Genomic DNA, 55,543 nt, shown 5'->3' with positions numbered 1-55,543 from the left:
TGGCGGAAAGCCGGGAGAAGGCCCAAAGGCTTATCCAATCCGGCCAGGTCAAGGTAGCCGGGCAGGTGGTGACCAAGCCCGCCCACAGGGTGCCGGAAGGAGCCCAGGTGGAGGTCCTCTCCCCGGAACGGTACGTGAGCCGGGGGGCCTACAAGCTCCTGGGTGCCCTCGAGGCCTTCTCCCTAGAGGTGAAGGGCAAGGTGGCCGCGGACATCGGGGCCAGCACCGGCGGGTTCACCCAGGTGCTCCTGGAAAGGGGTGCCAGGCGGGTCTATGCGGTGGACGTGGGCAGGGATCAGCTCCACCCCCGCCTAAGGGAGGATTCCCGGGTGGTGAGCCTCGAGGAGCAGGACGCCAGGAGCCTCCTTCTTCCCGAGCCCGTGGACCTGGTGGTGATGGACGTGTCCTTCATCTCCTCCACCCTGCTTCTTTCCAAGGTAAAGGAGCTCCTTAGGCCGGGAGGTGAGGCCCTCATCCTGGTGAAGCCCCAGTTTGAGCTGGGCCCCGGGGTGCACAAGGGAGTGGTGCGGGACGAGGCCCTGCGGCAAAAGGCCCTGGCCCGGGTGCGGGAGAAGGCCCGGGAGCTGGGCTTTCAGGTGCTGGGGGAAAGGGAAAGCCCCTTGCCGGGGAAGGAGGGAAACCGGGAGTTCTGGCTCTGGCTTAAGGTCCCTTAAGCCATTCCTCCGCGATCTGCACAGCGTTTAAGGCGGCTCCCTTTAAGAGCTGGTCCCCCACCACGAAAAAGTCAAGGCCGTTGTCAAAGGCCAGGCTCTGACGGATCCTCCCCACCTCCACATTCCACTTGCCGCTGGCCGTGAGGGGCATGGGGTAGCGCTTGGCCTGGGGCTCGTCCACCACCTCCACCCCGGGGGCCTGGGCCAGCACCTCCCGGGCCGCCTCCGGGGAGACGGGCCTTTCAAACTCCACGCTCACCGCCTCAGCATGGGCCCTCAAGGTGGGCACCCGGACCGCGGTAGCGCTGATGCGGATGGAGCTATCCCCGAAAATCTTGTGGGTCTCCCACACCACCTTCATCTCCTCGCGGGTGTAGCCGTTTTCCTGGAAGGCATCTATGTGGGGGATGACGTTGAAGGGTAGGGGGTGGGCGAAGACCTCGGCCACGGGGGTTTCCCCATGCAGCTGGCGGTGAGTTTCCCTGAGGAGTTCCTCCATCCCCTTGGCCCCGGCCCCGCTGGCCGCCTGGTAAGTGGCCACGATGACCCGCTTCGCCCGAAAGGCCCGGTGCAGGGGCCAAAGGGCCATGGCCAGGATGGCCGTGGTGCAGTTGGGGTTGGCGATGATGCCCTGGTGCTGGAAGATTCGCTCCCGGTTCACCTCCGGCACCACCAGGGGCACATGGGGCTCGTAGCGCCAGGCGCTGGAGTTGTCGATCACCAGGGCTCCCCCTTGGGCCCAAACGGGGGCCAGGGCCTTGGAAAGGGACCCTCCGGCGCTGGCCAGCACCAGGTCCACGGGCAGAGGCCCCTCGGGAAGGGGCTCCACCGGAATGGCTTCCCCCCTGAAGGCCATGGTCTTGCCCGCAGAGCGGGGGGAAGCGTATAGCCTAAGTTCACTCAAGGGAAAGTTTCTGGCCTCGAGGACCTTCAGCATCTCCTGCCCCACGGCCCCCGTGGCCCCTACCACGGCTACCCTCACCTTCTCTCCTCCTTGCTGGCTACCCAGAAGCCCACCATGCTCTCGCCTCCCAGACCTTCTTCACCCAAAGGGCTACCCCAGCACCTTGGCCCGCAGAAGGGCTGGACCCCGCAGGGGAAGGACCTCGTCCTCCTTTAGATCCAGCAAAGCCAAGGTGTTTCCCTCATGGTCCACAAACTCGACCATGTAGCCACCCTTGGGATAGACCAGGACCACCGTACCCACATCCCCCGCCTCGAGGCCCACTTCCCTGTGGTCGCGCTTAAGAACCACCAGATCGTGCTCGCGGATCATTTCTCCCTCCACGGGTAGGCGGTCACCAAGCGAAAGGTATCCTCTCCCTCCCCACGATACCAAACGCTTTGCAGGAGAACCGGACCCGTGGGGCAGACCAAAGGGCCCCTTAGGATCAAGACCTCCCCATCCCCGTATAGCCCCGGGCGCCTTTGGACTTCCTGAGCCGCCTGGGTATGCGCCAAAAGCGCGGCCTCCAGCACCTCCGGTGCATCCACGGGAAAACCCCTGGACAGAAAAAACCGCGCCTTGCTCCCCCCTTCCGGATGCCTAGGGTTAAGCAGGTACTCCGTCAGCTTGGACCGGGGCACGAGAAAACCCATTCCTGCCGGTGCCCTCCCCTACCACCTGAGCTTCTCCCGCAAAAACCCCTCCAGCTCGTCCACGTGAAGTCGGATCTGCTCCATGGTGTCCCGGTCCCGCACGGTGACCGTGTCCTTGAGCCGGGTGGTCCCATCCTTGCTCTGCCCGATGGTGTCGTAGTCCACGGTGATGGCGAAGGGGGTGCCCACCTCGTCGTGGCGGCGGTAGGCTTTGCCGATGTTGCCGGTGTCCTCGTAGAGGATCCGGCCCAACCCCAGGGCCTGGAGCCGGGCCTTCAAGCGCTTGGCGTACTCGGTGATCTCCGGGCGGTTCTTGACCAGGGGGATGACCGCCACCTTGATGGGGGCGAGCTGGGGCTTAAGCTTTAGGACGATGCGTTCCTCCCCATTCGGGAGCTCCTCCCGGGTGAAGGCCTCCGACAGGAGGGCCAAGACCCCCCGGTCCACCCCGGCCGAGGGCTCGATCACGTAGGGGACAAACCACTTGCCGGTATCGGGATCGCGGTAAGCCAGGCGGGCGGTGGAGTGCTCGTTTTTAAGCACCCGGGCGGTGATGCCAAGCTCCTCCTGGTCCTTGGTGTGGCTTCCCAGGTCAAAGTCCGTGCGGTTGGCGATCCCCTCCAGCTCCTCGAGGCCATGGGGAAAGCGGTAGAGGATGTCCACCGTGGCCTTGGCGTAGTGGGCCAGCTCCTCGGGGGGCTGCTCGTAGGGGACCAGGTTATCTCGGCTTAGCCCCATTTCCTGCCACCACCGAAGCCTCTCCTCCACCCAGTAACGGTGCCAGTACTCGTCCTCCCCCGGGCGGACGAAGTACTCGATCTCCATCTGCTCGAACTCCCGCACCCGGAAGATGAAGTTCCTGGGGGTGATCTCGTTGCGGAAGGCCTTGCCGATCTGGGCGATGCCGAAGGGAAGCTTCCGGCTCGTGCTGTCCAGGACGTTCTTGAAGTTGACGAAGATGCCCTGGGCGGTCTCCGGGCGCAAGTAGGCCAGGGAAGCCTCGTCCTCCACCGGGCCCACGTAGGTCTTGAACATCATGTTGAAGTAACGGGGTGGGGTCCAGTCCCCGGGCTCAGCGGTGGCGGGATCCAGCACCCCGGCTGCGGTCATGGCCCCCCCAGCCCTTTCCGGGGCCTGCATCATGGCCTGGACCAGGGCATGAAGATTGCCCTCCTCCACCTCCATGGCCCGGTAGAGCCTCCCCAGCACCTCTTCCGGCTGCTCCTTGAGGAGGTGATCCAGGCGGTAGCGCTTCTTGGTGATGCGGTTATCCACCATGGGATCGGCAAAGGTGGCCTCGTGGCCGGAATAGTACAGGACCAAGCGGTGGGTGAGGACGCTGGCATCCAACCCCTCCATGTCGTCCCGCTCGTAGACGTTCCTTCGCCACCAGGCCTGCTTCAGGTTGTTCTTGAGCTCCACCCCCAAAGGACCGTAGTCGTAGGTCCCCTGGAGGCCCCCGTAGATCTCGGAGCCCTGAAAGATAAACCCCCTGCGTTTGCAAAGCGCCACCAGTTCGTCAAGGCTGCTCGCCGGCATCGTCCCTCCCGAAAGGGGGCTTGGCCCCCGGTTAGAGGGCATCTTACCGGATGCCGGGCCCTTTTTGCTCCTAGAAGCCCCGGCCAAGAGCCTTCCCCAAGGCCAAGGTAATCCCAGGCGCAAACCCCCGCCGCGGCCTCCTTTAGGCTAGAATGTGGGAAGAGGGGAGCATGAACAGGTACGACGATCGCGCCAGGCTGGTTTTCCACTACGCAAGGGAGGAGGGGAGCCGCTTAGGCCACTCCATGATCGGCCCAGAGCACCTCCTCCTGGGCCTGATGCGCGAGGGGGGTACAGCGGCCCGCATCCTCCAGGAGTACGGGGCAAGCCTCGAGGCCATGCGCCGCATGGTGGAGGAGCTGGTGGGCCGCGGCGAGGGGAGCCGCACCGGAGAACCCCCTGCCATTACGCCCAGGGCCAGGCGGGTCATGGAGCTGGCCAGCGCCGAGGCCCGCAACATGGGGGCCCCGGTGATCGGCACCGAGCACATCCTCCTGGGCATCATCCGAGAGGGTGACGGGATCGCCTACCGCATCCTCTCCCACTTCGCCAAGGATGTGGACGCCATTCGCTGGCGTATCCTCTCCATGGCCGAGGGCCGGGAACGGGAAAAGCCGGTGAACACGCCCTTCCTGGATGAGTATGGCCGCGACCTCACCAAGGAAGCCCGGGAGGGCAAGCTGGACCCCGTGATCGGCCGGCAGGAGGAGATCAACCGGGTGATCCAGATCCTGGCCCGGCGCACCAAAAACAACCCCGTCCTCATCGGGGACCCCGGGGTGGGCAAGACCGCCATCGTGGAGGGCCTGGCCCAGGCCATCGTGGAGGGCCGGGTGCCCCCCATCCTCAAGGGTGCCCGGGTGGTGGCCCTGGACCTGGCGGGGGTGGTGGCGGGCACCAAGTACCGGGGGGAGTTTGAGGAACGCCTCCGCCAGATCATCGAGGAGCTAAAAAATGCCAAGGTCATCGCCTTCATCGATGAGCTCCACACCCTGATCGGGGCCGGGGGGGCTGAGGGTACCCTGGACGCCGCCAACATCCTGAAGCCCGCCCTGGCCCGGGGGGAGATCCAGGTGATCGGGGCCACCACCACCGGGGAGTACCACCGCTACATCGAGAAGGACGCGGCCCTGGAGCGGCGCTTCCAGCCGGTGATCGTCCTGGAGCCCTCCCCGGACGAAACCCTGGAGATCTTGAAGGGCCTCCGTCCCCGCTACGAGGCCCACCACGGGGTCATCATCCCCGACGAGATCCTGGAGCTTGCGGTCAAGATCGGGATCCGTTCCCTTCCCGGGCGCAACTTCCCCGACAAGGCCATCGACCTCATCGACGAGGCGGCGAGCCGGGTTCGCCTGAACGCCTCCCTGGGCCTGCCCGTGGCCGAGGAGGAGGACGGGACCCCCGTGGTGACCCGGGAGGACATCGAGGCAGTGGTGGACTCCTGGGGTGGGATCTACGTGGACGACAAGGACGACGAGAAGCTCATGCGCCTCGAGGACGAGCTTAGAAAGCGGGTGGTGGGCCAGGAGGAGGCCATCCGCGCCCTGGCCAGCGCCCTTAGGCGGGCCCGGGTGGGTCTGGGAGGCCGGACCCGGGTGGCGGCCAGCTTCCTCTTCGTGGGCCAAAGCGGGGTGGGCAAGACCCAGCTGGCCAAGGCCCTGGCCGAGGTGCTCTTCGGCTCCGAGCGGGCCCTCATCCGCTTTGACATGTCCGAGTTCCAGGAGCCCCACTCCGTTTCCAAGCTGATCGGGGCCCCTCCGGGCTACGTGGGCTACGAGCAGGGGGGCCGGCTCACGGAGGCGGTGCGCCGCCAGCCCTTCAGCGTGGTGCTTCTGGACGAGATCGAGAAGGCCCACCCCGACGTGTACAACACCTTCCTGCAGGTGCTGGACGAGGGCCGCCTCACGGACGGCATGGGGCGGACCGTGGACTTCCGCCGGGTCATCCTCATCATGACCTCCAACACCGGCTACAACGTGGGCCCGGCCATCGGCTTCACCAGTAAGGAAGTGGACACGGAATCCCCCCTCAAGTCCCTCTTTACCCCCGAGTTCCTGGACCGGCTGGACGAGGTGATCCGCTTCCGCCCCCTCACCGAGGAGGAGCTGGTGCAGGTGGCCCGGATGATGCTGGACGACATCCAGAAGGAGCTGCAATCCCGGGACATCACCGTGCGCTTTGCCCCCGAGGTGGCCCGGTTCGTGGTGGAGCAGGCCCCCAAGACGGGGAGCGCCCGGGCCATCCGGAGCATCATCCGGGAACGCATCGAAGATCCCCTCTCCCTGGCCCTCCTCAAAAAGCCCACCGGCCACCTCTACGTGAACGTGGAGGATGGGCACCTGGCCTTCCACGAGGTGGAGGGCGAGGAGCTTTTGGTCTAGATGTTGCCAGGAATCCCAAGGCCACTCCTCCTCCCGAGGGGGCCGCTTTTTCTTGGGCCCCTCGAGGCCTGAACCCATGGCCAAGACCTCCTACACCTGCGTGGAATGCGGTTACCGCACCCCCAAGCCCCTGGGGCGGTGCCCGGCCTGCGGTGCCTGGGAGAGCTTCCAGGAGGTAGCCCCCTCCCCCGCCCGTGCCCCATCCCGCCAAGCCCACCTGGAAGCCCCCTCACCGATTCCCCTTTCCCAGGTGAACGAGGCCGAGGAGAAGCGCTTCTCCTCGGGTCTTTCCGAGGTGGACCGGGTCTTGGGCGGAGGGTTCGTGCCGGGGGAGGTGGTCCTCCTGGGGGGAGAACCCGGGGTGGGCAAGAGTACCCTTCTTCTGGAGCTGGCCAAGCACCTCACCAAGAAGGTCTACTACCTGGCCGGAGAGGAATCCCCGGCCCAGATCAAGCTGAGGGCGAAGAGGCTTGGGGTAAGGGAGCTCCTTCTCCTAAAGGAAACCCGCCTGGAACCCCTTCTTTCCCTCCTGGAGCGGGACCCCCCTGAGGTGCTTTTCGTGGATTCCATACAGACGATTGAGGCGGGGGGAAGCCCAGGTAGCCTGGTGGCGGTGCGGGAGGCCACCCACGCCTTCGTGCGCCTGGCCAAGGAGGAGGGCATCACCACCCTTTTGGTGGGCCACGTGACCAAGGAAGGGGTGGTGGCCGGGCCCAAGAGCATAGAGCATGCGGTGGACGCCACCCTCTACCTGGAAAGCGCCGGGGTCTACGGGGTCTTGCGAAGCGCCAAGAACCGCTTCGGCCCCGTGGGGGAACTCGGGGTCTTCCGCATGGAGGAGGGCCTGGTGGAGGTGCAGAATCCCTCGGAGGCCTTCCTTCTGGAAAGGCCCCTCGGGGTTCCAGGAAGCGCCATCGCCCTGGCCCTGGCGGGGGAAAGAGCCTTGGCCCTCGAGGTCCAGGCCCTGGCCGCCAAAACCCCCTTCCCCGCCCCCAGGCGGGTGGTCCAGGGCCTGGATGCCAGGCGAGTGGACATGGTCCTGGCGGTCCTGGAAAGGCGGCTTGGCCTTCCCTTAGGGAACCTGGACATCTACGTGAACCTGGCAGGAGGGCTTAAGGTGCAGGACCCGGGCCTGGATCTGGCGGTGGCCTTGGCGGTGTATTCTGCGGTGGTGGGCAAGGCCCTGCCCCCGGACCTGGCAGTGGTGGGGGAGGTGGGGCTTCTAGGCGAGGTGAGGAGCGTCATGGGATTGGAAAGGCGGCTTAGGGAAGGGGAGCGGGCGGGGTTTTCCCGCTTTGTGCATCCGGGGAACACCCGCTCCTTGGGGAAAGCGGTGGAGCAGTACCTGGGATGAGCCCTCGCCTCCTTTTCTATCTACTTTTCGCCTTCCTGGGCTACCAGCTGGCGGCGGCCCTGGAGGGCCTGGGCCTCCTTCCCCACTCGGCCGGCCTACTTTCCCTCAACCGCCTCTATCTGACCCTGGCGGGCCTGCTGACCGGGGTTCTCCTAGCCCCAAGGCTCGAAAGCCTCTGGGAAAGACGGCTTGGGCACCTCAGGGAGCTTCCCCCGGAAGTGCCGGTGGCCCTGACCCTGGGAGCCACCCTGGGGCTTCTTTTTACCGTGCTCCTCACCAGCCTCCTTTCCCAGATCCCCGGGTTTTCCCCTTACCATAGCCTCCTTCTGGCCCTGTTCCTGGTGGGGCTTTTCAGCTACCTGGCCCTGGGGTACAAGGACTACCTGCGCCTTCCCCAAAAACCCTCCCGCCCCATCGGGGGCAAGGTGTTGGACACCAGCGTCCTGGTGGACGGGCGCGTGGCCGAGGTGGCGGCCACGGGCTTCTTAGAAGGTCCCCTTTTTGTGCCCCACTTCGTGTTAAAAGAACTCCAGCACTTCGCCGATAGCCCCGATCCCCTCAGGCGGGCCAAGGGGAGGCGGGGGCTGGAAACCCTGGATAGGCTTAAGGAGGTAGCCCGCCTCGAGGTGCTGGAGGACATCCCCAAGGGGGAGAGCGTGGACGAGAAGCTCCTCTTCCTGGCCCGGGACCTAAAAGCCGCCCTGGTAACCAACGATCTGGCCCTTTTGCAAATGGCCAGGATCTACGGGGTAAAGGCCCTTTCCGTCCAGGCCCTGGCCCAGGCCCTCCGGCCCCAGCTCAAGGTGGGGGACACCCTGAAGCTTCTCATCCTCAAGGAAGGCAAGGAGCCCCACCAGGGGGTGGGCTACCTGGAGGATGGCTCCATGGTGGTGGTGGATGGGGGGATCCGCTACCGGGGCCAGGAGGTGGAGGTGGTCATCACCCAGGCCATCCAGACCCAGGTGGGCCGTCTCTTCTTCGCCCAGCCTGCCGCCGAAGCGCAAAGCTAATGGCCGAAAGCCCGGTAGCTTATAATGCCTAACGGCCTTGGCCGGCCAAGGAGGTGGAAAGCTTGAACCTGCACGAGTATCAAGCCAAGGAGATCCTGGCCCGTTATGGGGTACCGGTGCCGCCCGGCAAGGTGGCCTACACCCCCGACGAGGCCAAAAGGATCGCGGAGGAGCTGGGCAAGCGGGTGGTGATCAAGGCCCAGGTGCACGTGGGCGGGAGAGGTAAGGCCGGGGGCGTGAAGCTGGCGGACACCCCCCAGGAAGCCTACGAGAAGGCCCAGGCCATCCTGGGGATGAACATCAAGGGCCTCACGGTGAAGAAGGTCCTGGTGGCCGAGGCGGTGGACATCGCCAAGGAGTACTACGCCGGCCTCATCCTGGACCGCGCCCAAAAACGGGTGGTCCTCATGCTCTCCAAGGAAGGGGGGGTGGACATCGAGGAGGTGGCGGCGGAGCGCCCCGAGGCCATCCACAAGTTCTGGATCGACCCCCACAAGGGCTTCCGGGCTTTTGAGGCCCGGGAGATGGTGAAACAAGCGGGCCTCGAGGGCAACCTCAACAAGCTGGCCCAGGTGCTGGTGGCCCTCTACCAGGCCTACGAGGGCGTGGATGCCTCCATCGCCGAGATCAACCCCCTGGTGGTCACCACCGACGGCCAGATCGTGGCCGCCGACGCCAAGATCGTCCTGGACGATAACGCCCTCTTCCGGCACCCCGAGCTGATGGAGCTGAGGGAGATCGAGGCCGAGCATCCCCTGGAGGTGGAGGCCAGCAACTACGGCTTCGCCTACGTGAAGCTTCAGGGGAACATCGGCATCATCGGCAACGGGGCCGGCCTGGTCATGTACACCCTGGACCTGGTGAACCGGGTGGGCGGCAGACCCGCCAACTTCCTGGACATCGGGGGTGGGGCCAAGGCGGAGGTGGTCTATAACGCCCTCAAGGTGGTCCTTAAGGACCCCGACGTAAAGGGGGTGTTCATCAACATCTTCGGCGGCATCACCCGGGCGGACGAGGTGGCCAAGGGGGTGATCCGGGCCCTGGAGGAGGGGCTTCTCACCAAGCCCGTGGTCATGCGGGTGGCGGGAACCGCCGAGGAAGAGGCCAAAAGGCTCCTGGAGGGCAGGCCCATCTACATGTACCCCACGTCCATCGAGGCGGCCAAGGCCATCGTGGCCATGGTGGGAGGTGCGGCGTGATCCTGATCAACCGTGAAACCCGCGTCCTGGTCCAGGGCATCACCGGCCGGGAGGGGCAGTTCCACACCCGGCAGATGCTGGAATACGGCACCAAGGTGGTGGCCGGCGTGACCCCGGGCAAAGGGGGCAGCGAGGTCCTGGGTCTTCCCGTGTACGACACGGTAAAGGAAGCCGTAGCCCACCACGCTATCGACGCCTCCATCATCTTCGTGCCAGCGCCTGCCGCAGCGGATGCGGCCCTCGAGGCGGCCCACGCCGGCATCCCCCTCATCGTCCTCATCACCGAGGGCATCCCCACCCTGGACATGGTGAAGGCGGTGGAGGAGATCAAGGCCCTGGGAAGCCGCCTCATCGGGGGCAACTGCCCGGGCATCATCAGCGCCGAGGAGAGCAAGATCGGCATCATGCCCGGCCACGTGTTCAAGCGGGGGAAGGTGGGGCTCATAAGCCGCTCCGGCACCCTCACCTACGAGGCCGCCGCCGCCCTTTCCCAGGCGGGCCTGGGCACCACCACCACGGTGGGCATTGGAGGCGACCCGGTGATCGGCACCACCTTTAAGGACCTCCTCCCCCTCTTCAACCAGGACCCCGAGACCGAGGCCGTGGTCCTCATCGGGGAGATCGGAGGATCCGACGAGGAGGAGGCCGCAGCCTGGATCAAGGAGAACATGAAAAAGCCCGTGGTGGGCTTCATCGGTGGCCGTAGCGCCCCCAAGGGCAAGCGCATGGGCCACGCCGGAGCCATCATCATGGGGAACGTGGGCACCCCGGAGTCCAAGCTGAAGGCCTTCGCCGAGGCAGGTATCCCCGTGGCCGACACCATCGACGAGATCGTGGAGCTGGTGAAAAAGGCCTTGGGCTAAAAGCCCTTAAGCCTCCCACCCTGGCTCGGCCAGGGTGGGGTGTTTTCACACCCTGCCCGTGGCCTCGGCCATCCAGCGAAGCCGTTCCCCGTGCTCGGGCAGGAGCTGGCCGGGCCTAAGCCGCCAAGCCCAGTTGCCCGAGGGGCGCCCGGGGTAGTTCATCCGGGCCTCGCTTCCCAACGCCAACACATCCTGCACGGGATAGACGGCCAGCTTGGCCACCGACTTCATCCCCAGGTGCATGAGGGCCCAGGGGATCTCCTCTTCCCCGTGGAACCCAATCCCCCACTCCGCCAGGTAGCGCCCAAGGAAAGCCCGCTCGTGGGGGGTAGCGGTGCGGTACCAGCCCAGGGTGGTGTCGTTGTCGTGGGTGCCGGTGTAGACCACCACCCGGCCGTGGGAGGGGTAGTTGTGGGGCAGGAAGGGGTTTTCCATCCCCCCGTCAAAGGCGAACTGCAGGACCTTCATCCCCGGAAGGCCAAACCGGTCCCTCAGGGCCTCCACCTCGGGGGTGATCACCCCCAGGTCCTCCGCCAGGATGGGCACCCGGCCAAAGGTTTCCTGAATCTTCCGAAAGAGCTTCTCCCCCGGGGCCTTCACCCAGCGTCCCTCCACCGCCGTGGGGCAGGAGGCAGGGATCTCCCAGTAGGCTTCAAAGCCCCGGAAGTGGTCGATGCGCACCAGGTGGAAAAGCTCCAAGGCCTTCCTTAAGCGATCAATCCAGAAAGAGAACCCCTCCCTTTCCAGCACCTCCCACCGGTACAGGGGATTCCCCCAGCGCTGGCCCGTTTCCGAAAAGTAATCCGGCGGCACCCCCGCCACCACCGTGGGCCTTCCCTCCTCATCCAGGTGGAACCACTCGGGGTGGGCCCAGACCTCCGCGGAGTCCTCGGCCACGAAGATGGGCATATCGCCGATCAAGGAGAGGCCCAAGGCCTCCGCCTCCTCCCTCAGGGCCTGCCACTGCCGGAAGAAAAACCACTGGGTCCAGGCGTGGAAGGCCACCTCCTGGGAGAGGGCCAAAGACGCTTCCCTTAAAGCCCTTTCCTCCCTCAGGCGTAGGGGCAGGGGCCAGCGGTTCCAGGGAAGGCCTCCGTGGTGGGCCTTCAAGGCCATGAAGAGGGCGTAGTCATCCAACCAGCTCCTTTCCCGGTCCCAAAAGGCCTGGAAGGCCTCCTTTTCCTCCCGGCCAGCCCGCTCCTGGAAACCCCGGAAGGCTTCCCTAAGCGCCGGCCACTTCCAGGCGTAGAGCCAGCCGTAATCCACCCGGCCCTCGGGAAAACCGGGGTCCTCCAGGCGGAGGTACCCCGCCTCCGCCAAAGGGCGGAGGTCGATGAGGTAGGGGTTCCCGGCAAAGGCGCTGAAGGACTGGTAGGGGGAGTCGCCGTATCCTGTGGGCCCTAAGGGCAAAACCTGCCAGTAGCGGGCCCCAGACTCCCCCAGGAATCGGAGGAAGGCAAAAGCCTCCTCCCCAAGAACGCCAATCCCATAGGGTCCGGGAAGGCTGGTGGGGTGGAGAAGCAGGCCGTAGGCGCGCGGAAGCTCCATGGACCCAGTTTACCCCAGGTTTGGAAACCCTTCCAGAGGCTGACAGAGCCTAAGCGGTTTGGGTCCACCAGGGAATCGGGCAAGCCAAAGCCTAGCCCACCTTGTTCCCCTTCTCGTCGTAGGTGTAAAACCCTCGGCCCGTCTTGCGGCCCAGAAGCCCCGCCTGCACCATGCGGCGGAGAAGGGGGGAAGGCCGGTACTTGTCGTCGCCAAAGCCCCGGTGCAGCACCTCCATGATGGCCAAGCAGGTGTCCAGGCCGATAAGGTCAGCCAGCTCCAAGGGACCCATAGGGTGGTTCATTCCCAGGCGCATGACCCCGTCGATGGCCTCCTTGGTGGCCACCCCTTCCCTCAGGGCCTCGATGGCCTCGTTGATCATGGGCATGAGGAGGCGGTTGGAGACGAAGCCGGGGTAGTCCTGCACCTCGAGGGGGGTCTTCCCCATCCGCCTCGCCACCTCCACCACCACATCCCGGGTTTCCTCGGAGGTAAGCTCCCCCCGGATCACCTCCACCAGCTGCATGAGGGGCACGGGGTTAAAGAAGTGCATGCCGATGAAGCGCTCCGGCCTACCCGAGTAGCGGGCCAAGGCGGTGATGGGAATGGAAGAGGTGTTGCTGGCGAGAATCGCCTCGGGCTTCACCAGGCTTCCCAGGCGCTCAAAGAGGCGGCGTTTTTCCCCCTCGTCCTCCACGATGGCCTCCACGATCAGGTCCGCCTCCGCCAGGTCCCCCAGGACCACGGTGGTGCGGATCCGCCCTAAGGTGGCCTCGAGGTCCTGCGGGGCAATCCGCCCCTTCTCCACGAACCTGCCTAGGGAACGCTGGATGGCCTTCAGGCCCCTTTCCAGGAAGCTTTCGGCCACGTCCACCAGCACCACCTCAAAACCCGCCTGGGCCGCCACCTGGGCAATCCCGCTTCCCATCTGCCCTGCGCCCACCACGCCGATTTTCCTTACCTCCATAACGGCACCTCGGGGGCTATTTTACGCCCTTAAGGTTCACCAAAACGACGCCCGCCAGGGCCAGGGTCCCGCCCACCAGGGATAAGGGGGAAGGCACCTCGCCCAGCCAAAGGTAGGCGACGAGGATGGCCAGGACTGGGGAAAGGTACAAAAAGCTGGACAAACGGGAGGCCGGGGTGCGGGAAAGGGCATAGGTCCAGGTGAGGTAGGCCAAGGCGCCAGGGAAAATCCCCAAATAGAGGGTGCTGAGAAGGGCCGGGCGAGGCGCGGCGAGAAGGGCCTCCCCCAGGCCGGGAAAGAAGACGAAAAGGGGCAGCGTACCTAACACCATGGTGTAGACCGTCATCTCCCGGCTACCGTAACGGGCAAAAAAGGGCTTCTGCCAGACGAAGTACAAGGAGGTGGAAAGGGCGGAAAGCAGGATCAAAAAAGCCCCCGGGCTCAAAGACACCCCACCCCCCTCCCCAAAGGCGATGAACAAGGAACCCATGAAGGCCAGGGCAAATCCCAGAAGCCCCATGGGCTTAAGCCGCTCCCCCAGGAGGAAATAGGAGAGAAGTGCGGTAAACACCGGCCCAGTGGCGATGAGGAGGCTAGCCGCCCCAGCGCTCACCGTTAGCTCCCCGTAAACCAAGGCGGTGTGGTACACGGTGATGCCCAAAAACCCCAGGAGGAAAAGCCGGGGAAGGTCCTCCCTCCTGGGTCGACGGAGGCCCTGAAAACGGGCATAGAGGAGGAGAAGGGCGCTGGCCACCAAAAAGCGCAGGAGAACCAGGTGGCCTGGACTCAGGCCCTCTAACCCCGCGCGGATGCCCGCAAAGGCGCTGGCCCAGAAGAGGATGGTGAGGAAGGCGGCCGCCAGGGCCTTAGGTTCCATAAGGACCCACCAAATAGTAGAGGCCCTGGTGCAAAAAACCCCTCTCCAAAAGGGCGTTCACCTCCTTAGCCCCCACCTGGCTCACCCGCTCCTTGACCGCGGAAAGGGAAAGGTAGCGCCCCGTGTAAAGGTATTCCATCCCCAGGTGGAAAAGCCTCCCCATGGGGGTTTCCCCCGCAAACACCAAGGCCGTGGCCAGGGGCGTCTTGGCCCTCTCCACCTCCTCCTCCCGCACGCCCTCGCGGGCGATCCGGCCAAGCTCCTCTTGAAGGACGGCCAGCACCGCCTCCTTGTTCGTCGGGTCCGCCTGCACGTAAGCGTGGAAGAAGCCTGCCCGGTCCGCCTCCTCGTGGCCAAAGGAAGCCGCTTCGGCGAGGCCCGTATCCACCAGGGCGAAGTGGAGCCGCCCCGAGCCCTCCTCTCCCAGAAGATGGGCCAGCACCTGGGCGGCAAAGCGTTCCTCCTCCTGGTAGCTTACCCCGGGGAAAAGGCCCACCAAGTAGAGGGCCCGGGCCTTCTCGTAGGGGTGCTCCTCCACCCCCTGGGCGGGGCTTAAGGGCGGGTAGGCCCTTCCCGCCTCGCCCAAGGGCCAATCCTCCGTAAGCCTTTCCGCCTCGGCCACCAGGGCCTCAAAGTCCACCTTTCCCGTGGCGGCCAGGACCATGTTCCCCGGAAGGTACCGCCTTTCGTGGTACTGGGCCATCTGGTCCCGGGTGAGGGCCGTGATGCTTTCCACCGTCCCCAGCACGCTATTCCCCAAGGGGTGGCCGGCGAAAAACCGGGCCCGGGCCCAGTCGTAGGCCATGAAGCCGGGGCGGTCCTGGTAACGGGCGATCTCCTCCAGGATCACCTTCTTCTCGGTGTCAAAGTCCTCCTGGCGCAAAGCGGGGCGCATGAGCCTGGAAAAGAGTTCCAGAAGGGGAAAGGCGAACTCCGGCAACACGGCCCCGTAGAAGACCGTGGCCTCCTCGGAGGTGAAGGCGTTGTACTGGGCCCCCAGGCGGTCAAAGGCCAGGTTCACCGAAAGGGCGTCCATTCCCTCGGGGCCCTTGAAGACCATGTGCTCCAGGAAATGGCTTACCCCGCTCTCCTCCTGGGCCTCGTCCCGGGCCCCGGTCTTGACGAAGTAGCCCAGGGCCACGCTTCGGGCTTCCGGAAGCACCTCGGCGATGACCCTTAGGCCGTTTTTCAGCTCAGCCTCACGAAACATCGTCCACCTCTCCCAAAAGCCCCACCCAGGGGTTGCGGTAGGGGTGCGCCCGCAAGAAGGCGTTCACCGCCTCGAGGCCCGTGGCCTCTATGGCCCCCTCGATCTCGGAAAGGGGCCGGATCCGCCCCAGCATGTAGAGGTCCCGGGCCATGGAACCTGCCCGGCTACGGATGGATTCATCCGCCATCACCAAGGCGGTCTTCAGCCCCACCTTGGCCCGGGAAAGCTCCTCCTCCGTGACGCCCTCCGCCAGGCGCTCCATCTCGGCCAGCATGACCCTTAGGGTTTCCCTGGCCCTCTCCTTGGTGGTGCCCCCGTAGGCCATGAGGAGGCCCTGGCCCTTAACCCCGGCGGGGAAGGCGCTCACCGCATAGACCAGGCCCCTTTTCTCCCGCACCTCGGTGAAAAGGCGGCTGCTCATACCTCCCGAAAGCACCTCCAAGGCCAGCCTGGCCGCGTAAAACCGGGGGTCCTCCGGCCCCACGTCGGAATAGGCCAGGCCGATCTGCACTTGGGCCGTGGGTCGCTTGAGGGTAAAGGAATGGGGCTCCGAAAGAAGGGGGGTTGGGTAAAAGGCCTCCTCCCCCTCCCAGGCCAAAAGGGGCTCCACCGCCCCAAGAAGCCTCTCCCAGGAAATGCCTCCCGCCACCGCCAGGATGGCCCCCTTAGGGGTGTAGCGGCGCCGATAGTCCTCCCGCACCGCCTCAGGGGTAGCCCGCTTCAAGCTTTCCTCCTCCCCCAAGGGGTCCCGGCCGTGGGGGGAGAGGAAGACCCTTTTCCGGAGCTCGGAGAAAAGCTTCCTGGCGGGCTGGTCCTCCTGGGAAAGAAGGGCCTGCAGGGCCACGCTTCTCACCGCTTCAAAGCCCTCCTCGGGAAGCCGGGGATTCAGGAGAAGAAGGGCATAGAGCCGGAAAACCTCCTCCAACACCTCCGGCAAAAAGGCGGCGGCAAAAAGGGTGTACTCCAGCCCCGCCCCGCTTTGCCGCCTGACCCCCAGGGAGTCCAGGGCCTGGGCCAGGCCCCGGGCATCCAGCTCCCCAGCCCCCTTCCATAACCAGCCCTCAATGAGGGTACTGGCCCCCAGAAGCCCCTCAGGCTCGTTCACCGCCCCGGCGGGCACCAGTAGCTGGAAGGCCACCCCGGGGTAGTCCCGCTCCTCGAGGGCCAGAACAAGCCCATTCGGTAGTCGCTCCACGCGGCTCACAGGCCTAAGGGTATCATGAAGGGCGTGAGGGAAGGGGAACTTCGGGAACGGCTCCTCAGGCCCCTATTGCGGGAGCTGAAGGATGGAGCCAGGGACCAGGTGGTGGTGGGGGGCTTGGAAAACCTCATCCAGAACCTGGCCAAACCCTTCCCCAGGCTCCAGAGCCTCTTCCAGGGGTATGGGGGAAAAACCCCGGAGGAACGAAAGGAGATCCTCTTGGAGGCCATCCGCTTCCTTAAAGACGGCCTGACGGCCCCTCCCCCCAGGGCACAGGCGGCCTCCCTCCCTTCCCCATCCCGCCGCCTTACCCCCCAGGACCCCGCCCACCTCCTGGTTCCCCCGCAAAGCCGGAAAAAGCTTGCGGAACTTTCCCTCCACACGGTGCGGGACCTCCTCCACTACTATCCCCGCCGCTACGAGGACCGCAGGACCCTCCCCGGGGTACGCTTCCTGGAGGACGGCCAGAAGGCCACCCTCTCCGTGAAGGTCCTCAGCAAGGAGCTGGTGAAGACCCCCAAGAAGGGGATGCAGCTGGTGCAGGTGCGGGCCCAGGACGCCTGGGGATTCCGCATCACCCTGGTCTGGTTCAACCAGACCTGGGTCCTTTCCCAGATCCAAGAGGGGGAGACCCTCATCGTCACGGGAAGGGTACAGAGGCGAAACGGGGTGCAGCTTTACGTGGAGCACTTTGAGAACGAGGGCACCGAGTCCCTCTCCACGGGCCGGATCGTGCCCATCTACCCTGCCAAGGAGGGCATCGGACAGGCCTTTTTGCGCCGCACCGTCCACCGAGCCCTGGAAACGGCCCTCCCCCTCCCCGACCCCCTGGAGCCTTACCGGGAGGAGCACCGCCTTCTTCCCTACTCCGAGGCCCTTCGCCAGATCCACTTCCCCGAGGACGAGGAGGCCCTCAAGAAGGCCCTCCTCCGCCTTAAGTTTGACGAGTACGTGCTCTTGGAGCTAAAAGCCCTCTTGGACGCCGGGGGGCTGGTCCTGGGCCGAAGCTTTAAGGTGGAGGAAACCTGGACGGAAACCTTCAAGAAAACCCTTCCCTTCCCCCTGACCCGGGCCCAGGAAAGGGTTATGGCGGAGATCGCCCAGGACATGCAAAGCCCCAGGCAGATGGCCCGCCTCCTCCAGGGGGACGTGGGCTCGGGTAAAACCGTGGTGGCCGCCTACGCCCTCTACCTCGCCGCCCTGAACGGGGCCCAGGGAGCCCTTATGGCCCCCACGGAGATCCTGGCCAAGCAGCACTACCAGAACCTCAGCCGCTACCTCTTCCCCCTGGGGGTGCGGGTGGAGCTCCTTCTGGGCTCCATGACCCCCAAGGAGCGGGAGGGGGTTATCGAGAGGCTTCTTTCCGGGGAGGCCCAGGTGGCGGTGGGCACCCACGCCCTGATCCAGGAGGGGGTAGGGTTCAAGGACCTGGGCCTGGCGGTGGTGGACGAGGAGCACCGCTTCGGCGTGTTGCAGCGGCGGGCCCTCCTGAAGCTGGCCAAGGTTCCCCCCGATGTGCTGGTGATGTCCGCCACCCCCATCCCCCGCTCCCTGGCCCTGACCCTTTACGGGGACCTCGAGGTCAGCATCCTGGACGAGATGCCCCCGGGCCGCAAGCCCGTGAAGACCAAGGTCCTTCCCCACCGCCTCCGCCTCCAGGCCTACGCCTTCGCCCGGGAGGAGGTGAGAAAGGGGCACCAGGTCTTCGTGGTAGCCCCGGCCATCGAGGAATCCGAGGAGCTGGACCTAAAGGCAGCCACCGCCCTCTACGAGGAGCTAAAGGGCCTGCTCCCCGAGGTGCGCATGGCCCTTCTCCACGGCAGGATGCCCGCACGGGAGAAGGATAGCGTCATGGAGGCCTTCCGAAAGGGGGAATTCGACCTCCTGGTGTCCACCACCGTGGTGGAGGTGGGGGTGGATATCCCCAGGGCCAGCCTCATCATCGTGGAAAACGCCGAGCGCTTCGGTCTGGCCCAGCTCCACCAGCTTAGGGGCCGGGTGGGGCGAGGGGGGCTCGAAAGCTACGCCATCCTCATCGCCGGGGAAGCCAGCCAGAAGACCCTAAAGCGCCTTAAGGTCCTGGAGGAATCGGGAGACGGCTTCTACATCGCCGAGATGGACCTGAAGCTAAGGGGCCCCGGGGAACTCAGGGGCACCCGGCAGTCCGGCTACCCAGAGCTGAAGCTCGGGGACCTCTCCCAGGACACCGAGGTCATCGAGCAAGCCCGGGCCCTGGCCAAGCGCATCCTGGAGATGGACCCCGACCTTTCCCTGCCCCAGCACCAGGCTCTTAAGGAGGAACTCCGGGCCCAGGCGGAGCGCATCGGCTTCCGGGAGGTTATCTAGAAGGATGCCTGAGGAAGGAAACGGACTTTTGGAAACGACCCAGGGGAGGTGGGAAGCACCGGGATGAGGGCCCTGCCCCATCCCCATATCCCCGCCTTCGCCTCTGAAGGAGGGGTTCTGCGGGCCGAAGGCCTCCGAAGCTACCTTCTTGAGCTGCGGAAGGCCTACACCGCCTACGCCCCGGTACCCTCCGTGACCCTTTACGTGCTCTCCGAGGGGGACTGGCGGGCCCTGGTGCCCTACCCCTACGGCCTGGCCTTCCAGCGAAGCGAGGGGGGAAGGCTTTCCCTCTTTGCTCCCCTCACCTACCCCGAAAGGCTCCTCCACCGTTTCCGGGAGGTCCTGCTTCCCCTAGGGCCTCCTCCCATGGAAATCCCTGCCTTCTTGGACCTGAACCTGGGCCACGAGTACGCCCACGCCCTGCAGGTGGCCTGGCGCCTGAGGACAGGGGCAAGGTGGCTGGACGAGTTCTTCGCCAACTACCTCTTCCTCTTGGGCCTGGCCAAGGCCAGGCCGGACCTAGCGGAATCCCTCCTGGCCTTTAGCCGCTACCTAAGCCGCCTGGAACCGGAAAGGCGAAGCCTTTCCGCCTACGAGAGGAGGCGGGGGGACCTGAAAAGCGCCCTCTGGTTCCAGGCCCAGTTCACGCTGAAGTCCCGGGAAATCCTGGAGAGGAAGGGGGACGGCCTCCTCCTGGCCTTCCTCGAGGCCGCCCCCCTGGACCGGAAGAAAGGGCACCGGCTCCTACTGGAGCTTTACCCGGAACTCAAGGCCTGGTTTGCTGCCTTCGGGCTTAAGGGCGCACCCGAGGCGCCGCCTTCCCCTCCGCCAGGGCCCTAAGCCACTCCAGGAAGGAAACCTCTCCCACCTTCAAGGTGTAGAGCTCCGGCCTTGGCAGGATGCAGTGCTGGCTACCGGGGGCCAGGTAGAAGGTGTAGTTTTCCGCCTGGGCCGGGGCCAGGACTGCCCTCATGGCGCCTTCCGCCCATTCCCGCGCCGTGGCCTCCGAAGGAGTCCGCTCTCCCTTCATGAGGCCGTAGAAGAAGATCTGGGTGCCGTCCAAAAGGGTGGTGTACTGGGCGATGCGCGCCTGGGGGAAGGCCTTGGCCAGGGCCAGGTAGATCTCCGCCACCTCCGGGTTCTGGGAGAGGCCAGGAACCTCCGGCAGGCGCGAGTTCCAGACGGTAAAGCCCGGGAAGTCCCGGGTGCGCACCCCCACCCCAGCATCCCCGCAGACCGCCACCTTTGCGTTTTTGTAGGTGGAAAGCACCTTATCCGCCCAGAATACCGCTCCGTAAGCCCCGGCGGAGCAGCCGGTCACGAAGACCTTCTCCGGGTTGGTGTGGTTGCGGAAAACGTACTCCAAGGCCGCCAGGGCGTTCCTGGCTCCCTGGTGGTGGACCTTGAAGTCCCCGTAGTCCACCGTGGCCCGGCCCACGTGGAGATCCCCCGTGCAGTAGGGCACGAAGACATGGGTCCAGCCGTAGAAGGGGTTGGCCACGCTCAGGCGGTTGTAGATGCCCTGGGCCAGAAGAAGCTCCTGCACATCCACCCGCTTGCGGTAGGTCTGGCTTTGCGGGCCGCAGGTGGCGGCATTCCAGCAGGCCCCACCCCCCTGGAAGTCGATGACCACCTTTTTGGGATCCCCCGGGCTCACGTAGAACCGGTAGGGGGAACCGTCAGAGCATACGCCACCTGGAACCTCCACTGCCTTCCAAACGGCCTCGAGGCCCTGGGCCAGGGCCAAACCCAGGAGCAAAAGCAAGGCTAGAAACCGCCGCATTGTTCACCTCCGTCCGCAGTGTATAAGGAGTCTTGAACCAAGTCAAGAAAGGGCAGCCTTCCCGGCTGCCTCTAGGGCAAAATCTACTCTAGAACACCGCCTTGCGCAGGATATCCGTCACGGAAACGATCCCGATCACCTCGCCCTGGATCACGGGAGCCCGGCGGATGCCAGTGTTGGCGAAGAGCCACCCCCTTGGGTATCTTCTTGACCAGGGACAAAAGACCCTTTCCACTTAGCTAGCAAATTCCACTCATAAGCCCTAGGCCCACTCCACCCGGCTCCCCGAGGGATGCTTGCGCACCACGAGCCTGGCGGGAAGCCTTTCCGCCAGGGTCTCCACGTGGGTGACGATGCCCACCAGCCGCCCCCGGGTGGGAAGCGCCTCCAGCACCCCCGCCACCACCTCCAGGGTTTCCGGGTCCAGGGTACCGAAGCCCTCGTCCAAAAACAAAGCCCCAAGCCGCCCCCGAGAAAGCTCCTCGGAGAGGGCCAGGGCTAAGGAGAGGCTTGCCAGGAAGCTTTCCCCCCCGGAAAGGGTCCTCACCGGGCGCACCGCCTCGGTCCAGAGGTCCAGGACCTGGTACTCATCCTCCTTGGAGCGCAGGCGGTAACGCCCGGCAGAAAGGGTAGCCATGAGCTCATCCGCCCGCTCCACCAGGTTCCTCTGCCTGAGGCCCAGGAGGTAGGCGGGGAAGTTGTTCTGCTGGAGGTCAAAGGCCAGCTTCTCCCAGAGGCCCATCTCCCGCACCACCTCTGCCAGGCGAGCTTCCAGCTCCCGGCGGCGGTGGAGTTTTTCCCCCATCTCCTTAAGCCGCTCCTCCAAAACGGCCCTTTCTCCCATCCTGGCCTCGAGGCTCCCCTGTACCTGAGAAAGCCTTTCCTCTTCCCGCCGCAAGCGGGCCTCCACCTCCGCCAAAGGGGGAAGGGAACCGGGGAAGCGAGCCCTGGCCTCCCGCTCCACCTCCTCCAGGAGGGCTTCCACCTGGGCAAGCTCCTCCCGGTGGGCCCGGATCCTCTCCGCCAGGGCCTCCCGCTCCTTGGGGGGAAGGTAAAGGGCCTTGGCCTCCTCCTCGGGCATCAGGCCCACCATCCGGCCCTTGGCTTCCTCGAGGGCCTTTCGCTGCTCCTCCTCCTGGGCCAAAAGCCCCGCCAGGGTCCGGGAGGCTTCCTCCCAGGCCCGGGCGAGATCGCGGTCCTGTTTTTCCTTTTTCTCCAGCTCCTCCACCCTCCGGGAAAGGGTCCCGATGTACTCCGGCACCGGCCTGCCCCCCGTCCTCTCCCAAAGCAGGCGGTAAAGCCCGGCCGCCAGGGCCTCCTTCTCCCAGCGCAGGGAGGCCAAGGCTTCCCGGGTCTTTTCCCAGGCGACTTCCGCCTCCTCCAGGCGAGAAAACCCCTGGCGCAAACGCTCCTTCTCCTGGGATAGCCGCTTCACCTCCTCCTCGAGGGCCCGGGCCTCCCCCTGTTTTTCCCGGTACTTTTCCCTTAGCTCCTGAAGCCTCACCTGCGCTTCCTGAAGCTTCCCTTCCAGCTCCTTGGGATCCCCAGGGATGGGCTCCACGCCCAGGGTTTCCAGGGCCTCCCGCTTGGCCCTTTCCTCCTCCGCCACAGCCCCAAGCTGGGTCAGGAGCTCCCGTAAGGCCTTCTCCCCCACCTCCCGCCTTTTCCTGAGGTCAGAAGCCCCGGGCCCCTCCACTAGAGGGGGCAGGTGGTGAACCACACCGCCGCACAAGGGGCAGGGCTCCCCCGGTTGCAAAAGATCGCGGTAGGCGAGAAGCCCCAGGCGCCTTTCCTCCTTGGCCAGCTGGGCAAGCTCCGCCTCCAGGCGCTTTTTTTCCTCCTCCAAAAACTCCCGCCTCCTCCTTAGCTCCTCCAGCTCCTGCCGAAGCCGGTGGGCTTCCGCACCCCTAAGAGCCTTCTCCAGAGCCTCCACCTGGGCTCGGGCCTGCCCTCCCTCCTCCACCAAGACCTTCAGGGCCCCCCTAACCCGGTTCAGGGCTTCTTCCTTCTCCCTTAGCCGCCCTTGCTCTTCCACCAGGCGGGATAGCTCCCGCTCCCTGTCCGCCAAAAGGGCTTCCTCCTGGAGGAGGGATTCCAAGGCCCCCGCGTAGGCCTCGGGAGCCAGGCCCAGCCTGGGAGCCAGGTGCTCCTTCACTCCCACCCGCCGCCAAAGGGCCTCGAGGGCCCTTAGCCCCTCCGCCTGCAGAAGAGCCCTTTGCGCCTCCTTTAGGGCCTCGGGGTCAAAGGCCAGGGCCCGGCGGTCCCCTTCCAGCTGGGCAAGCCGGGCGCGCACCCTTTGGAGCTCCTGCGCTGTGGCCGCCAGGGCCTCCTCCTTCCTTCTCAAGTCCTGCCACAAAGGCAGGGCGGCCTCCGCCTCCAATGCCTTCTTGAGCCTTTCCTCCACCTCCGCCATGCGGGAAGCCTCGGCCCTGAGGCGGCCCAGGCGGCCTTCCAGCTCCCCTTTGCGAAGGAGAAGCGCCTGAAGGCCTTTGAGCTCCAAAACCGCCTCCTCCAGGCGCCTTTTCTCGTTCTGAAGGCGGGCGATCTCCCGGGTTAGGTCCGCCAGGGCCCTTTCCAAGTTCTCCTTGGCCTCGAGGCTCACCCCAAGAAGCCCCGCAAGTTCCCCCTCCAGCCGGCCCTTCTCCTCCATCAGGGCCGCCTTGCGGGAAGCCGCCTTTTCCCTGACCCTTTCCAGCCGGGTAAGCTCAAAGAGATCCAGGAGAATCCTGCGCCTCTCCTTGGCCTCTCCCTTAAGGAAGCGGTCGAACTCCCCCTGGGGAAGGAGGAGGGCCCGGGTAAAGGCCTCGTAGGTGAGGCCCAAAAGCTCCTCCAAGGCCCGGTTCAAGGCGTCCAGGGTCTCCAAGGGTAAAAGCCGCTCCCCCACCGGACCCAGCTCGAAGAGCCGCCCTTCACTCCGCTTCCCCCGCACCCGCTCCACCCTGTAGACCCTTCCCCCCACCTGGAAGGTGAGGCGGACCCGGGCCTCGCTGGCACCCGGGTGGACCAGGCTCCCCACGTTCCGCCCTACCCGGGGCACCACCCCATAGAGGGCAAAGGCCATGGCGTCCAGGAGGGTGCTCTTCCCGCTCCCCGTGGGCCCGGTGATGGCGAAAAGCTCCACATCGGAGAAGTCCACCCCCTGCCGCTCCCGATAGGGACCAAACCCCTCAAGCTCCAGGCGCAAGGGCCTCAAGCTCCACCTCCTTGAGCACCTGGTTAAACCGCTCCAGAAGCCCTTCCTCCTCCCGCCCCCGTTCCTTCAGGTAGCGGTCGTAGGCCTCCACCAAACCCAGCTCCGGGGCCAAGGTCCCATCCCCCCCATCCTCAGGCCCTCCTGCGGTTTCCACCGCCAGGAGATGGGGAAGCTCCTGGAAGAGCCTCTCCTTCACCGCCGGGGAAAGCCGGCCCTCCACCACCACCCTGAGGTACCCGGGAAAGCGCTCCAGCTCGGGAAGCCTACCGTCCAGCTCCTCGGGCTTCAGGTGGAGGGTTTTAAGGGGCTTCCCCCAGCGCTCCCTTATGGGGTGGACCCGGACGGGCCCCCTGTCGGGCACCTCCACCAGCAAAGCCCCCCGCTCCGCCTCCTCCCCTTCGCCGAAGTCCAGCTGGATGAGGCTTCCCGCATACCAGGCCACAGGGGCCTCGGAAACCTGTTGCTGGCGGTGGATGTGGCCCAAGGCCACGTAACGGGCTCCCAGGGGCAAGGCGGAAGGAGGAACAGCGTAGCTTCCCGTGAGGTGGAAGACGAACTCCCCCGCCCCCGGGCGAACCCCCTCCAGGGCGAAGTGCCCCAGCATAAGGGGGCTTTCCAGGTTGGCGAGGATCCGCCGCATGGCCTCCGCATAGGTGCGGTGGCGCTCCTCAGCCTCCTGCAGAACCTTTTTCACCAGGATGCGCTCGGATACAAAGGGGAGAAGGGCCGCCCTGAGCCCTCCCACCTCCACCACCCCTCCTTCCTCCCGGAAAAGAGGCCTTCCCCGCACCGCCGCCCCCGCCAGGGCGAAGAGGGGGGCAAGGGCCTCGAGGCGCTCCTTGGGATCGTGGTTGCCGGCGATGACCAAGGCGGGCACCCCAAGCTCCCTAAGGCGCAGGAAAAACTCCACCGCCATGGCCTCGGCCTCGGCGGAAACCTGGGGGCGGTCAAAGAGATCCCCGGAAACCACCACCAGGTCCACCCCCTCCTTGGCCACCATCTCCAGAAGGGTTTTCAACGCCTCCCCGATCTCGGAAGTGCGGTCCACGCCCTTTAATACCTTGCCCAGATGCCAGTCCGCGGTGTGCAATAGGCGCACGGCTTCCATTATGCCAGCCACCGGTCTTCCGCCTTAATGGGTATGGCCATGGTCCTCGGGAGGCCCACCCCTTCCCCCCCGGAAGAACCAGGCCGCCATCAGGGTGGTGAGGGGCACCGCCAGAAGAAGCCCCAAGGAACCCAGCACCATGGAGGCGATCTCCGCGGCAAAGGGCTCGGTGTTCAGGAGGAAGCGCAAGGGGGTGGGATCCCGGGTGAGGAGAAGAAAGAGGGGCAAGGAACCTGCGGCGTAGGCCAAGACCAGGGTGTTCACCAGGCTGCCGATGTGGTCGTAGCCCACCTCCATGCCCCTACGGTAGAGCTCTCCAAGACCAAAGCGGGGGTTGGCGTGGGCCAGGGCCTGGACCACCGCCGCCTGGGTCACGCTCACGTCGGTCAAGGCCCCCAGCGTACCCACCACCACCCCTGCCAGGAAGAGGGAAAGGAGGTCCACACCTCCCCATTGCCTGAGGAGCAGGGCTTCCTCCGAGGCCAGGCCTGTAAACCCCATGCTTCGGGTGAAGAAGAGGGCCAGGAACAACACGAAGGCCACCGAGGCCAGGGTGCCCAAAAGGGCGGCGGTGGTCTTGCGGTTCACCCCGTGGACCAGGTAGACGGTGAGAAGAAGCACCCCCACGCTTCCCAAAAAGGCGTAGAGAAGGGGATTCCCACCCGCCGCCACCCTGGGAACCACGAAGTAGACCACCACCAAAAGGCTCAGGAAGGTACCTAGAAGCCCCCTAACCCCCTTCCCCCGGCCCAAAAGTGCTGCCAGAAAGGCAAATAGGCCCAAAAGGCCAAGGAGCCAGGGCATGCGATCCGGCTCGGTCACGTAGGTTTTACCGCCCTCCTGGTAGAGGACCACCCGCTGGCCCACCCGGTACCCGCCCCCGTCCACGGGTAGAAGGGCTTCCAGCCTCCCGCCCTCCACCTCCACCAGGGCCACATCCCGTTGGGCCTCGAGGGCCAGGATCCTTCCCACCAGATACCTTCCATCCCCCTGGGCTAAGGCGGGGAAAAGAAGGAACCCCAAAAGTATCCAAGGGCGCATACCCCCACTCTACCCGGCCACGATGAAAACTTCTTCTCAACTTGCTATCCTAAGGCCATGGAGCGCTCCACCCGGCAACGGCGGGCCATCCGGGAGGCCTTTTTGGAGGCGGGCCGTCCCCTTTCCCCCCAGGAGGTCCTGGAGCTCGCCCGGAAGAAGGTGCCCTCCTTGGGCCTCGCCACCGTGTACCGCACCCTGAAGGGGCTGGTGGAGGAGGGATTCCTCACCCTGGTGGCCCTTCCCGGTGAACCCTCCCGCTACGAACCCGCAGGAAAGGGGCACCACCACCACTTTCTCTGCCGCCTTTGCGGAAGGGTGTATGAGCTTTTGGGCTGCGACCTGGCTTTGGAGGGCCCCCTGCCCCCGGGCTTTTTGGCCGAAGGGCACGAGGTCATGGTCTACGGCCGCTGCCCGGAGTGCACCTAGTCCCACGCGGGGTAGGCCTCCTTGGGCCTACTCCAACGCACCTCCTCCAAGGCCCCGTCAAAGCGCAGGATGGCCGCCAGCCGGGCCCGGGAGTACACCCGGTAGGGTTCCTTGGGGATGAAGGCGGTCACGATGTCCACGTGCCGCGGGGTGGCGTACTCCAGCACCACATGCAGGGGAAGCTTCAACCGGGGAGGAAAGATCATGTAGCCCAAGACCAGCATCCTTTGGTCCTCGGGGTAGATGGCCAGCTCCCTGCCCCATTCCAAGGCCCTGAGCACATCCAGCTCGGTGAAGCCCTCCTGAAGCATGTGCTTGACCACATGGGGCCCCAGGCGGTAGCGGCCTTCCCGGAGGTGGGGGAGAAGGTCCGTTAACCTGCGAAACTTCCTCACGCAAACCCACCCCCTTTGCCTCAGTCTAGGGCCAGGCATAGGGAAAAGTGTGGGCTTTAGCGGTAAGGACCCAGGGCCCCAGGGTCCCGCACCGCTAAAAAGGCCCCGTAGACCCGGCTTGCCCCTGCCTTAAGGAGGGCTTCCTTGGCCCTTAAGAAGGTGGTCCCGCTGGTGAGGACGTCGTCCACGAGAAGCCAGCTTCCCTCCACCCGCAGCACGGGAACAAAAAGATCCTCGGGCAGGCGACGCCGGGCCCGGCCCCGGGTGGGCTGGCTTGGAGTGTAGCGCACCCGCCGCAAAACCCTGAGGTAGGGAAGCCCAAGGCGGGCTGCCAGGATCCGTCCCAGGAGCTCTGGGGGATTGTAGCCCCTAACAACCAACCGGGGAAGCAGGGTGGGAATGGCGGTGACCCCGGAAAGCCCCCAGCCCTGGGCCAACACCGCCTCCGCCAAGGGCTCGGCCAGGAGGGGGGCAAGGCCGAACCGCCTGCCGTACTTCAAGGCCCGCACCATCCCTCCCACCCGCCCGTAAAGACCCAGGTAAACCATCTCCCCCGCGGCAAAGGCCTTAAGGCCCTGGCGGCAGGCGAAGCAAAGAAGAGGTGCATCCAACTTCCCACCACATCCTGGGCAGGCATGGCCCAGTAGGCCCTCAAGAAGTCCCCAAAGCATCCCGTAAGGCCTCGTCAAAGGGTGGGTAGAGGATCCCCTTCTCCGTGATGATGCCCGTAAGGTAGCGATGAGGGGTAATGTCAAAGGCAGGATGGTAGGCAGCTACCCCCAAGGGGGCAAGGCGCACCCCCCTTAGCTCCAAGACCTCCTCGGGGGAGCGTTCCTCTATGGGGATCCCCTGCCCACTTTCCAGGCTTGGGTCCACGGAGGAAAGGGGCAGGGCGGCATAGAAGGGAATCCCGTGGTGGTGGGCGAGAACCGCCAGGGTATAGGTGCCGATCTTGTTGGCAAAGTCCCCGTTCAGGGCCATGCGGTCCACTCCCACGATGACCGCATCCACCCGGCCCTGGGCCATGAGGAAGCCGGCCATGTTGTCCGCGATCAAGGTGGCGGGAACCCCAGCCTTCTTTAGCTCATAGGCGGTGAGCCTGGCCCCTTGCAGGTAGGGCCGGGTTTCATCCACCCAGACATGGGAAACCCGCCCCTGGCGGTGAGCCTCCACAATAGCCCCCAAAGCAGTTCCGTACCCCCCCGTGGCCAGGGGGCCGGTGTTGCAGTGGGTGAGGACCTGGCCCCTTAGCACCTTGGCCCCATGCAGGCTTATGGCCCTTTCCGTTTCCTCCACCTCCCGCCAGATGGCCTGGGCTTCCTTAAGGCTTCCCGCCAGGTTCCCCCAGTGCGGGCGCATGCGATCCAGGGCGTAGAAGAGGTTCACCGCCGTGGGCCGGCTCTGCCTTAGAAGGCGGTCCGCCCCCTCCAGGTCCTCCCCGCTCAGGTGGGCCAGCACCATGCCATAGGCGGCGGAAACCCCGATGGCCGGGGCACCCCGCACCACCATGGCCCGGATGGCTTCCGCCATCTCCTTGGCAGTGCGCACGGGAACCCAGATCTCCTCGAGGGGAAGCTTCCTCTGGTCCAGAAGCCAGAAGACCCTTTCCTTCTCATCAAAGCGAAAGGGCAGGATCCTTTCCACCCCTAAAGCCTAACGCAGCCTTAACACCTTGTCGTCGTTTTGGCGCACCTGGCCCCGGCCATCGCGGTTGGAGGTGGTGACGTAAAGGGCTTCATCGGGACCCACCTGCACCTCCCTCAGGCGGCCAAAACCCGAAAGGGCCGTTTCCACCCGCGCCACCCGCCAGTGGCCCTTGTCCCCGTCCAGTACCAGCCGCAAGAGGGCCTGCCCCCTGAGGCCCGCCACGTACAGGTCCCCCCTCCAGAAGGCCAGGTTTCCGGGAGGGAAACCCTCGGGCCAGAAGTGAAGAGGGTCGCGGTAGCGGGGGTCGTCCCCCCGTCCCACCACCCGGGGCCAGCCATAGTTGCCCCCGGGAACGATGAGGTTTACCTCGTCATAGCCGAAGCCCCGTTCCCCGCTGGGCCCGTGCTCGCTGGCAAAAAGCTCCCCGGTCCTCGGGTGCCAGGCCAGGCCCTGGGGGTTGCGGTGGCCATAGCTATAGATCTCGGGCCTGGCTCCGGGACGGTTCAGGAAGGGGTTCCCCGGTGCCGGCTTGCCTTCCGGGGTGATCCTGAGAACCTTACCCCCCAAGGAGGACAGGTCCTGGGCCAGCTCCCGCTCGTACACCTCCCCTGTGGTCACGTACAGCATCCCATCGGGACCGAAGGCGAGCCGTCCCCCGGAGTGCAGGCCGTGAAAGCGGGCGGGAATGCCGTGCAGGACCACCCGGTCCAGCACGCCCCTATTCCCTTGGTGCCTCAGGCGCACCACCTGGTTCCTGAGGCCTCCTTCCTCCACCGTGCGGTAGGCGTAGAGGTAGGGCACCCGGGGAAACTGGGGATGGAGGGCGAGGCCAAGAAGCCCCGACTCCCCCCGGTGGTAAACGGGAAGCTCCGCGTAAAGCGAGGCCCTTCCCCCCTGCACCCACTGAATCCGCCCCGGCCGTTCGGAGACCAGGAAGCTCCTGTCGGGTAAAAAGGCCAAGGCCCAGGGCACCTCGAGGCCCCCCACCACCTCCTCCACCCGAATCCCCTGCGCCCGAACCAGGGAAAGCCCCAAAAAACCCAGGAGCACCCGCCTGCGGGAAACCATGCCCACCCCCTTTGGGGGAAGCCTAACACACGAACCTGGCACCCAGGGTGTACCCCGCACACCCCTGGAGGCCGGGAACCTAGGCCTTGGGATCCAAAATCACCTTCACCGCCTGCCCCGAGGCCAAGAGGCCAAAGGCCTCCCGGTACTGGCTCATGGGCAGGCGGTGGGTGATGAGGGGGGTAAGGTCCACCCGGCCCGAGTAGACCAAGGCGGTGCCCTGCATCCAGGTCTGCCAGAGCCTTCTTCCCGCGATGCCGTAGGCGGTGATCCCCCGCATGACCAGCTCCCCCGCCAGGTCAAAGCGAATGGGGTCCGAGGGAATGCCCAGGATCCTGGCCTCCCCCCCCGGGATCAAGGCCTTAAGCCCCTGGTGGATGGCCACCTCATTCCCGGAAAACTCCAGGAGGACCTCCACCCCGCTTCCCGTCACCTCCTCCACCACGGAAAGGAGATCCTCCTCCAGGGGGTTGACGAGCCGGTCGGCGTAGGGCCGGGCGAAGTTCAGGCGGTAGGGGTTGGGGTCGGATACCAGGATAGGCCCGGCCCCGCTGGCCCGGGCCACCATGGCCGCCATCAGGCCGATGGGCCCCGCCCCGGTGATGAGGACGCTTTTCCCGGAAACCCCGCTTCCCGCATACACCGTGTGCACCGCATTGCCGAAGGGTTCCAGGATGGCCCCCACCTCAAAGGGCAGGTCCTTGGGGTTCACCCAGGCGTTTTCCGCTGGCACCACCACGTACTCGGCAAACCCGCCGTCCCGGTCCACCCCCAGGATCTGGGTGTTCAGGCAGACATGGTAGTTGCCCGTGCGGCAGGCGGGGCAGGCATGGCAAACAACATGGCTTTCCAGGCTCACGTGGTCCCCCACCTGGGGCCTTTTCACCCCGGGCCCCACCCGTTCCACCACCCCGCTGAACTCGTGGCCGGTGATGAGGGGAGGCTTGATCCGGCCCCTTGCCCAATGGTCCCACCGCCAGATGTGGAGGTCGGTGCCGCAGATGCTGGCAGCCTCCACCCGCACCAGGATCTCCCCCGGGCCCGGCTCGGGCACGGGGCGTTCCACCAGGGTTAGGCCCTCTTCCGGGGCCAGCTTGGCTAAAGCGCGCATACCTGGGCCATGCTACCACCGGTAAAGGGCACCCACGCCGAAGCGGGTGGTGTCCGCCGCCTCGAGGCTAAAGCTCAAGCCCAAAGCCGGGGTAAGGTCGTACCCCAGGGTGAAGGTGAAGCGGGCAAGCCTGCCATCCCCTGGCAGGAAGGTGGAGCCCAGGGAAAAGGTGAGGCCATCCCGGCGGTACTGGGCGCTCAGGGTCTGCTCCCCTCTGAGGTCCAGCTGGTAGCCCAAGAAGAGCTCGGGACTCAGGTACTTGCCCACGGAAAAGCGGGTTTCCTCCAGATCTCCCCCCTGGAGAAGGGGAAGCTGCACCTGGAAGCGGTCAAGGCCCAAGGAACGGGCCAGCTCCCGCTCCAGCTGGCCCAGCACCAGGTTCTCCAAAGCGGCCCCCAGGGCCACCTGGGGGAGGGTTTCCGCCAGCCGGGTGACATCGGGGGTACCCAGGGTGAGGAGAGCGTAGATCTCGGGCTCACTGAGGGGCGGCTCGGAGGTGAAGTGGGGCTCGAGGCGCACCTTCACCCGGCCGTTTTCCCGCAAAAACTCCCCCCTGGCCTCCAGAAAGACCTTGTAGCCCCGGGTTTCCGCCTGGGCCCTAAGGCGAAACTCGGGGAGAATGCCCCGGTCGGGGAAAAAGCGCAGGAAGCTTGCCGTGGAATCCAGGGTAAAGAGGGAATCCCAGAGGCGGAAGTTACCCCACAGGGCCTCCACCTGTCCGGACAGGTAGGGGTCGGTGTAGCTGCCCCCCAGAAACACCTCTCCCTTGAGCTCCCCCTGGGCCAGGCTTTCCTGCACCAGGACCCCCCTTTCCGCATACACCCGCACCCCCTCGAAGACCAGGGGCACGGGGGTGGGCTTTCCCGCCCCGCTTCCCCCCAGCTCCACCCCCCCCTGGGTCAGCTCCTTGGCCCTTGCCTCCGGCAGGGCCAGCCTGGCCCTCAGGACCTCGGCGTTGCCCGTGAGGTGGTAGGTGCCCTTCTCCTCGTAGAGGAAGAAGCTCTTCACGTCCAGAAGGCCCTCTTGCAGGTAGTACCGGGGGTAGTAAAGGGGAAGCCGGCCGTAGCCGGCAAGGCGCAAGGGGAAGAGGGTTCCCTGGGCCTGGGCCTCCCCCAGGTGGATCTCCACCCCGTAGCCCGGGTAGCGGAAGGCTACCTCCGCCGGGGTTTCCTCCTTCAGCCCGGGCAGGGTAACCACGCCCTTGGCGCTAACTTGAAATTCCTCCAATCTGCCCCCGAGGCCCAGCCTGGCCTTCCCGGGGAAGGGAGCCAAAAGGGTGAGCTCCCCCTCCGCCCGCGCGCCCCCGTTCAAGGAGAGTAGCCCCTGGGGAAGATACCCCGCCACCGGCCCCAAGCGGAAGCGGAAGTCCTTAAACTCCACCTGGAAACCCTCCCCCTTAAGCCTCAGGAGGAGGCTTCCCGAACCCTCGGGCCGGTAGGGCTTTAAGGGAGGCACCACCTGGAGCACCGGGGTGAAGACCGTGTCCTTGAGGCTTAGGTAAAGGTCGCTTCCCTCCGGGCTCCAGTACCCCCCGCCCTCCCAGCTTCCCCGGCCCAGAAGGCGGAGCCGATCCACCAGGACCCGGCCTTCCTCCAGGCGAAAGACCGCCTGGCCCTTAAGCTCATCCCCAGCCCCCACGAAGCGCAAGGCCTCCCCCACCAGGACCCCCTCGCCCCGCAAGGGGTGGGAAAGGGGAAGGCGGAGCCGCACCGCCCCCGTCCAGTAGGCCTCCCCCTCCAGGGGCCCCGCCACCGCCATGAGGAGGAGATGCAGGGGAAAGCCCCGGAGGGAAGCGGAAAGGTCCAGCCGATCCCCCTCGAGGGCCACTTGGAAGGGACTTTGCCCAAGCTGCCCCTCCCCCTGCACCAACCCAGGCCCCAAAGCTCCCGCGAAGAGGAAGGGCAGGCGGCTTCCCGCCACCTCCGCCTCCCCCTCCAGCCGGCCCTGGGCCCGGGTACCCTCCAGGGCCAGCTCCCCGGAAACCACCCCCTTTAGATAAGGAGCGTAGCGGCCCACGAGATCCTCCAAGGCCGCTCCCTCCAGGCGAAGCCTGCCGCTAAGGGGAAGAAGCCTTCCTTTGGCGGTGATCCGGCCCACCGCTCCCTCCAGGGCCCCCTCCACCTGGTATCCTTCCCCGAAAACCCGGCCCTGGAAGCGGCTTTCCAGGGGGGGAAGGGGAAGGTTCACCTGGAGTTCGCCAGCAGGGGGATAGGCAAGCTCGCCGGCAAGGTAGGGACCCTCCGCCCGGAGCCTGGCTTCCAAAAACCTCCCCTCCACCTCCAGGGCCTGTTCCCCCGCCCGGTAGAAAATCCGGTAGGCCCCTCCAAGATCCACCTCTCCCTGAAGCCTCCCCGCCCCCGCCGCCCACCAGGAAAAGGCAGGATGCTCCCCCAAGAGGCGCACCCGGTCCTTCTCCCCTTCCAGGCGCAAGCGGAAGCCGGAAAGGTCGAAGGCCAAGGCCCCCTCCACCTTGCCCCCGGCATAGGCCAAGGCCCCTTCCCCTTGGGGGCTGGTCAGGATCAGGGACAGATCCTTCAGGTTCAAGCTTCCCTCCAGGGGCAGGCCCACCCCGGGCACCCGGTAGTCCAGAAGAAGCCTATCCCCCTGCCCCAAAACCCCAAGGCCCCCGGGCAACAGGGCCTTAAGGATCCTGCCCTCCCCTTCCGCCTGGCGGGCCGCCAGGTCCAGGCGCACTCCCCCCACCTCCAGAAGAGGCCAGGCCAGGCGCACCCTTTCCCCCAACACCTCCCCCTGGAGTTCGGGAACCTGTTTACCGGAAAGCTCCAGGCTTCCTTCCTTAAAGGCCACCTTTCCCTTCCAGGCCTCCTGCCAGGCCACCTGCCCCTCGAGGTCCCCGTGGAACCCCAGGGTGAGCCCTTCCCTTCCGTACCGCCCTTCCACCTCAGCCCTCCGGCCCCAGGCCAGGAGGACCAGGTTCAACCCCACTTCCCGCCAGGGACCCTCCACCCTGCCGGAAAGGGTCAAGGGGCCATAGCGGAACCCCTCAAACCGAAAGGCCACGCCCTTAGGCCCCACCTCGCCGGAAACCCCTGCCCCAGAAACCCCCACCTGGAAGCCCTGAAGCCCCATCAGGGAAAGCGCCACCTCCCCGTAGCGGTACCGGCCCTTAAGCCACTCCCCGGGATAAACCCCTTCGGCCCAAAGCTCCCCCAGGCCCCGGGGCAGGGCCCCGGCGTAGCGGTAGGCCAGGCGGAAGGGGGAAAGATCCAGCCGCCCGGAAAGGGGAAGCCCCTCTCCTAAAAGATCCAGGCCCAGCCCCTCTCCCCGGGCCAGGACCGCTCCATAGGGAGTGGAAAGCCTGCCCTCCCCCGTAACCCTTCCCCAGTACCCCTTCTCCGCCAGGTAGCGGTACTGGCCCTGGAAGGCCACGCCCTGGTACGCCAGGCTCCCTGAAACCCAGGCCTCGAGGCCCGGGCACCTCCCCAAGGGCAAAGGCAGGCAGAACCCTCCCTCCCATAGGCCCTGCCAGGCCCCCTCCCCCTGGAGCTGGAACAAGCCCGCCCCGAGGTCCACCCTTCCGGCAAGCCCCCCCTGGGGCAGGGGGTAGCGGAGGGTGAGGAGGCCGGAAAGCCCCTTCCGGTAGCGGGCTTCCCCCATAAGCCCCGGCCCCTGGAAGCTCCCCACCACCTCCCCATCCCGGTACCTCACCCCCACCTTCTCCCCAAGCACCTCCCCCAGAAGCTCCGCCCCAAGAGGCCAGAGCCAGGCCTTCCCGGATAGCCGTCCCTCCGGACGCTCCAGGCTTACCTGAAGGGCCTCCTGCCAGGGCCCATCCGCCTCCGCCTTAACCCGCACGGGAAGGCCAAAGGGGGCGAGGTCCCGGTCCAAGTCCAGGACCAGATGCCCCTCCGCAAGCCTCAAGCGGAAACCCTCCGCCTCCCCTACCAGGGAAAGGGCCTCCACCCCTAAGGGCCCACCCCGGTAGCGGTAGGCAAAGCGGAAGGGCAAAACCTCCCCGTTCCCCAAGAGGCTTCCCTGGCCCTCGAGGTGGCCCAAGGGCTGACCCCGGGGAAGCCCAGGCCACCCCGCTTGAAAACTGCCCTGGGCTTCCAGCCATGCTTGGCCCAGCCCCAGGCGGTATTGGGCTCTCCCGGAAAGGAAAAGGTCCTTCAAGGTCGCTTCCGCCGCCACCTCCCCCGGAAGGTCCTTGCCCTTTAGGGTAAGGTGCAAAGGCCCTTCCCCCTCCCCTTTTAGGAGAAGCCCATGCCCCTCCGCCCAAAGCCTTCCCCGATACCCCTCCGGGCCCCAGGAAAGATCCAACCGAAGGGCCATTCCCTCCACCTTGCCCTCGCCCTGCGCCGAAAGGTGCCAGGCCCCGTCGTACCGGGCCAACAAGGCCAAGGGCGCCTCCCAGGAAACCTCCGCCCGGGTTCCCTCCCCCTCTAGGCGCAAGGGCCCTTCCTGCTCCAGGTAGCGGAGGCTCCTAAACCTTCCCTCCCCACGGTAGCGGCTCCCCTCAAAGGCCCACACCACCTCCCCTTCCCCGTAAGGGGAGGCATGGCGCAGGGTACCCTCCCCCCTCAAGGCCAAGAGGTTTACCCGGCCCGCAAGCTCCGTCCACCCAAGCCCTTCCTGCTGGTAGCGGGCTTCCAGGGCTACACCCTCCAAGGAACCCCTAATCCCAAGCCCCACAGGACCGTAGCGGAAACTCCCCTCCACCTCCCCTTGAAGCCCGGGCCCCAGGTGGAACCTGCCCTCCCCGGATAACCCCCCTAGCCCCCAGAGCCTCCCCTCCTTGGGAGCCCAGGCCAAACCCGCATCCCGATCGCTGAGGAGGAGGCGGAGAATCCCTTCCCGGTAGTCCAGGGCCAGGGATTCTGTCCCATAGCGCACCCGCGCCCAGGCCTCCCCTTCGCCGGAAAGGGTCAGCCTCCCCCCCGCCCTTCCCGCAAGGGAAAGGCCCAGGGCCCGGGCCAAAGGGGCCACCTCCTCCAGGGAAAACCCCACCTCCTCCCCCGTTAGCGCCGCCTCGCCGCCCTCCCACCTTAGGGCCAGAAAGGGCTTACCCTGGTATCCCCCCTGGAAGGTGAAGGGCAGGCCGGCAAAGTTCCCCTCCCCCTTCCCCGCCACCTGAAGCCCCTGGCCCTGGAAACTCCCCGCAATCCTTCCCTCCTTTCCCAGGACAGCAAAGGGCAAGGCCAGGCTACCCCTATAGTTAAGTCCCTCCCCCTCGAGGGACAAGGGACCTTGCAACCGGTAGCGAAGGCTCCCCTCCTCGGTCCACACCTGGCCCGAAAGGGGCATGGCGCCAAAGTAGGGAAGCCGAGCCTCCCCGGAAAGCCCCAGGCGGAAGGCCCGCCAGGGCCCTTCCCCCTCCGCCTTTAGGCGCACTCCTAGCCCGTTTTTCTCGTACTCTCCCCGCACGGCCAAGGAAAGCCCTTCCGGGGAAACCTGGCCCTCTCCCTGGAAGTAGGGCCCAGAAAGCCTTGCCCGGGCGGCAAGAAGCTCCTCCCCGGTCAAAAGGGCCTCCCCGTAGGGGCTTTCCAGCCTAAGCCTTCCACCCCGGGTGCCCCAGGTGCCGCTGGCCCGTACGGGAAGCCCCCAAGGGGAGAGGTCAAAGGCCTCCGCCTGGAGCAGAAGGCTTAGCTCCTCCTCGTACCCTCCCAGGAGACGAAGACCCGGAGCCTGGCCCTGGAAGCGGAAGCCCGCCCCCCGCCCCACCAGGTCGAGCCTTAGGTCCAGCTTCTCCAGGTGGGCCTGGGCCTGGTAGGCAAGCCCCAGGAGGTCCAGCTTCCCTGCCATCCGCACCGGACCCGCATAGGGAACCTCCCCCTGCCCCCTTACCCTTAGGTCCCGCCAGCCTCCCTGAGCCTCCACGCGGCCATAGGGAGAGGAAAGGCTAAGCTGGCCTCGTTCCAGGGTACCCTCCGCCTGGAAGCGGCCGGAAACCCCTCGGTACCTCCAAGGAAGGGTCAGGTGGAAGGGATACCGCCCGGCGAACTCCAGCCTCCCCACCCCCAGCACTTCCAAACCTTTCCGGTCCAGACGGAAGGCCAAAGGAGGCACCTCGAGGCCCTCCGGCAGGGGAGGGAGGAACCTACCCGCAATCCGCAGCTCCGGGTAGACCTCCCCTTCCCCCTGGGCGTACCCCTTTAGCCCCGCCAGGACCAGCCCTCCACTCTCCCCCTGCAAAACCCCTGCCAGCCAAGGGGTTTCCACCCGGGCCCAGCCCTGGAAGCCCCCATCATAGAGGAGGTCCGCCCCAAGGACCAAGGGTCCCAGCCGCGCCCTTCCCCTCAGGCTTAAGCCCCCTTGATAGCGCAGGAGGAGGTCCTGGGCCTTCAAGGTGAGGCCCGGCTTTGGGTCGTAAGCCCCAGCAAAGGGGAGGCTTCCCCAGGGGGTCATGAGCCTTCCCTGGATCTCCGCCCCCAGGCGGCGCAGGTTCCCTTCCGCCTCCAGGTAACGGCCCTTCAGGGCAAGCCTTCCTGAAAGCTCGCCATCCCGGTACAGGGCCTGCCCGGAAAGACGGAACTCCTCCAGGGCATGGATGGGCAGGTCCCGCAGGCGCAGGGCCAGGATCCCACCCCGGTACTCCCCCTCCCCATAGGGGCTTCGGAAGCGGAAGGCTCCCTTTTCCTGCCCCACCTGCAAGGGGAAGGTTGCATAGGGGGAGGTGTAGTGCAAGGAAGCCTCGAGCCTCCCCGAGATCAGCCTTCCCTCCCCCCTAAGGCTCCCCACCGCCAGGGGCGTGGGGCTAAGGGCCAGAAGAAGATGGCTCCAGGTTCCCCGGAGGGCCAAGGGTCCAAGCTGGCCCGCCACTTGCTCCCCATTCCCTGCCACCTCCCCCGAAAGATCCAGGGGCCGGAAGAAGGGAAGGTGCACCCCAGGGCTTTGCACCCGGGCCTGCCACTGGCTTCCGTCGCTTTCAAAGGCCACCTGGGCCCATCCCTCTAGGGGCCTGGGCCAGGCCACCTGGCCCTGGGCTTCCGTGCGGTTTCCCTGGCCCTTGAGGACAACCCTGCTTCCCAAGGAGTCCTCCAGGCTCGCCTGGTAGTCATGACCCACCAAGCCAAGGCCCAGCCGGTAGGTGCGGTCAAAAAGCCTTCCCTCCGCCTCCGCCTTCAGGGAGAAGACCTGGTCGAAGGAAAGGGTTCCCTGGTGGCGGAAGGGCTCGGAGAGAAACCGCCCCTCCCCCAAAAACCTTCCCTTGACCCGGATCCGGTCCCAACCCTCCCCCTCAAGCCGAAGCTCCCCATCCCCCTCCACTGGCAGGGAAAGGCGGTAGTGCCGGGCCAGGGCGGGAAGCCGGGGCCGGCCCGTGAGAAAGAAGCGGTAGCGTTCCGCCTTCAGGTCCACCTCGGCCCTTGCGGAAAGGGGCCCCTCGAGGCCCACTCCCTTTAGCTCCGCCGTCACCCGATCCTCCCTTAGGCGGATGGGCCCCGCCACCCCGGTCAAGGTGAAGCCCACAAGCTCCACCACTCCCCCTTCCACCTGGCTTTCCCCCTCCACCCCGGAGGGCAGGAGGCGGAAAACCCCAGAAAGCCTGCCCCCCTTAAGCCCCGGGTAGAAGAAGGAAAGCCCTGCCACCTCGCCCCTATAGCGCACCTCCCAGGCGGAAAGATCCCGGGCCAAGGCATGCGCCTCCCCCTGGAAGCTTCCCCCGGGAAGCCGGGCGATAAAGGCATAGGGGTTTTCCCCGGCCAAGGTGAGACGCAGGGGGGGCAGGAAAAGCCTCTTCCCCTTGGGAAGCTCCACCTGGACCTCCTCCAGGAGAAGCTGCCGATAGACCACCCTTATGGCCGGGGGTGGTCCGGGTTTTTCCGGGATCAGGGCCTCCCAGGTGGGCTGGACCTTAGCCCTCTTCACAGACACGGAAAGGGGAAGTTCCTTGCGAAGAAGCCCTAGGAGGTCATAGCCCAAGCGCACTTCCTCCGCCTTCAGGGCCAGGCCCGGCCCCTGAAGGTCCACCCCCTCGAGGCGGAGGCCAAAGAGAAGGTGGCCCCGCACCTCCCCCACCTGCCCCTGGAAGCCCGAAAGGGCAAGTCCCCGCTCCACGGCAAGCCGCAAAAGGGGAGGCCAGGCCAAAAGGAGAAGGGCCAGGGCGAACCCCAGGAGGAGGAGAAGCCCCCGCCGCATCCCTATTAGCATAGGCAGCGGAGATGAAAACCGCGTGGCAAAGAAGCTAAAATGCCACCATGCCGCGCCTGGTGGCCTTGGTCAAGGGAAGGGTACAGGGAGTGGGGTACCGGGCCTTCGCCCAGAAGAAGGCCCTGGAGCTGGGTCTATCGGGCTATGCGGAAAACCTCCCCGACGGCCGGGTAGAGGTGGTGGCGGAAGGCCCCAAGGAGGACCTCCTCGCCTTCCTCCACCACCTCAAGCAGGGACCCCGCCTGAGCCGGGTGGAGGAGGTGGAGGTCCAGTGGGCCGAGGAAACCGGCCTAAAGGGGTTTTACGTGTACTGAGGAGCCTGGGCCCAGGGCTGGGGCCGAACCCCCACCTTAAGGAGGGCCTCCGCCAGGGCCTCCCTGAGCTCCGAAACCCCCGTACCCTTCAAGGCGGAAACCGGCACCCCGCCCAGCTTCTCCCGCAAATAGAAGAGGTCGTAGGGAGCCGCCCGGTCCGCCTTGGAAAGGGCCAGGACCCGGGGGGCCTCCACCCCCAGCTCCGCCAGAAGCTCCTCCACCACCCGGTACCGCCCCATGGCCCCTTCCTCCGAGGCATCCAGGACGTGGATGAGAAGATCGGCCTCCCGCACCTCCTCGAGGGTGGCCCGGAAGGCGGTGAGGAGCTCCTTGGGCATCTGGCGGATGAAGCCCACGGTATCCGTGAAGAGCACCTCCCCCACCCCCGGCAGGAAGCCCCGGCGGGTGAGGGGCCTTAGGGTGGCGAAGAGCTTGTCCTCCCCCGGCTCCCCACCCCGGGCCAGGGCCTGGAGGAGGGTGGTCTTGCCGGCGTTGGTGTAGCCCACCACGGCGATGAGGGGCACACCCCGGCGCTTCCTCTGCCGCCTCGCCTCCTCCCGGCGCCGGGTGTACTCCTGGAGCTTGTGGCTTAGGTGGGCGATCCTTTCCTGAAGCCTTCTCCTGTCCACCTCCAGCTTGGTTTCCCCGGGCCCCCGGGTACCGATCCCACCCCCCAGGCGGCTCAGCTCCTTCCCCTTCCCCACCAGGCGGGGGAGAAGGTACCTCAGCTGGGCCAGCTCCACCTGGGTCTGGGCCTCAGGGGTTTTGGCGTGCAGGGCAAAGATGTCCAGGATGAGCTGGGTCCGGTCCAGGACCTTGAGGCCCGTGGCCTTCTCGATCTCCCGGGCCTGGGTGGGGGTGAGCTCCAGGCCGACGATGAGGGTGGAGGCGTTTTCGTGGTAGGCCAGGCTCTTGAGCTCCTCCAGCTTGCCCAGCCCCACCAGGTACCGGGGGTCCAGGTGAGGGCGGAAGACCAGCACCTTTTTCACGGGCACCCCGCCAGCGGTGCGGGTGAGCTCAGCGAGCTCCGATAGGTAGGCCTCCGCCTCGGGGCCTTCCCCCCGGTCCACCCCCACCAGGATGGCCCGCTCCCCGCTTCCATCCACCAGCTCCCGCACCCGGGCCTGGCGGGCCAGCTCCTCCTCCAGGGCCTCCACCTCCGCCCGGTGGTCAAACTCCAGGTACTGGAAGTAGGGCTTGGGGGGAAGGATGCGCCAGTCCTCCTCCAGGGCCTTGGGCGGGGAGAGAAAGGCCAGGTGCAGGGTGGTAGGCCTCCCGTCCTCCACCTCCAAAGCCGCCAAGCTGTCCAGGCGGTTCAGGAAGAGCACCGAGAGGTCGGGGCGGGAAAGCCCCCCCTTGGCCAGGTGGGTGTGGAGAAGCCGGAAGCCCGATAGCCTCCACTCCCCCCTGGCCCCCTCGGGGATGGGCAGGTCCTTGGCATCCCCCACCCCCACCCGCACCACCCGGCCCTCCCGGTCCAGAAGGAGGCTGATGGGCCTCCCCACCTCCTGGGAAAGCCCGGCCAAGACCTGGGCCAGCTCGGGGGTGAGAACCCTTTCCTTGGGGATGCGCCTGCGGTACAGGTTGGAAAGCCTCTTGAGCTCGCTTTTCTTGAGCCCCTCGGTCTTGCCGAAGATCTTCTCCAATGCACCCTAAGTATACCAAAAACCCCCGCCTAGCCCTAGATTGAAAAAGGTGCGCTGGCTTCTCATGGCCCTCCTCCTCACCCCGGCCTTAGCCCAACCAGGTTACGACTGGATCGTGGTCCTGGGGGCGGCCCAGTACGGGGGAAGACCCTCCCCTGCCTTGGAAAGGCGCCTTCAAGCCGCCTTATCCCTGTACCAAAAAGGCCTAGCCCCCAAGGTAGCGGTAGCGGGAGGCAAGGCCAAAGGGGACCGGTACAGCGAAGGGGAGGTGGGCTGCCGCTACCTGCGGCAAAGGGGCGTGCCGGCCAAGGCCCTCCTTTGCGAGGGCCAGAGCCAAAACACCTACGAGAACCTTCTCTTTTTGAAGCCCCACCTATCCGGACGGATCCTCCTGGTCACCGATGCCCCCCACCTGCCCCGGGCCCTTTTCCTGGCCCGTCTCTTGGGCCTGGAAGCCGAGGGCTACCCGGTGCCCGGGGAATACCCCCTCTCCTACTGGCTCCGGGAAACCCTGTACCGCATCTGGCTTTACCTGGGCCTAAGGCCCTTCCCCGGCAGCTTTTCCCAACACGGCCTCAAGAGCCTTCCTCCAGATGCTTTAGGGAATCCAGGTACCCCTGCAAAAGGGCCTTGAGCTGGGCCACAAAGAGGGTCTTCTCCCGCTTAACCCGCTCCACCTCCCCCTTTAGGCGCCTGAGTTCCTCCGCCGCCTCCCTAAGCACCTGGTCCTTAGCCGCCAGGGCCTCCTTCCTGATGAGGTCCGCTTCCTTTTCCGCCTGGGCCTTGAGCTCGCGGGCGATGCGCTCCGCCGCCACCACCGCCCGCTTAAGCTCCCCTTCCGCCTCCTTTAAACGGGCGTTTTCCTCCTCCAAGGCCTTGAGCTTCTCTTTAAGGCCCTCGTTCTCCTGGATGAGGCCCTCCATCACCTCGGCCACCCGGGCCAGGTAGGCCCTGACCGCTTCCCTCTGGTACCCCCGAAGCCCCGTGGGAAACTCCTGATAGCGAATGTCCAAGGGAGTTAGGTCCATGTGCACCTCAGTCTACAAAAAGCGCCCGGCCCACCCGCACCAGGGTGGCCCCTTCTTCGATGGCGATGGGAAAGTCGTCGGACATGCCCATGGAGCGCTCGGGAAGGCCATAGCGGTCGGCAAGCTCTGAAAGCCTGCGGAAGATGGGGCGGACCACGGCCTCAGGGCCTATGGGGGGCACGGTCATGAGGCCCAGGACCGAAAGATGCTCCATCTCCCGTATGCGGGCCAAGGCCTCAGGGAGCTCCTCCTCCAAAAACCCGTGCTTCTGGGGCTCCCGGCCCAGGTTCACCTCCACCAGAACCTTAAGCCTCATCCCCGCCTTCGCCCCCACCCGGTCCAAGGCCTCCGCCAGACGCAAGGAGTCCAGGGAGTGGATGAGGGCAAACCGGGGGGCGAACTTGGCCTTGTTGCGTTGCAAGGGGCCGATGAGGTGCCACTCGGCCTTCAAGACCTCCATCTTCTTCAAGGCCTCCTGTACCCGGCTTTCCCCCAGGGGGAAGGAACCGTAGCGGAGTACCTTCTCCCGGATCTCCTCCACGCTCCTCCCCTTGGTCACCGCCACCAGGCGCACCTCCCTTGGGTCCCGCCCGGCGCGACGGCAGGCGGCCTCCATGGCTTGGAGCACCTGGGGAAGCCCCATGGCCTAAAGCTCGGCCAGGATGCCCCGCACGAAGCGGCGGAAGATGGGCCCGGTCCTGGCGGCCACCTCCAGGACCTCCGCCTCGGTGGCGTGGTGCTCCCTCTCCGGCACCGCCATGTCCGTGATGGTGGAAAGGCCCAGGACCCTGGCCCCCAGGTGCCTTAAGGCGATGACCTCGGGAACCGTGGACATGCCGATGGCATCAGCCCCGAGCTCCCTAAGCATCCTGAGCTCGGCCCGGCTGGCGAAGCTGGGCCCCAGGAACCAGGCGTAGACCCCCTCAAAGAGGTGGAGGTCCTGCTTCCTGGCCACCTTGCGGGCAAGCTCTATGAGGCCCGGATCGTAGGCCTCAAACATCACGGGGAAACGGGGGCCTAAGCGCTCGTCGTTTTTCCCCCTAAGGGGGTTGGTCCCGGCGAAGTTGATGTAGTCCAGGTGGAGCATGATCCCCCCCGCCCGGAACCTGGGGTTTAACCCCCCGGCCGCCGAGGTGAGGATAAAGGTCTTGGCCCCCAGGAAATACCCCACCCGCACGGGGAACACCACCTCCTCGGCGCTGTAGCCCTCGTAGTAGTGGACCCGGCCTTGGTACACCAGAACCCGCTTGCCTTCCAGCTCCCCCAGGATCAGCCTCCCCGCATGCCCCGGGGCGGTGGAAAGGGGAAAGTGGGGGATCTCCCCGTAGGGGATCTCCGCCTCCTTGGCCACCTCCTCCGCCAGGGGGCCAAGCCCCGAGCCCAGGACGATCCCCACCTCGGGGAGAAAGCCGGTCTTGGAGCGAATGTAGGCCACGGCCTCCTGGATCTTGTCGTAGACTTCCATGGCGAACATTCTACTCTCACGCCCCCTTCACCGGCCTCTGGTAAGCTTTGCGCCATGAAACGGCTTTTTGCCCTGGTGTTCCTGGGCCTTCTGGCCCTGGCGGCCCCCATCCGCGAGGTGGCGGTGGAGGGAGGCGACCCCGTCCTCCAGGCCCTGGCCCGGGCGGCCTTGCCCTTCGGCGTGGGGGACGAGCCCGGGGACCTCGAGGAGGCCCGGAAGGCCATCCTGGCCACCGGCTACTTCCAGCAGGTGGAGGTCCGGCTGGAAGGGAATGTCCTCTGGGTCCGCCTCACCCCCTACCCCCCCATCGGCCAAGTGAGGGTGGAGGGCAAGGCTTTCCCCCAGGAGGCCCTCCTGCGCTTTCTGGAGCAGAACTTCGCCATCGGCCCGGAGGCCACCTATAACCCCATCCGGGCCGGGGAGGCCGCCAAGGCCCTGGCCGAGGCCTACCGGCAGAATGGCTTCCCCTTCTCCCCCAAGGTGGAGGTGGAGGCCAAGGAGCAGGCGGGCAAAATGGCCCTCACCTTCCGGGTGGAGGAAAGCCCGGAGGTGAAGGAGGTCCGCCTCACGGGGGCGAGCCTTCTACCCGAGGCCGAACTCCTAAAGGCCCTGGAGCCCCTCAAGGGCCCCTTTGACTTCGCCAAATACCAGGAGGCCTTAAGGGCCCTCGGCGCCCGCTACGAAAAAGCAGGCTACCGCTTTAGCGGCCCCGATCCCCAGGGAAGCCGCCTCGAGGGGGGCATCCTCACCGTGGCGGTGCGGGAGCTTAAGGTGGTGCGCATCCAAGGAGGTGGCCTGGACCTCACGGGCTTCCCCCTGAAGCCGGGGGACTACCTGCGCTACGACCTCCTTCTGGAAGGGGTGCAGGCGCTTTCCAAAAAGCTTTCCCGGGTGGTGAACTTCAACCTCACCCCCGAGGGGGAAGGGGTGGCGCTGGAGCTTCAGCTGGGCCCGGAAGGCGGGGTGATCGAGCGGGTGGAGATCAGCGGCAACACCGCCTTCCCCACGGAAACCCTCCTGGCCCTCCTCCGCCTGAAGCCGGGAGAGGTCTACACCCCCGCCCTGGCCCAGGAGGACGCCCGGCGCCTCGCCAGCCACTACCAGGAAAAGGGCTACGAGGTGGCCGACGTGCGCTTTGGCTTCCAGGAAGGGGTCTTCCGCCTGCAAGTGCTGGAGCTCAAGATCGGGGGCTACCGCCTGGAGTGGCAGGGAGACCACCGCACCCAGGAGGAGGTGATCCTGAGGGAACTTCCCAAGCCAGGGAGTCTCTTCAGCGTCCCCGCCCTGCGCCAGGGCATCGCCCGCCTCATGGCCACGGGGCTTCTCTCCGAGCCCCCCGGGGTGCGCCTGGCCCCCGGGGAGAAGGAGGACCAGGTGGTGGTGGTCCTCTCCCTGAAGGAGGCCCGCACCGGGCTCTTCCAGCCCGCCCTGGGCTGGAGCTCCCTGGAGGGGTGGTCAGGAAGCGTGTCCTTCAAGGAAACCAACCTCTTCGGCCTGGCCCACCAGGTGGGGGTGGACCTGGCCTTTGTGCAAAACGACGCCAAGGACAACCTTTCCCTCTCGGTCAGCTACGCCATCCCCTGGCTCTACCTGGACTACTGGGACCTCAAGGAAGTGCGCACCAGCCTTTCCTTCAGCCTCTTTTCCACCCCCATCGGCAACAACAAGCTCCTGGACGGCAGCACGGACACCGGCTGGGAGTACACGGAAAGGCGCACCGGCGCGGGGTTCTCCCTCTCCCGTCCCTTCTCCCAGGAGTTGGAAAACCTGCGCCTATCCCTGGGGCTTTCCGCCAGGCGGTCGGCGTATGCCCTCGAGGTCTTTGACCCCAACGCTCCCTGCAACCCTGCCGTCACCGATACCAGTGACCCCAAGTACTGCGACGGCACCAACTACAAGGACCCCAACCAGGCTAAAAGCCTCCTCCCCACCCCCGGCTGGACCCTGAGGCTGGACACCGGCGTCACCTACACGGACGTGGACAACCCCCGCTTCCGCACCCAGGGGTACGAGGCGGGCCTCAGCACCGGCCTCGGTCTTTCCTTCCCCGACACGGGGGGGCGGAGCTTCTTCGTGCCCCTGGTGGCCACGGGCAAGACCTACTACGGCCTGGACCAGGAGAAGCGGCAGGCCCTGGCCTTCCGCCTCTCCGCCGGCACCCTCTTGGGCTTCCCCCCGGAAAGCGAGCGCTTCTTCCTCTCCGGGGGTGGGGCTGAGGCCTTCCTCCTCAGGGGCTACGAGGACCGCAAGTACGGAGGGCTTTCCTTCGCCACGGCCAGCGTGGAGTACCGCTACAACTTCAACCTCTCCCCCCAAGGGGGCACGAATCTTTACGGGATCCTCTTCACTGACCTGGGGCTTGCCGACAACACCGGTGGGGTGAAGTGGGGGGCGGGCCTGGGCTTCCAGCTGGACCTGGACCTCTTTGGGGCCCTTCTCCCCTCCCTGCGCCTGGACTACGCCTTCAGCCCGGAAAGCCCCACGGGAAGGCTCCACTTCCGCATAGGGCCCATGTTCTAGAATGGGCTTGTGGCCCAGGAAGTCTTAAGTCCTAGCCTCGAGGCCCTTGCCCAAGTGTGCCGCCGCTACGGCGTGCGGCGCCTTTGGGTGTTCGGTTCCTTTGCCCGGGGCGAAGCGGACGAACAAAGCGACCTGGATCTCCTGGTGGAGTTCTACCCTGGGCAGGTGCCCGGCCTAGACTTTATCCGCTTAGAAGAGGAACTTTCCCGCCTCTTTGGGAGGCGGGTAGACCTCCATACGGCGAAGAGCCTGAGCCGCCACTTCCGCGAGGAGGTCCTAAAGGAGGCCAAACCCCTCTATGAGGAAGGCCAGGCTCTCTGACCGGACCCGCCTTCTCCACATGCTTGACGCCGCCAAGAGAATCCGGGAGCTATCCCTCCATGTAGACCTTGCAGCCTTGGCCCCCGAGGACACAACTGCCTTGGCCGTGGTCCGCCTTCTGGAAATCCTAGGGGAAGCAGCCAAGGGCCTTTCCCCTGAGTTACAGGGCCGGTACCCTCATGTCCCCTGGCGTAGCATCGCTGGCCTGCGCAACCGGCTTATCCATGAATACTTTGACGTAGATATGGAAATCGTCGCTGCCATCGCCCAAAAAGACATACCTGTCCTCATCCAGCAGCTGGAAGCCATCCTGGCGGAAGAGGAAAAGGGATCATAGTTGCGCCAAGGCACGGCCTACCGCAAACTGTTCTTGACGCTGGCGGCGTCCCTACCATGAAAGCCTACCTCGGCCTCTACAGCGCCCGGCTGGAAACCCCGGCAAGGAGCCTTAAGGAAAAAAGGGCCCTGATCAAGCCCGCCCTGGAACGGGTCAAGGCCCGCTTTCCCGTTTCCGCCGCCAGGCTTTACGGCCTGGACGCCTGGGGCTTTGAGGTGGTGGGCCTGAGCCTCCTGGGAAACGATCCCGGCTGGGTGGAGGAAACCCTACGGGAAGCCGCCCGCTTCCTGGCCAGCCAGGGGGGCTTCAGCGTGGCCCTCGAGGCCTTTCACCTCGAGGCCATAGACCTGGACGGCCTGGTCTAGGCTAGACCCGCTCCACCGCCACCGCCGTGGACCCTCCCGTCCCATGGCAGATGGCGGCAAGGCCCCTTTCCTCCCCCTTGCTCCGCAAGGCGTTCAGCAGGGTGACCAGGATCCTGGCCCCGCTGGCCCCGATGGGGTGGCCCAGGGCCACGGCTCCCCCGAAGACGTTTAAGCGCTCGTAGGGCACTCCCAAAAGCCGGTGGAAGAGTACGTTGTTGAGGGCGAAGGCCTCGTTGTTCTCAAATAGGCCGAAGTCTTCAATCCGCATGCCAAGCCGGTCCAACAAGCGCTTCACCGCCGGGATGGGGGCCTCGGGGAACCGCCAGGGCTCCCCGGCGGCCCAGGCTCCCCCCAGAACCCGGGCCAGGGGCTTGAGGCCATACCGCTTCACCGCCTCCTCCGAGGCCAACAGAAGCGCCGCCGCCCCATCGGAGATCTGGCTGGCGTTCCCCGCGGTGAGGATGCCGTCCTTCCGGAAGGCAGGCCTGAGGGCGGCAAGGGACTCCACGGTGGTCTCGGGGCGGATGCCCTCGTCCCTTTCCACCGTCACCGGGCCCTTCTTCCCAGGGAGCTCCATAGGGGCGATCTCCCAGGCGAAGAAGCCCCCCTCCGTGGCCTCCCACGCCCGCTTGTGGGAGAGGTAGGCGGCCTCGTCCACCTCCTCCCGGCCCACCCCGTAGTCCTGGGCAAGCCTTTCCGCCTGCTCCCCCATGGCCTCGCCCGAAAAGGGATCCGAAAGACCGTCCCTCAGGAGGATGTCCTGGAGGTTCTCCGGCGCCCCCATGAGGAACTTGTACCCCCACCTCGCCCTATGGGAGAGGTAGAAGCCCGCCTGGCTCATGGACTCCATCCCCCCGGCGAGGACCAGGTGGGCCTCCCCCGTGCGCAGGAACTGGACGGCGTTTAAGACCGCCATCATCCCCGAGGCGCAGACCATGTCCACCTGGTACCCGTCCACCTCCTTGGGGATGCCCGCCTTGAGGGCGGCCTGCCTGGGCAGAAGCTGCCCGTGCCCGGCCCTCAGCACGTTCCCGAAGACGCAGAGGTCCAGGGCTTTCCCCTCCACCCCGGCCCGCGCCAAAGCCGCCCCCATGGCGTGGGCCCCGAGCTCCACCGGGCTCACGTCCTTAAGCGCCCCCCCGAACCGGCCGATGGGGGTACGCACCGCCGAAACGATATAGACCTCAGGCATGGGGACATCATACCTCTTCGTGCCCAGGCAAAGACGTAGCGCCAGGTATACTGCCCCCAGATGAGGATGCGGGGGTTTACCTTGTTGGAACTCCTGGTGGTCCTGGCCCTCCTTGGCGTGGTCTTTCTATTCCTCCCCGGCACCCTTCAAGCCAGCGTTTACCGCCACCGGGCGGCCGTTTCTGAAACCCGTGCCTTCCTCCAAGGTGCCCGCACCGAGGCCATCCGGCGGGGAACCATGGTGGCCGTGGTGCAACCCCATGGGCAGGAAAACCGCCTCCTAGCCTGCCTGGATACGAACCACAATAGCGACTGTGATCTAAACGAGGCTCCCTTGCGCACCTTAATCCTGCAAAGCTCCACCCTAGAGCTTCGCTCCGGCTTCCACCCCGGCCTGCGCTTTAACGCTCTGGGGCAACTGAACACCGGGGCCAGGCTGGTGGTGCGCACCGCTGGCCACGCCACCGCCCTCTGTCTCAGCTTGGCAGGTCGGGTGCGGGAATCTCCAGGAGGCCAGTGCTAATCCCCCAAACGGGGGATGTGCTCCCCCTCCTCTGGCCTCATAGTGGGAAGCGATGAGGTCTGGCTTTTCCCTGCTTGAGCTCTTGGTGGTCCTCGGCATCCTTGCGGTGGTGGGTCTCCTGGGCTACAGCAACTTTGCTCCTGCATACCGCCTCCAGGCGGCGGCCACGGAGCTGCAAAAAGCCCTCCAAACCGCTCGCACCGAGGCCATCCGCCGGGGGGATGCCGTCACCGTGGAAATGGCGAACGGGGAGCTCCTGGTGAAGGTGGGAAGTCAGACCCTGGCCCGCTTCCGTCCTCAAAACTACGGGGCCACCCTCCAGGCTCCAGTCCCAGGTTCCTTTACCCTCAACGCCCTGGGACGTCCCGGTGATGAAACCAAGAAGGAGTTCACCCTAGCCATGGGGAACCGAACCCGCTCCCTCACCTTGGAGGCCAGTGGGCGCATCCACTGAGGTGAAGTATGCGTGCCCAAGGACTTACCCTTCTAGAAGTGATCCTGGCCATCGGGGTGCTCGCCATCGTGCTTCTGGCCTTCACCGGTTTGCAGATCACCAGCCTGCGAGCCTCCGCCCAGGGACGAATTACCCAGGCCATGGTGCGGGAAACGCAAAACTTCCTGGAGACACTGAGGGCAAACCCCACCTCCATTCCTGGCCGTTGCACCCAGACCCTCTCCTTAGGAGGCACCAGCGCCTCGTGCCAGTACATCCCGTGCTCCCTCAACGGAACCTCCCTGAACTGCACAACGGGTGTCAGCAACCCAAGGGCCTACCGGATAACCCTTGAGGTACCCGCAAATAGGCCCCGAATGACCTTGGAAACGGTGGTGTACGTGCCATGAAACGGAACCATGGCTTCTCCCTTGTGGAACTGCTGGTAGCCCTGGCCATCCTTGGGCTTCTCCTGGGAGCCGTGCTGGCCTTTACCCAATCCTCCTCCCGCCTGGAAAGGGGGCAGAGGGCCCTGGCCCTTTTAGCCGAGGACTTAAGCCTCACCGCCACAGTCCTGGCCCGGGAGGTGTACCTGGCGGGATACCAGATGCAAGCAGGAAACCCCCTGGTCGTGCAAGGGGGGAACACCCTGACCCTTCGCTTTTTCTGTGAGGGTGGGATGGAGATCTTCTGCTCCACCGCCACCATGAACCAGGTCCGGACTGTCCAGTACAAGCTGGACGGAGGTACCCTTTACTGGGGTGTCTGTCCCGGAGTAACCTGCCCCCCAACCGCCACCCACCCAGTACTGGATGGGGTTTTACACTTCCGCATCGCCTACCTATCTGGAGGAAACTGGTCCGCAACCGATCTCACAGTGAACGCCGGCCCTCAAGGCACCAATCCCAAGGTGGAGGCCCTAGCCCTTTACCTTTTGGTTCAGTCCCCCTTGCGCACGGGGGCAAGGGGCTTTACTCCAGGGGATACGATTGCCTGGACTACGGTTCCTAATGGGAACAGCCTAAAGGCTCAACTGGATCTCCCTTCCTCCGCGGGCGGGGATGGCAGGCCGGTAGCGGAGAGGCTTGTGCTGGTGCAGACCCCAAATCTGATGAGGTAGGAGGTGAGGAAATGACGAAAAAAGGGATTGCGCTGGTTAGCGTCCTCGTGGCCATGGTGGCCGTGCTGATGATGGCTCTGGGGATGAGCTACCTCGCTGAGGCCAACCTTTCCACGGGCCGCAACCTGGCCCAGCAGGCCGTAGCCCGCCAGCGGGCCGAGGCTGGGATCGACCACGCCTTGGCCTATCTGCGAGTAAACCCTAACTTCGCTGAAACTCGTTCCGTGAGCGGTAACGGCTACACGGGTACCATCACACCCCTCGTACCCGGAGAAAAGTACCGCATAGAAAGCACCGGCACCTTTCAGCAGGCAAGGCACGCGGCCGTAGCCGAGGTGCGGATAGAAGTTATTCCCACCCAACGCCAGAACCCCCTGTTCGGGAATGGGTGGATAAGCGGCGGACGCATCACGGTCAACGGGGGCGTAGATCTCCACGCAAGCCGCTTGCATGCCGACAAGGGATATGCGAATCTCTCTGGCCAAATTCAGGTTTGTGACGAGAACGGGCAGAACTGTAAAAACTTGGACCAGGTTTCTCCTCCCCCCATCACGGGTGGAGCCGGGGTAGGTGATCCCCAGTGCAACGCTTCAGGGACTAACCGTGTAGTTTGCCAAGGCAACCAGCCCCGCTACCAGGTATGCCCCGTCTACCAGCAACCTTCTGATCCAACCTTTACGTGCCAGGACGCCATCACCGGGGAGATCAAGCGCTGGGACCAGGCCTACCGGATTACCACCCCAAACGTGAACAACCTTAGCGAGCAGGCCCTTGGCGTGCGGGTGTCCAGCGTAATCCCCGATGCCCGCCAAAAAAATCTTTGCCAGGTCGAGTTCACCTCCTTAGACCCCGGCCAACCCACAGAACTAACTCGGTTTCTCATTGCAAGAAACGTCACGCCTGTGGGAAACGATACCAATACGCTCTTAAGGCAGGTTCTTCCCTTGCTCTCCGGCTTAAGGGTTTGCGTACAGGGTAACGTCACCCTGCCGAGCGGTACCACTCTTAACAGCGCGACCTTCTATGTGGGAGGTACTTTCCAGGTTGACGGATCGGCCAATCTTCAGGACGTGAAGGTAGCCGCCCAAGGCGGTCTGAATCTGGGTGATGTCCAGGCCACCAACAGCAAGTTTTTCACAAACGGCAATATCAACCTAAACAACAATGCCCTCTTCCAAGGGGACTCCACTATTGCCAGCATTCAGGCCATCACCTTCAATGGACGGGCAAACCTTCTCAACAACCGTGCCCTAGCCATCATCAGCCAGGGGGATATCACCTTTAACGGCAGGGCAGATACCCACGCCTTCATGTGGGCAGGTGGACAAATCACCTTCAACGGCACGGGAACCTTTATCGGCGGTGCTGTAAGCATCGGGGGCACCATCAGAAACGGGGGCGGGCAGTTTTCTATCCGAAACTCCAATGCGGAGAACTCTGACCTTCCCCAGATTGAAACGGATGGAGGCCCTGCTCCCAGGGTAACCTTCCGGCGGTGAAACATGGGGTTTTCACATCCCTTTCACACCCCTCCCCCATCCTGAGGCTGTACCCCCCCAAAAGGGGGGGTTGACAGCCGGAACAAGGCCCCAGAGAATGCAGGGTGAAGGGAGGTGAGAGGAGCGTTAACGAAGGAAGCAATCGGTGAGGCAGGCAGGTCGGCAACAGGCACTCATGGCCGCGCGATACATGAAGGCGCGGGAATCTCTAAGGAGGTAAGAAGGTATGCGCAACGCAAAAGGCTTTACCCTGATCGAGCTTCTGATCGTCATCGCCATCATCGCCATCTTGGCTGCGGTTTTGATCCCCAACCTGGTGGCCGCCAGGAAGCGGGCCAATGACACTGTGGCTATGTCTTACGTTCGCAATGTAGCTACCGCCGTAGAAGCTAGCCGGGACGCTCAAACCGGAGCATTGGATGCGACAAAAACATCGTGTACAGATTTCATTAGTACAAAGCCTGCTGCTGTAGATAACTGTACCATCGCGTACGCAAACCAGAACGCTGACTTCACAATCACCGCTGCAATCATTAATGGTTCGAAAGGGAGCGCAGTTTACAATAGCGAAAACGGTCAGCTGGTGCTCCAGTAGATTACTCTGCTCTAGATCCACAAGCCCCCTTGTAGGGGGCTTGTGAGCTTTTTTTCATACGAACTCCCGTTATTCCCATCCCTCATCATGCAGCCATGCACCTAGCCCAGCACCACCGCCGCCCCTGACTGGAGCTCAGGTTGAGGCACCATCCGGATCACCTACACGCCTTATACCGGGAAAGCCAAGAACCGTGAAGCACACTCGCTGGCACGCCATATGGCTCCCGGCCACAGGCCATCCCATCCCTGGGTCAACCCCCCCTGACCGGGAGCCATACCCCGTTTCACCGGTGGCCGGGGGATGCTAAAGGATGGGGTCAGAAGGAGTTCTCATCAGAGGCCTCCGCCCCTAACGCCACGCCCTCATAGATTTCCTCTAGGGAAAGCCCAAGATCCAAGCAGGGCACCTCCACCTTTTCCCCTTCCGCCATACCCTCCCAGGCCCGGTAAAGCCAGCCCTCCGAACCCCTGAAGTAGGCTTCCACCCGGTACTGGCGGCTGTCCACCAAAAGGTAGCCCTGAAGGCCAGGTATCCTCAGGTAGCGCCAGAGCTTCTCCCTACGGTCCACAGCCTCGCTGGCCTGGGAAATAACCTCCACCAGCAGGCAGGGGTTCTCCTCATAGTGGGTGTGGGGAGGCTCGCCCGCGCACACCACCATGAGGTCGGGGTAGTAAAAGGTGGTCTCCCCCACCCTGAGCTTAACGGTTTCGGTGTAAAGGCGGCATCCCCGCGCGCGGGCGTGGAGCCTCAGCAGGGCGTAGAGGTTGCCCACCAGGAGGTTGTGCACCCGGCTGGCCCCAGCCATAGCGTAGGGCACCCCCTCCACCAGCTCGTGCCGCTCGGGCTGGGCCTCCTCCCAGGCCAGGTATTCCGCGGCGGTGAAAAACTTAAGGGGCTTCGCCGCTTGGGCCATCGGTTCCCATTCTATCCGTAGGGAACATGGTACACTATAGGTCGTGCAGGTTAAAGACGAGCTGCTATCTCTCATAGAGCAACTGCCGGAGGAGCTTCAGGAGGAGGTGGCGGATTTCGCTCGATTTCTCCTGGCTAAGCGGCGCTCTGACGAACAGGCCTGGCAACACTTCTCCATCCAACAAGCGCTGCGGGATCTTCCTGAAGAGGATTACTCCGAGTCAGATCTAAAGGAGCGATGGTAAAACCTGGTAGCATTGCACTTCTTAGGTTCTCCCACACGGATCTCGCAAGAGACAGCCTTCGTCCAGTACTCCTCCTCGCCCCAACACCCGACCCTTATCCCGACTGGTTGGTGGCGATGATCTCCAGCCAAATGCACCGGGCCGTGCACGGACTGGTTGAGGTCATCCACGAACGAGACCCAGACTTTCCCGCCACAGGGCTCAAACGGTCTAGTGTGGTGCGCTTAAGCCGCCTTGCTGTAGTGGAAGAAAAGCTCTTATTGGGCAAGCTTGGTGAGATTTCCCCTGAACGCTTCAGGACCATTGTCCATCGCCTCTGCGGCTGGATCACCGCTTCCTTGCTCGGATAACCCCCCGGACCCACCCCGGGCCACCTCCACCCAAAGGGGGCCGAAGTTCGCCTCCTGCTCCAGCGCCACCCGCCCAAGCCGATAGGCCTCGAGGAGGGCGGCAAAGCCCATGGCCCTTTCCTCCCAGGTCCTAAGGGGAAGCTGGTGGAAGGGAAGCCGCCCCCGCAGGAAGGCCTTGATCCGGGCCCAGGCCTCCATGAGGCCGAAGCGCTCCCGGCCCAAGGCCAGAACGGCCTTTCTAAAAGGCCTTGCCGCCTCGGCCAGGGCCTTAGGGGGAAGGCGGAGGGCGGGCCTGGGCAAGGGGGGTGGAGGCACGGGAAGAAGCCTAGCCCGCCTTCTAAGCCGCTCCTCCAGGAAGGCCACGGTCTCGGAAAGGTCCAAAAGCACCCGCACCAAGGGAGCCTCCTCCCCTTCCTCCCTGGGGGTAAACGCCCTTTCCGGGGAAAGCTTCAGGACCAGAAGCTCCGCCAGGATGGGAAGGAGCTCGCTTCTTGCCCTCAGGTCCTCGGGAACCTGGGAAAGAGCCTGCTCCACGATGGAAAGCACGGGCAAGGCCCTGGAGGAGATGCGCCCCCGCCTGAGGGCCTCCCTCAGCTCCTGGGGCGTGCCGGAAAACCCGGGGAACTCGAGGCGGATCACCGGTAAACGGGGCGCTTGCTGGGGAGAAGGAGCCCCACCTTCTCCCGCACCTCCTCCATGGTGGCCTGGGCCACGGCCCGGGCCCGTTTAGCTCCTTCCAGGAGGGCGTCCATCACGTAATCAGGGTCCTTTTTGAGCTCCTCGGCCCGCTCCCGGATGGGGCGGAGGACCTTCATCATCTCCTCAAAGAGGATCCTCTTCACCGTGAGGGTACCGATCCCCGCCTTCCGGTACTCCTCCTTCAAGGCCTCCACCAGCTCCTTGGGGGCGAAGTAGGAGAGGTAGGTGAAGACGATGGTGCGCTCGGGGTCCCCGGGGTCCGAGAGGCGGATGCGCTGGGGATCGTCGGGAAGGTGGCGGATCTTCTCCCAGATGCTCCCTTCGTCCTCCAAAAGACCGATGGTGTTCCCCAAGGACTTGCTCATCTTGGCCTTGCCGTCTATGCCCGGCACCCTTGGGGCCTCGGGGTTAAGAAGGGCCTCGGGCTCGGGGAAGGTCTCCCCGAAGAGGTGGTTGAAGCGGCGGGCGATCTCCCGGGTGAGCTCAATGTGCTGCACCTGATCCTCTCCCACGGGGACGGTGTCCGCCTTGTAGATGAGGATATCCGCCGCCTGCAAAACGGGGTACATGAGAAGCCCGCTCCAGACCGCCTCCTGCTTGGCGGCCTTGTCCTTGAACTGGGTCATGCGGGTGAGGTCCCCCAGGGGGGTGATGGTGGTGAAGACCCAGGAAAGCTCCGTGTGCTCAGGCACATGGGATTGCACAAATAGGGTGACCTTTTCCGGGTTAAGACCCGCCGCCATGTTCACCAGGGCGGCCTCAAAGGTACGCTGGGCCAAGGTGGAGGGATCGTAGGCCAGGGGGTTGGTGAGGGCGTGGTAGTCCACGATGCAGAAGAAGGCGTCCCGCCCCAGCTTCTCCCCGATGGCCACCCACTGCTTGATGGCCCCCAGGTAGTTGCCGATGTGGATCTCCCCCGAGGGCTGGATGCCGGAAAGAACCCGCGTCATGCCCTTAAGAATAGCAAAAACCCCGCCTAAGCGGGGCCTTCTGGTGCCGGGGGCGGGACTTGAACCCGCACGTCCGTGAGGACACACGACCCTGAATCGTGCGCGTCTACCAATTCCGCCACCCCGGCAGACGCAAGGGTCATTGTACGGAAGGGCCCTTTTCCCGTCAAGCCCTACCGCCAAAGGGTGAGGAGGGCCAGGAGCACCGCCAGGGCGCTGAAGTAGAGCATGAGGCGGTTCAGGGCGGTGTTGATGTCCGCCTTTAACTCTTGGCGCAGGGAGGCCATGTCCCCTTTGAGCTCCTGGCGCAAGGAGGCCATCTGCTCCCCAAGCCTCCCCTCCAAAGACCCCATCTCCGCCTTGAGCTCCTGGCGCAGGGAA

Annotated in this window: 51 protein-coding genes, 1 tRNA gene and 1 pseudogene (1 of these 53 cut by a window edge); 23 read left to right on the top strand and 30 right to left on the bottom strand. The window is 65.3% G+C overall.

The window, feature by feature from the left end; all coding sequences use genetic code 11:
- Positions 1-674, top strand: the 3' portion of a protein-coding gene (locus TNMX_RS06345; RefSeq protein ID WP_038030508.1) for a TlyA family RNA methyltransferase. Its footprint begins 34 nt before the window's first position; 674 of the gene's 708 nt are visible here — the last part of the coding sequence; its start codon lies off the left edge, out of view; the stop codon is at positions 672-674.
- Here TNMX_RS06345 and TNMX_RS06340 read toward each other — a convergent pair.
- The 4 genes from TNMX_RS06340 to TNMX_RS06325 all read right to left on the bottom strand — a co-directional run bounded on the left by TNMX_RS06340 (position 661) and on the right by TNMX_RS06325 (position 3,812).
- Positions 661-1,656, bottom strand: a complete 996-nt coding sequence (locus tag TNMX_RS06340) for an aspartate-semialdehyde dehydrogenase (protein ID WP_038030506.1) — start codon at positions 1,654-1,656, stop codon at positions 661-663. The two genes, TNMX_RS06345 and TNMX_RS06340, sit on opposite strands and share 14 nt — an antisense overlap.
- A 72-nt stretch (positions 1,657-1,728) precedes the next feature.
- Complete coding sequence (locus TNMX_RS06335) at positions 1,729-1,950, bottom strand: DUF4926 domain-containing protein (RefSeq protein ID WP_015716720.1); 222 nt, start codon at positions 1,948-1,950, stop codon at positions 1,729-1,731.
- Complete coding sequence (locus TNMX_RS06330) at positions 1,947-2,273, bottom strand: DUF6883 domain-containing protein (RefSeq protein ID WP_038030504.1); 327 nt, start codon at positions 2,271-2,273, stop codon at positions 1,947-1,949. Before TNMX_RS06330 ends, TNMX_RS06335 begins: the two co-directional genes overlap by 4 nt.
- Before the next feature lie 18 nt (positions 2,274-2,291).
- Positions 2,292-3,812 (bottom strand): glycine--tRNA ligase, encoded by a 1,521-nt coding sequence (locus TNMX_RS06325; protein WP_038030502.1) that lies wholly within the window; start codon positions 3,810-3,812, stop codon positions 2,292-2,294.
- A gap of 170 nt (positions 3,813-3,982) precedes the next feature.
- On the opposite strand from TNMX_RS06325, the gene TNMX_RS06320 reads away from it, so the two are divergent.
- The 5 genes from TNMX_RS06320 to sucD all read left to right on the top strand — a co-directional run bounded on the left by TNMX_RS06320 (position 3,983) and on the right by sucD (position 10,619).
- A complete protein-coding gene (locus tag TNMX_RS06320) occupies positions 3,983-6,193 on the top strand; it encodes an ATP-dependent Clp protease ATP-binding subunit (protein ID WP_038030500.1) in 2,211 nt (736 codons plus the stop codon).
- Between the two features lie 76 nt (positions 6,194-6,269).
- Positions 6,270-7,547 (top strand): DNA repair protein RadA, encoded by a 1,278-nt coding sequence (gene radA, locus TNMX_RS06315; RefSeq protein ID WP_038030498.1) that lies wholly within the window; start codon positions 6,270-6,272, stop codon positions 7,545-7,547.
- On the top strand, positions 7,544-8,557 hold the full coding sequence (locus TNMX_RS06310; protein ID WP_015716714.1) for a PIN/TRAM domain-containing protein: 1,014 nt from the start codon (positions 7,544-7,546) through the stop codon (positions 8,555-8,557). The genes radA and TNMX_RS06310 overlap by 4 nt, the downstream gene beginning before the upstream one ends.
- A gap of 62 nt (positions 8,558-8,619) precedes the next feature.
- The gene (sucC, locus tag TNMX_RS06305; protein WP_015716713.1) at positions 8,620-9,756 is read left to right on the top strand and encodes an ADP-forming succinate--CoA ligase subunit beta; all 1,137 of its coding nucleotides are present in this window, start codon (positions 8,620-8,622) and stop codon (positions 9,754-9,756) included.
- Positions 9,753-10,619, top strand: coding sequence for a succinate--CoA ligase subunit alpha (sucD, locus tag TNMX_RS06300; protein ID WP_015716712.1), 867 nt, complete (start codon positions 9,753-9,755; stop codon positions 10,617-10,619). Before sucC ends, sucD begins: the two co-directional genes overlap by 4 nt.
- A gap of 45 nt (positions 10,620-10,664) precedes the next feature.
- On the opposite strand, the gene malQ is transcribed toward sucD, so the two are convergent.
- The 5 genes from malQ to TNMX_RS06275 form a co-directional block, all read right to left on the bottom strand.
- Complete coding sequence (gene malQ, locus TNMX_RS06295) at positions 10,665-12,167, bottom strand: 4-alpha-glucanotransferase (RefSeq protein WP_038030496.1); 1,503 nt, start codon at positions 12,165-12,167, stop codon at positions 10,665-10,667.
- A 91-nt stretch (positions 12,168-12,258) separates the two neighbouring features.
- Entirely contained in the window at positions 12,259-13,131 is an 873-nt protein-coding gene (locus TNMX_RS06290; protein WP_015716710.1) for a 3-hydroxybutyryl-CoA dehydrogenase, read from the bottom strand.
- Positions 13,132-13,147: 16 nt separating this feature from the next.
- Positions 13,148-14,008 carry a DMT family transporter gene (locus tag TNMX_RS06285; protein WP_038030494.1) on the bottom strand — a complete coding sequence of 287 codons (861 nt, stop codon included), beginning with the start codon at positions 14,006-14,008 and terminating at the stop codon, positions 13,148-13,150.
- Positions 13,998-15,218: a pitrilysin family protein gene (locus TNMX_RS06280; protein WP_038030492.1), complete on the bottom strand. Its 1,221-nt coding sequence runs from the start codon at positions 15,216-15,218 to the stop codon at positions 13,998-14,000. Before TNMX_RS06280 ends, TNMX_RS06285 begins: the two co-directional genes overlap by 11 nt.
- A complete protein-coding gene (locus tag TNMX_RS06275) occupies positions 15,208-16,422 on the bottom strand; it encodes a pitrilysin family protein (protein ID WP_038030490.1) in 1,215 nt (404 codons plus the stop codon). Before TNMX_RS06275 ends, TNMX_RS06280 begins: the two co-directional genes overlap by 11 nt.
- Positions 16,423-16,437: 15 nt before the next feature.
- Between TNMX_RS06275 and recG the strand changes: the two genes are divergently transcribed.
- Complete coding sequence (recG, locus tag TNMX_RS06270) at positions 16,438-18,765, top strand: ATP-dependent DNA helicase RecG (RefSeq protein WP_038030488.1); 2,328 nt, start codon at positions 16,438-16,440, stop codon at positions 18,763-18,765.
- Positions 18,766-18,828: 63 nt separating this feature from the next.
- On the top strand, positions 18,829-19,605 hold the full coding sequence (locus tag TNMX_RS06265; protein WP_038030486.1) for a hypothetical protein: 777 nt from the start codon (positions 18,829-18,831) through the stop codon (positions 19,603-19,605).
- On the opposite strand, the gene TNMX_RS06260 is transcribed toward TNMX_RS06265, so the two are convergent.
- The 5 genes from TNMX_RS06260 to TNMX_RS06245 all read right to left on the bottom strand — a co-directional run bounded on the left by TNMX_RS06260 (position 19,559) and on the right by TNMX_RS06245 (position 25,890).
- Positions 19,559-20,548 carry a pectin acetylesterase-family hydrolase gene (locus tag TNMX_RS06260; RefSeq protein ID WP_038030485.1) on the bottom strand — a complete coding sequence of 330 codons (990 nt, stop codon included), beginning with the start codon at positions 20,546-20,548 and terminating at the stop codon, positions 19,559-19,561. The two genes, TNMX_RS06265 and TNMX_RS06260, sit on opposite strands and share 47 nt — an antisense overlap.
- Positions 20,549-20,636: 88 nt before the next feature.
- Entirely contained in the window at positions 20,637-20,783 is a 147-nt protein-coding gene (locus tag TNMX_RS12590) for a CBS domain-containing protein (protein ID WP_240030634.1), read from the bottom strand.
- A gap of 27 nt (positions 20,784-20,810) precedes the next feature.
- Positions 20,811-23,741, bottom strand: coding sequence for an AAA family ATPase (locus TNMX_RS06255; protein WP_038030482.1), 2,931 nt, complete (start codon positions 23,739-23,741; stop codon positions 20,811-20,813).
- Positions 23,716-24,840, bottom strand: a complete 1,125-nt coding sequence (locus TNMX_RS06250) for an exonuclease SbcCD subunit D (RefSeq protein ID WP_026329101.1) — start codon at positions 24,838-24,840, stop codon at positions 23,716-23,718. The genes TNMX_RS06255 and TNMX_RS06250 overlap by 26 nt, the downstream gene beginning before the upstream one ends.
- A gap of 33 nt (positions 24,841-24,873) precedes the next feature.
- Positions 24,874-25,890: a YibE/F family protein gene (locus TNMX_RS06245; RefSeq protein ID WP_038030479.1), complete on the bottom strand. Its 1,017-nt coding sequence runs from the start codon at positions 25,888-25,890 to the stop codon at positions 24,874-24,876.
- Between the two features lie 57 nt (positions 25,891-25,947).
- Here TNMX_RS06245 and TNMX_RS06240 point away from each other — a divergent pair, with 57 nt between their 5' ends.
- Positions 25,948-26,316, top strand: a complete 369-nt coding sequence (locus tag TNMX_RS06240; protein ID WP_038030476.1) for a zinc uptake transcriptional regulator — start codon at positions 25,948-25,950, stop codon at positions 26,314-26,316.
- On the opposite strand, the gene TNMX_RS06235 is transcribed toward TNMX_RS06240, so the two are convergent.
- The 6 genes from TNMX_RS06235 to TNMX_RS06210 all read right to left on the bottom strand — a co-directional run bounded on the left by TNMX_RS06235 (position 26,313) and on the right by TNMX_RS06210 (position 38,634).
- Positions 26,313-26,711, bottom strand: a complete 399-nt coding sequence (locus TNMX_RS06235) for a DUF4258 domain-containing protein (RefSeq protein ID WP_038030472.1) — start codon at positions 26,709-26,711, stop codon at positions 26,313-26,315. The two genes, TNMX_RS06240 and TNMX_RS06235, sit on opposite strands and share 4 nt — an antisense overlap.
- Positions 26,712-26,767: 56 nt before the next feature.
- The gene (locus TNMX_RS06230; RefSeq protein ID WP_038030470.1) at positions 26,768-27,382 is read right to left on the bottom strand and encodes a ComF family protein; all 615 of its coding nucleotides are present in this window, start codon (positions 27,380-27,382) and stop codon (positions 26,768-26,770) included.
- Positions 27,363-28,355 carry an S-methyl-5-thioribose-1-phosphate isomerase gene (mtnA, locus tag TNMX_RS06225; protein WP_019551415.1) on the bottom strand — a complete coding sequence of 331 codons (993 nt, stop codon included), beginning with the start codon at positions 28,353-28,355 and terminating at the stop codon, positions 27,363-27,365. Before mtnA ends, TNMX_RS06230 begins: the two co-directional genes overlap by 20 nt.
- A gap of 9 nt (positions 28,356-28,364) precedes the next feature.
- Positions 28,365-29,426, bottom strand: coding sequence for a PQQ-dependent sugar dehydrogenase (locus TNMX_RS06220; RefSeq protein WP_038030468.1), 1,062 nt, complete (start codon positions 29,424-29,426; stop codon positions 28,365-28,367).
- 79 nt (positions 29,427-29,505) lie between these two features.
- Complete coding sequence (tdh, locus tag TNMX_RS06215) at positions 29,506-30,537, bottom strand: L-threonine 3-dehydrogenase (protein WP_019551413.1); 1,032 nt, start codon at positions 30,535-30,537, stop codon at positions 29,506-29,508.
- A 12-nt stretch (positions 30,538-30,549) separates the two neighbouring features.
- Positions 30,550-38,634, bottom strand: a complete 8,085-nt coding sequence (locus TNMX_RS06210) for a translocation/assembly module TamB domain-containing protein (RefSeq protein ID WP_038030466.1) — start codon at positions 38,632-38,634, stop codon at positions 30,550-30,552.
- 59 nt (positions 38,635-38,693) lie between these two features.
- Between TNMX_RS06210 and TNMX_RS06205 the strand changes: the two genes are divergently transcribed.
- On the top strand, positions 38,694-38,960 hold the full coding sequence (locus tag TNMX_RS06205; protein WP_038030463.1) for an acylphosphatase: 267 nt from the start codon (positions 38,694-38,696) through the stop codon (positions 38,958-38,960).
- Here the strand turns inward: TNMX_RS06205 and hflX are convergent.
- On the bottom strand, positions 38,948-40,606 hold the full coding sequence (gene hflX / locus TNMX_RS06200; RefSeq protein ID WP_038030461.1) for a GTPase HflX: 1,659 nt from the start codon (positions 40,604-40,606) through the stop codon (positions 38,948-38,950). The genes TNMX_RS06205 and hflX overlap by 13 nt on opposite strands.
- A gap of 64 nt (positions 40,607-40,670) precedes the next feature.
- Between hflX and TNMX_RS06195 the strand changes: the two genes are divergently transcribed.
- On the top strand, positions 40,671-41,240 hold the full coding sequence (locus tag TNMX_RS06195; RefSeq protein ID WP_052037955.1) for a YdcF family protein: 570 nt from the start codon (positions 40,671-40,673) through the stop codon (positions 41,238-41,240).
- Here the strand turns inward: TNMX_RS06195 and TNMX_RS06190 are convergent.
- From TNMX_RS06190 to TNMX_RS06180, 3 genes are read right to left on the bottom strand one after another with little or no spacing between them, the layout of a single operon-like run.
- Positions 41,182-41,634, bottom strand: a complete 453-nt coding sequence (locus tag TNMX_RS06190; protein ID WP_038030459.1) for a DivIVA domain-containing protein — start codon at positions 41,632-41,634, stop codon at positions 41,182-41,184. The genes TNMX_RS06195 and TNMX_RS06190 overlap by 59 nt on opposite strands.
- Positions 41,635-41,641: 7 nt before the next feature.
- Entirely contained in the window at positions 41,642-42,277 is a 636-nt protein-coding gene (locus TNMX_RS06185) for a YggS family pyridoxal phosphate-dependent enzyme (protein ID WP_038030458.1), read from the bottom strand.
- Positions 42,278-42,280: 3 nt separating this feature from the next.
- A complete protein-coding gene (locus TNMX_RS06180; RefSeq protein WP_084221138.1) occupies positions 42,281-43,108 on the bottom strand; it encodes a purine-nucleoside phosphorylase in 828 nt (275 codons plus the stop codon).
- A 45-nt stretch (positions 43,109-43,153) separates the two neighbouring features.
- On the opposite strand from TNMX_RS06180, the gene TNMX_RS06175 reads away from it, so the two are divergent.
- The 4 genes from TNMX_RS06175 to TNMX_RS06160 are packed head-to-tail and all read left to right on the top strand — an operon-like array spanning position 43,154 to position 46,642.
- Entirely contained in the window at positions 43,154-45,619 is a 2,466-nt protein-coding gene (locus TNMX_RS06175) for an outer membrane protein assembly factor (RefSeq protein ID WP_038030456.1), read from the top strand.
- Between the two features lie 9 nt (positions 45,620-45,628).
- On the top strand, positions 45,629-45,940 hold the full coding sequence (locus TNMX_RS06170; protein ID WP_028493102.1) for a nucleotidyltransferase family protein: 312 nt from the start codon (positions 45,629-45,631) through the stop codon (positions 45,938-45,940).
- Positions 45,918-46,277: a DUF86 domain-containing protein gene (locus TNMX_RS06165; protein WP_038030453.1), complete on the top strand. Its 360-nt coding sequence runs from the start codon at positions 45,918-45,920 to the stop codon at positions 46,275-46,277. Before TNMX_RS06170 ends, TNMX_RS06165 begins: the two co-directional genes overlap by 23 nt.
- Positions 46,278-46,333: 56 nt before the next feature.
- Positions 46,334-46,642, top strand: coding sequence for a DUF503 domain-containing protein (locus tag TNMX_RS06160; protein ID WP_019551627.1), 309 nt, complete (start codon positions 46,334-46,336; stop codon positions 46,640-46,642).
- A 1-nt stretch (position 46,643) separates the two neighbouring features.
- On the opposite strand, the gene TNMX_RS06155 is transcribed toward TNMX_RS06160, so the two are convergent.
- Complete coding sequence (locus TNMX_RS06155) at positions 46,644-47,834, bottom strand: thiolase family protein (RefSeq protein WP_038030451.1); 1,191 nt, start codon at positions 47,832-47,834, stop codon at positions 46,644-46,646.
- Between the two features lie 60 nt (positions 47,835-47,894).
- Here TNMX_RS06155 and TNMX_RS06150 point away from each other — a divergent pair, with 60 nt between their 5' ends.
- The 6 genes from TNMX_RS06150 (at position 47,895) to TNMX_RS06125 (ending at position 52,003) form a co-directional block, all read left to right on the top strand.
- Positions 47,895-48,356: a GspH/FimT family protein gene (locus TNMX_RS06150; protein WP_052037953.1), complete on the top strand. Its 462-nt coding sequence runs from the start codon at positions 47,895-47,897 to the stop codon at positions 48,354-48,356.
- A 52-nt stretch (positions 48,357-48,408) separates the two neighbouring features.
- Complete coding sequence (locus tag TNMX_RS12390) at positions 48,409-48,810, top strand: GspH/FimT family pseudopilin (RefSeq protein ID WP_028493098.1); 402 nt, start codon at positions 48,409-48,411, stop codon at positions 48,808-48,810.
- Between the two features lie 8 nt (positions 48,811-48,818).
- Complete coding sequence (locus tag TNMX_RS06140) at positions 48,819-49,199, top strand: hypothetical protein (protein WP_038030448.1); 381 nt, start codon at positions 48,819-48,821, stop codon at positions 49,197-49,199.
- Positions 49,196-49,909, top strand: a complete 714-nt coding sequence (locus TNMX_RS06135) for a prepilin-type N-terminal cleavage/methylation domain-containing protein (RefSeq protein WP_038030446.1) — start codon at positions 49,196-49,198, stop codon at positions 49,907-49,909. Before TNMX_RS06140 ends, TNMX_RS06135 begins: the two co-directional genes overlap by 4 nt.
- An 11-nt stretch (positions 49,910-49,920) precedes the next feature.
- Positions 49,921-51,408 carry a hypothetical protein gene (locus TNMX_RS06130; RefSeq protein ID WP_038030444.1) on the top strand — a complete coding sequence of 496 codons (1,488 nt, stop codon included), beginning with the start codon at positions 49,921-49,923 and terminating at the stop codon, positions 51,406-51,408.
- Between the two features lie 226 nt (positions 51,409-51,634).
- Positions 51,635-52,003: a prepilin-type N-terminal cleavage/methylation domain-containing protein gene (locus tag TNMX_RS06125; protein ID WP_038030442.1), complete on the top strand. Its 369-nt coding sequence runs from the start codon at positions 51,635-51,637 to the stop codon at positions 52,001-52,003.
- Between the two features lie 319 nt (positions 52,004-52,322).
- Here TNMX_RS06125 and TNMX_RS06120 read toward each other — a convergent pair whose 3' ends face one another.
- On the bottom strand, positions 52,323-52,919 hold the full coding sequence (locus tag TNMX_RS06120; protein WP_038030439.1) for a Uma2 family endonuclease: 597 nt from the start codon (positions 52,917-52,919) through the stop codon (positions 52,323-52,325).
- A 43-nt stretch (positions 52,920-52,962) separates the two neighbouring features.
- Between TNMX_RS06120 and TNMX_RS06115 the strand changes: the two genes are divergently transcribed.
- Both TNMX_RS06115 and TNMX_RS13595 read left to right on the top strand, forming a co-directional pair.
- Positions 52,963-53,163, top strand: coding sequence for a DUF2281 domain-containing protein (locus TNMX_RS06115; protein WP_038030437.1), 201 nt, complete (start codon positions 52,963-52,965; stop codon positions 53,161-53,163).
- Positions 53,157-53,513 carry a type II toxin-antitoxin system PemK/MazF family toxin gene (locus tag TNMX_RS13595; RefSeq protein ID WP_084221137.1) on the top strand — a complete coding sequence of 119 codons (357 nt, stop codon included), beginning with the start codon at positions 53,157-53,159 and terminating at the stop codon, positions 53,511-53,513. The genes TNMX_RS06115 and TNMX_RS13595 overlap by 7 nt, the downstream gene beginning before the upstream one ends.
- On the opposite strand, the gene TNMX_RS06110 is transcribed toward TNMX_RS13595, so the two are convergent.
- The 4 genes and pseudogenes from TNMX_RS06110 to TNMX_RS06095 form a co-directional block, all read right to left on the bottom strand.
- A complete protein-coding gene (locus tag TNMX_RS06110) occupies positions 53,421-54,152 on the bottom strand; it encodes a chromosome segregation protein ScpA (RefSeq protein ID WP_253269373.1) in 732 nt (243 codons plus the stop codon). The genes TNMX_RS13595 and TNMX_RS06110 overlap by 93 nt on opposite strands.
- Entirely contained in the window at positions 54,149-55,162 is a 1,014-nt protein-coding gene (gene trpS / locus TNMX_RS06105; protein WP_038030435.1) for a tryptophan--tRNA ligase, read from the bottom strand. The genes TNMX_RS06110 and trpS overlap by 4 nt, the downstream gene beginning before the upstream one ends.
- 41 nt (positions 55,163-55,203) lie before the next feature.
- A tRNA-Leu gene (locus tag TNMX_RS06100) sits at positions 55,204-55,290 on the bottom strand.
- A gap of 45 nt (positions 55,291-55,335) precedes the next feature.
- Positions 55,336-55,543 (bottom strand): annotated as a pseudogene (locus tag TNMX_RS06095) (DUF1640 domain-containing protein); the annotation flags it as partial.

This window comes from Thermus sp. NMX2.A1 (genome assembly GCF_000511705.1).
Classification (GTDB): Bacteria; Deinococcota; Deinococci; order Deinococcales; family Thermaceae; genus Thermus; species Thermus scotoductus.
The sequence above is the reverse complement of the archived record's forward strand: the minus strand, read 5'-3'. Positions and strand labels throughout refer to the sequence as shown.

Excerpts from the sequence above, each read along its gene's own strand:
- TNMX_RS06335 (WP_015716720.1), bottom strand. The coding sequence starts at position 1,950 with ATGATCCGCGAGCACGATCTGGTGGTTCTTAAGCGCGACCACAGGGAA.
- TNMX_RS06330 (WP_038030504.1), bottom strand. The coding sequence starts at position 2,273 with ATGGGTTTTCTCGTGCCCCGGTCCAAGCTGACGGAGTACCTGCTTAAC.
- TNMX_RS06325 (WP_038030502.1), bottom strand. The coding sequence starts at position 3,812 with ATGCCGGCGAGCAGCCTTGACGAACTGGTGGCGCTTTGCAAACGCAGG.
- TNMX_RS06320 (WP_038030500.1), top strand. The coding sequence starts at position 3,983 with ATGAACAGGTACGACGATCGCGCCAGGCTGGTTTTCCACTACGCAAGG.
- radA (WP_038030498.1), top strand. The coding sequence starts at position 6,270 with ATGGCCAAGACCTCCTACACCTGCGTGGAATGCGGTTACCGCACCCCC.
- TNMX_RS06310 (WP_015716714.1), top strand. The coding sequence starts at position 7,544 with ATGAGCCCTCGCCTCCTTTTCTATCTACTTTTCGCCTTCCTGGGCTAC.
- malQ (WP_038030496.1), bottom strand. The coding sequence starts at position 12,167 with ATGGAGCTTCCGCGCGCCTACGGCCTGCTTCTCCACCCCACCAGCCTT.
- TNMX_RS06290 (WP_015716710.1), bottom strand. The coding sequence starts at position 13,131 with ATGGAGGTAAGGAAAATCGGCGTGGTGGGCGCAGGGCAGATGGGAAGC.
- TNMX_RS06285 (WP_038030494.1), bottom strand. The coding sequence starts at position 14,008 with ATGGAACCTAAGGCCCTGGCGGCCGCCTTCCTCACCATCCTCTTCTGG.
- TNMX_RS06280 (WP_038030492.1), bottom strand. The coding sequence starts at position 15,218 with ATGTTTCGTGAGGCTGAGCTGAAAAACGGCCTAAGGGTCATCGCCGAG.
- recG (WP_038030488.1), top strand. The coding sequence starts at position 16,438 with ATGAAGGGCGTGAGGGAAGGGGAACTTCGGGAACGGCTCCTCAGGCCC.
- TNMX_RS06265 (WP_038030486.1), top strand. The coding sequence starts at position 18,829 with ATGAGGGCCCTGCCCCATCCCCATATCCCCGCCTTCGCCTCTGAAGGA.
- TNMX_RS06260 (WP_038030485.1), bottom strand. The coding sequence starts at position 20,548 with ATGCGGCGGTTTCTAGCCTTGCTTTTGCTCCTGGGTTTGGCCCTGGCC.
- TNMX_RS06245 (WP_038030479.1), bottom strand. The coding sequence starts at position 25,890 with ATGCGCCCTTGGATACTTTTGGGGTTCCTTCTTTTCCCCGCCTTAGCC.
- TNMX_RS06240 (WP_038030476.1), top strand. The coding sequence starts at position 25,948 with ATGGAGCGCTCCACCCGGCAACGGCGGGCCATCCGGGAGGCCTTTTTG.
- TNMX_RS06230 (WP_038030470.1), bottom strand. The coding sequence starts at position 27,382 with ATGCTTTGGGGACTTCTTGAGGGCCTACTGGGCCATGCCTGCCCAGGA.
- TNMX_RS06220 (WP_038030468.1), bottom strand. The coding sequence starts at position 29,426 with ATGGTTTCCCGCAGGCGGGTGCTCCTGGGTTTTTTGGGGCTTTCCCTG.
- tdh (WP_019551413.1), bottom strand. The coding sequence starts at position 30,537 with ATGCGCGCTTTAGCCAAGCTGGCCCCGGAAGAGGGCCTAACCCTGGTG.
- TNMX_RS06210 (WP_038030466.1), bottom strand. The coding sequence starts at position 38,634 with ATGCGGCGGGGGCTTCTCCTCCTCCTGGGGTTCGCCCTGGCCCTTCTC.
- TNMX_RS06205 (WP_038030463.1), top strand. The coding sequence starts at position 38,694 with ATGCCGCGCCTGGTGGCCTTGGTCAAGGGAAGGGTACAGGGAGTGGGG.
- TNMX_RS06195 (WP_052037955.1), top strand. The coding sequence starts at position 40,671 with ATGGCCCTCCTCCTCACCCCGGCCTTAGCCCAACCAGGTTACGACTGG.
- TNMX_RS06190 (WP_038030459.1), bottom strand. The coding sequence starts at position 41,634 with ATGGACCTAACTCCCTTGGACATTCGCTATCAGGAGTTTCCCACGGGG.
- TNMX_RS06185 (WP_038030458.1), bottom strand. The coding sequence starts at position 42,277 with ATGGGGCTTCCCCAGGTGCTCCAAGCCATGGAGGCCGCCTGCCGTCGC.
- TNMX_RS06180 (WP_084221138.1), bottom strand. The coding sequence starts at position 43,108 with ATGTTCGCCATGGAAGTCTACGACAAGATCCAGGAGGCCGTGGCCTAC.
- TNMX_RS06175 (WP_038030456.1), top strand. The coding sequence starts at position 43,154 with ATGAAACGGCTTTTTGCCCTGGTGTTCCTGGGCCTTCTGGCCCTGGCG.
- TNMX_RS06165 (WP_038030453.1), top strand. The coding sequence starts at position 45,918 with ATGAGGAAGGCCAGGCTCTCTGACCGGACCCGCCTTCTCCACATGCTT.
- TNMX_RS06160 (WP_019551627.1), top strand. The coding sequence starts at position 46,334 with ATGAAAGCCTACCTCGGCCTCTACAGCGCCCGGCTGGAAACCCCGGCA.
- TNMX_RS06155 (WP_038030451.1), bottom strand. The coding sequence starts at position 47,834 with ATGCCTGAGGTCTATATCGTTTCGGCGGTGCGTACCCCCATCGGCCGG.
- TNMX_RS06150 (WP_052037953.1), top strand. The coding sequence starts at position 47,895 with ATGAGGATGCGGGGGTTTACCTTGTTGGAACTCCTGGTGGTCCTGGCC.
- TNMX_RS12390 (WP_028493098.1), top strand. The coding sequence starts at position 48,409 with ATGAGGTCTGGCTTTTCCCTGCTTGAGCTCTTGGTGGTCCTCGGCATC.
- TNMX_RS06140 (WP_038030448.1), top strand. The coding sequence starts at position 48,819 with ATGCGTGCCCAAGGACTTACCCTTCTAGAAGTGATCCTGGCCATCGGG.
- TNMX_RS06135 (WP_038030446.1), top strand. The coding sequence starts at position 49,196 with ATGAAACGGAACCATGGCTTCTCCCTTGTGGAACTGCTGGTAGCCCTG.
- TNMX_RS06130 (WP_038030444.1), top strand. The coding sequence starts at position 49,921 with ATGACGAAAAAAGGGATTGCGCTGGTTAGCGTCCTCGTGGCCATGGTG.
- TNMX_RS06125 (WP_038030442.1), top strand. The coding sequence starts at position 51,635 with ATGCGCAACGCAAAAGGCTTTACCCTGATCGAGCTTCTGATCGTCATC.
- TNMX_RS06120 (WP_038030439.1), bottom strand. The coding sequence starts at position 52,919 with ATGGCCCAAGCGGCGAAGCCCCTTAAGTTTTTCACCGCCGCGGAATAC.
- TNMX_RS13595 (WP_084221137.1), top strand. The coding sequence starts at position 53,157 with ATGGTAAAACCTGGTAGCATTGCACTTCTTAGGTTCTCCCACACGGAT.
- trpS (WP_038030435.1), bottom strand. The coding sequence starts at position 55,162 with ATGACGCGGGTTCTTTCCGGCATCCAGCCCTCGGGGGAGATCCACATC.